We start from the raw sequence: 46,581 nt of genomic DNA, 5'->3' as shown, positions 1-46,581 counted from the left end.
AGCTCATACCAGAACGATACGCAAACCGAATTGCTTGACGATCATAGAGGCGTTGAACCACCTGATCCCATCCCGAACTCAGCAGTGAAAAGCGCCATCGCCGATGGTAGTGTGGGGGATCCCATGTGAGAGTAGGTCGTCGTCAAGCTTTAAATTAAGAAGCCCTGATAGGTTATCCTGTCAGGGCTTTTTTTCGTCTGTAGAAACGTCAACATGGACTTGATGTTAATTAGGTCGTTGAACCACCTAATCCCACCTCGAACTCAGCAGTGGCTCTTTATTCGCCGCAGGCGCTCGCCATCGCCGATGGTCGTGTGGGCCTTATGATGAAAGGAAAGCATGTGAGAGTAGGTCGTTATCAAGATCTAATTAAGAAGCCCTGATAGGTTATCCTATCAGGGCTTTTTTACGTCTGGCGTAAATGTTGGTCATCGTTAAATCATATCCTCAGAAATCCCAACCTCTGAAACCCTCACACACAACACGATCCCAACCAGCGACGCCTTGCGTCACTGCCGTCGTCAGCGGCTTACGCTGCTTGGGATCTTGCTCATCTAGTCACATGCATGTCAGATGGGCTCAAGCTATCCGATATGATGTTTTGTCGACAAACCAAGTCTCTTGTTCCTTCCCCTTATGTCTTCAAGGGGAAGGGATGGGGTTAGTCCAGCAACCTCAAAGCATTCACATTAACCGATAAGTGAGGCAAACCACAAATCGGGCTCTATCCCTCCTACGAGAAGTCGTTTCTTGTGCTTCTATTTGCTTGTGCTTGTCTCGCCAGCTCGACGCGTCAGCAGCTCTCTAAAAAGATACGGCAAAACAAGAGCCTCTCGTATCAAGTGTGCAGGGTCAGACCTCCTTAAAAGTCCCACTGTGCTCAACCAACCACACTACTTGATGTTTAAGCCTTGCGTCACAGTCGTCGTCAGCGACATTTGATGATGTCTAAAGGATGCCACAACAATCTTTCTAATTTAGCTTTAATCGCTTATTAAGTTACTATCAGACAATTGTGTTTGTCTACGCACAGCCGAAGGTTGTGATGTTAGGAGATGTAACGATTAAAATTTTACGATGGCGTTTAGTCTGTATTGAGGGTTAGATTCTTCTACGTCGGTAAGAAAATGATCAATTCCTATCAAATATTTTTCTAAGGCACTGGTGCAGTATTAAGTGCATCTCTTTGGTGCCGCGTATCAAACTTAATAATTTCATTAAATAGTGATCTGGTCTGTCATTTTGTTGCTATGAGGAAATAGTTACTAGGATTTATTGATTTAAAGGCTGTAATAGAGGGCTTTGCCTCAGAAAAGAGCAGTTGTTTTACAAATAGGTGCAAATTTGTTCAAAACTTGATTGACCCTGGTGTTAAAAGAAGACTACAATCAATTTCGTTTAAAAGAGTTGGCAATATTTATGTCCAGAGTTGCGAATACTACGTTAAGTATGTTCGATCCTGTTAAGTCATAAGTAATACCGAGTTTTTTTAGCACTATAACGGAAATTTTTCCGTGTAAATTAACTTAACCTACAGGATAAACAGACATGTCTGACGTAGTTACTGGTACAGTAAAATTCTTCAACGAAACTAAAGGTTTCGGTTTCATCACTCAGGATCAAGGTCCTGATGTATTTGTTCATTTCTCTGCTATCAACAGTTCTGGTTTCAAAACTTTGGCTGAAGGCCAAAAAGTTGAATTCCAAGTAGCTCAAGGTAAAAAAGGCCCTGAAGCTCAAAACGTAACACCTTTATAAGGTAGCGTTTTAAGAGATTTGATCTAGTATTAGATTGACAAAAGCGACTTTCGAGTCGCTTTTTTTGTATCTAAATTTTGATTTTCCAATTAAATCTAAATGATGATTGGTTATGTGTATGATTTTCTCTAAAGGAGGTTCTGATGGCCGTTAAATCATTACAAGAGCAGCTTTTAGGCGCTGGTATTGTTGATAAGAAGAAAGCCAAGAAAATTAAGGCTGAGAAATTACAGCAGAAGCAAAAGGTGAAAAACGGCAAAGCCGTTGATGATGAAAAAGATAAGCGTGCTGCTGAGTTGAAGAAACAAAGAGATGAGAAGCTTGAAAAAGATCGTCAGCTAAACTTACAACGTCAAAAAGACATTGAAAATAAAGCCATTCATGGTCAAATCCGGCAGATAATTTTACAAAATCGTATTGTTAAAGAAGATGGTGACATTGCTTATCATTTCACTGATAACAAAAAAGTTAAGCAAATTTACATCAGTCAGAACATGCACAATGATTTGAGTGGTGGTCGGTTGGCAATCGCGAAGTTAGATGGTCAATATGAAATTATTCCAGAGCCTGCCGCAGTAAAGATCAGTGAACGTGATGACAGTTATATTCTGGTTTGTAATAACAGAGTTGAAACAGTTGATGATGATCCTTATGCGGATTTCCAAATTCCTGATGATTTAATGTGGTAATTCCAGCCAAGGTTTTGCTTGAGTAAAGCCTTGGTTGTCTATTTTTGATTGTTTATCGACTAATTTTATTAAGATTTTACACTTATCTTCCAATTCTACTGCCTTCCATCTAACTTTCACTCCTTATTATCTCCATATTTACCGTCCTTTTTGTTTTTAACTATATGATTTTAAAGCTTTTTTAAGATATTCTTTTTTTCTATCCTTCCTTTTTTAATAACAGATGTCATGAAATATGCACGATTAATGGATTGGTTATGCAATTAATGCGTGTAGTATTGTTAATTTCTGCAGAATCTTTAGATTGTTTTATTGTTGCTTGCACGTATCAAGCGCCTACAAGAAACTATGTACACATTAAAGGGAAAACGAGAATGAAAAAATCGATTATTGCTATTGCTGTATCTAGTGCAGCCCTTGCGTCTGTATCTGTTCATGCAGCTGAAGGTTCAACCGTTGATGTTTACGGTAACATCCAGTACGCACTAACTGACAAAGATGCTGGATCTGATGCTGGATCTGAGTTCGCTGACAATGGTTCTACATTTGGTTTCAAAGGCGAAACATTAATTAATGATGATCTAACTGCTTTCTTCAAATATGAACTTGAAGCGGATGCAGACGAAAAAAGTGGTGATGTGAGTGTTGGTCTGGATCAGGCTTTTGTTGGCTTGAAAGGTGGATTTGGTAAAGTGCAAGTAGGTACGTTTGACAGTATCTACAACAATGCTATCCAAGATTCTGTTGATCAGTTCGAAAACCTAAGTTTTACTAATGCAACGACAACAGAAGAGGGTGATACTATTGCTTTCTTTTCTCCATCTATGAACGGTTTTGAAGTTCAGCTTTCTACACAGGTGACAGGTGATGGAGAAACAATTCCGACTGCAGGAGCTGATGATCTTCAGACTGAAGATGGTTCAAGTGTAACTGGTGTTGTTAAATACTCTACTGGCGCTTTGACCGTTGCTCTAGGTTACGATCAAAACGGAAATTACACAGATGTTGAAGAAACAGTTGGTTTGTCTGCTAGTTACGAGCTTCAATCTAATCTGAATGTCACTGCTAAATTTGAAACGACTTCTGATGCTCAAGATGTCGTTGGTCTAGCTGCACGTTACGGTTACGGTGCTGGTGATATCTACGCTTCTGTACAGTCTATTTCTCCAGATGCTGGTGATGATTTCAACGAATACGGTGCAGGTGTGACATACAGCCTTGCGTCTAACGTATATGTATACGGTGAAGTGGGTAGCTTTGAAAATGCTTCTAACAGCGACACAGACACTAAAACAGCTGTTGGCGTTTACTACGGTTTCTAAAATCATAAATATTTGATTTTATTTACTCTAAGGCTTCTTCCTGATGGTTTGAAGGTGGGAGCCTTATGTTAAATACGATCATTCAAGGTTCCATATTTCTTCTCTTGTAGGCGGATTGTTGGAACGTTTTAGGCACCAAGTGGCAACATTTGGTGCCTTTTTTTATGCCTAAATAAGTTGATTCTTTTACGGATTTACTTGATTGCAATTTAAGCTAACCGTTAAACTGAATGTATTTTGTTCAGTTGGTTGTTGCTTATGCTCAATATGGATTTTGCTCAAACAGTCGTTATAGATACGAATCAAGAAGAATGGATTGGTAGCCCTATGACAGGTGTGTTTAGGAAGCCTCTGGCACGCGAGGAAGCGGAAAGAGGTCACGCGACTAGCATAGTGCAATATCAGCCCAAATCGGTTTTTCGTCCTCACCCTCATCCTCTAGGAGAAGAAATTCTTGTGCTGAGTGGTGTATTCTCTGACGAAACTGGCGACTTCAAGGCTGGTAGTTACTTTCGTAATCCTCCTGGTACCAGTCATGCACCTCATAGTGGTGAGGGGTGTTTGCTGTTGGTGAAATTGCATCAATTTCACCCGTCTGATTTGAATCGGGTTTCTTTAGATGCTGCTAATATTTGGAATCAAAAGGATTCATCAATATTGCCTTTGTATCAATATGGTGAAGAAAGGGTGTATCTAATTCGAATGTTAGGTGAAAATACATTAACCACATTGGCTTTGTCTAAAGCGGTTGAGGTTTTTGTGATATCTGGACAAGCGAACTATGGAGAACATACATTGTCTGCAGGTGTTTGGTTTCGAGAGCCTAGCTTTTCGCCCAAGGATTGGCGAGTGGATGGTGAGTGCTTTATTTGGCTTAAGACAGGTCATTTTTAATAAAATTAAGGTGTGTAGTGTGAAGTATATCGTGCCTGTGCAACAACAAGTTAGTTTGCCTATTGAAGGTGATGAGCGTTTTTTTCCAGTGGGTCGAGTGTTTTGTATTGGCCGTAATTATGCGGCTCATTCAAGGGAAATGGGGGATGATCCTGATCGTGATCCGCCTTTCTTTTTTAAAAAAGACGCTACTTGCGTTATGCCAATCGCTTTTTCTGAGGAATCTTCGATTCTTTATCCGTTAGCTACGTCCCAGCTGGAGTATGAAGTAGAGCTTGTGGTGGCGCTTGCGAAAGGGGGGAGTCAGTTGTCTATTAAAGAGGCTAAAGACGCTATCTTAGGTTATGCCGTAGGGTTAGACATGACACGCCGAGACCTTCAAGCTCAAGCGAAAAAGAAAGGACGACCTTGGGAAGTGGGGAAGTCGTTTGATGAGTCTGCTCCCATCAGCCCTATCGTATTAAAAAGTCAAGAATTAACTGCTAAGGTGTGTAAAGCTGAGATCGGACTAAAAGTAAATGGTGATGTTAAGCAGTTAAGCACTGTTGATCATTTAACTTGGTCCATTGAAGAGGTTATTTGCAAATTATCAGAGGTATATGAATTACGCCCTGGAGACTTAATCATGACGGGAACGCCTGAAAATGTAGGGCCAGTGATAAAAGGTGACGAAATGTTTGCCTGGATTGAAGGGGTAGGTGACGTCAGGGTTCGAGTTACTGGTTAAAATCATCATACGCTTGTTGTAGTTTTGTTGCGGCTGGGTGTTTATGTTCTGTTAGTAGATGAATCGCCACTTCTGCCGTACATAATCCTGTTTGTTTTTGGTTGCGGCGTTTGCTGTATGTTGATTGAATATTCAGAATTTCATGATGAGCGAAGTCATGCAGATAGGGAGAACGATTGTATATTTTTCGAGCCTGCTGCCATGTTCCATCAATGATGATGAGGTGCTTGACGGGTGGGTTAATCATCGCTTGAGTTGGTTCTTGGGCTTGATTGATTGGGTAAACTAATAAAGTGTTTTGTTTATCGAGTGCTAAGACTTCAGGATGTGGCTCAACTCTTGACCATTCTATGATTTCACAATCTTGTTTCAGGGCTTCCTTAACTAATTTGCCGGTGCCAGTACTTTTCTTCAGTTCTTCTGAGTGGGTTATAAGCCACAGTTTCATACAATTTACTCGCCAAAAAAAGCTTAGTATAGCGAGCTTTGTTGGAGAGAGAAGAAGTAAAAAGCCAATGATTTGGCTTTTTACTTCTTCGTTGTTTGTGTTCAGTGTTTGATATTATTCTTTGCCTATTGAACCTATCTTGTGAATCGCAAGGTCAGCTCCGTTAAATTCATCTTCCTCTGATAAACGTAAGCCACTGATGGATTTAATGACGCCATAAACGATCAATCCACTGATCAAGGCTACTATAGCGCCAAGAAGGCTACCGATAACTTGTGCATAAAAGCTTACGCCACCTAAGCCGCCAAATTGTTCAAGGCCAAAAATGCCGGCAGCGATGCCACCCCAAAGTCCACATACTCCGTGTAAAGGCCATACCCCTAAAACATCATCTGTGTGCTTGAGTTTCTGTTGAATAAAGGTAAACAGGAAGGTGAAGATGGCGCCAGCAACCACACCTGTTGCCAATGCACCGATAGGGTGCATGATATCAGAGCCTGCACAAATCGCCACAAGGCCAGCTAAAGGACCATTGTGTATAAACCCTGGGTCATTTTTACCAAAAATCATCGCCGCCAATGTGCCGCCGACCATTGCCATCAATGAGTTAACAGCCACTAAACCACTGATGCCATCTAATGTTTGTGCTGACATAACATTAAAGCCAAACCAGCCTATGCATAAAATCCAAGCCCCTAAAGCAAGGAAGGGAATATTAGAAGGTGCAAAGGCGACCAATTTACCCTGCTTAAAACGACCATTTCGTGTGCCTAATAGGAGAATCGCTGCTAGGGCTACCCAGCCACCAAAAGCGTGAACAACTACTGATCCTGCAAAGTCATGGAAAGGAGCACCGAATGATTGCTCAAGCCATGCCTGAAAGCCGTAGTTACCGTTCCAGATTAAGCCTTCAAAAAAAGGATAAGCAATACCAACAATAACGGCGGCTGAAATTAGCATGGGGTAAAACTTAGCGCGTTCAGCAACGCCTCCTGAGATAATAGCGGGAATGGCTGCGGCGAAAGTCATCAAAAAGAAGAATTTGACTAGCGCATAACCATTGTTCTCTGATAAGACGCTGGCACTGTCAAAAAAACTTACTCCATAAGCAATTTGATAACCAACAAAGAAATAGACTAGTGCAGATATCGCGAAGTCGGTCATGATTTTTACGAGAGCGTTTACTTGGTTTTTATGGCGCACGGTTCCCACTTCTAAAAAAGCGAAACCTGCATGCATAGCAAACACCATAATGGCGCCGAGGAGTATAAAAAGTGTATTCGAGCTGGAAATCAAAGTTTCAACTGCACTGTTTAAGGGGGTCACAAGTATCTCCTGTGTGTCATTTTGCCCTAAAATGGGCTTTGTTGTTGTTGTTTTGCATTATCTTGAGGCTTTATGGGGCCAAAACAATCACAAATTCTTCATTCAGGCTATTTATATGCAATACTCATTCCAATTATGCGTCAATTTGGTGCTTATTTTTTTGCTGCCCTAAAATGGGTTGGTTGTTCTGCTCTTGAGGAGAGAGGTTTGAGTAAGGTGCTAGGCACATTGACAAGAGCTATGAAGAAAGTTTACTTTTTTTAACAATACTTATATTCGAATGGCTTTCTATTTTTTTTTGAACATCATATTATCTGTTGATTGTTAATTTTATTAAGGTAAATATTATCTTATGTAAACTTAACATTAAGTTGTTTCTTAAAATTATGGAACAATCGATTTTATTTAATGGATATTATTTATAATAACGAGGTTATTATGTCAGATCAGTTAGTTTCTGGTGTTGTTAAATGGTTTAACGACGAGAAGGGTTTTGGTTTTATTGAGCGTGAAGGTGGTGCTGATGTGTTTGTTCATTTCAGAGCGATCAATGGTACAGGCCGTAAAACTTTGCTTGAAGGACAACAAGTAACTTTTGAGGTAACTCAAGGTCAAAAAGGCCCTCAAGCAGAAAACGTTACGATTGTATAATTGACATAATTTGTCATTATAAAATACGAAACCATGTTGCCTAAGACATTCTAATGGGATGCTTTAGGCAACATGGTTTTTTTTTGATTAATTGGTGTATTCTTCCATGCCTATTTTGTATTCCTTTAGACGTTGTCCTTATGCTATTAGGGCTCGCTATGTATTGGCGTTACTTGGCTGTGATGTGCTTCTTCGAGAAGTTGATCTAAAGTCAAAGCCTTCTGCTTTATTGGCGTTGGGAGGTAGAACAACGGTCCCTCAAATGATCGATGAGCAGGGGGAGCGTTATCCTGAAAGTATGGATATTATGCTCTGGGCTTTGAAGCAGACTGCTCGAAAGGAGTTGGCTGAATTGCTTTGGCCTAGCCCTGGTGTTCGACAGACTAAAATAAATACTTGGATTTCTTATAACGATAATCAGTTTAAATATTGGTTAGACCGTTATAAGTATGCTGATCGTTATCCCGATAAAACCGAGCTAGAGTATCGGCAGAGGGCAGAAGTGTTCATGAAACGTTTGAACAATCGGTTAAGTTTACATAAATATTTATTAGGGGATGATATGAGTCTAGCTGATATCGCTATTTTTCCCTTTATTAGGCAATTCTCTAATGTCGATAAGAATTGGTTTGAAACGTCAGAATACGATAATTTAAAATTATGGCTAGATTCGTTTGTTAATGATGATTTTTTTAACGATGTCATTATGAAGAAATTACCTTCTTGGCAAAATGGTCAAGCAGATGTTGTGTTTCCATTTTGCCAATAGGGCAATACTTTTTAATCAATTAAACCAAATGAAACCCAGTACCAAAAGCCAGGTTCTGCATCACTTGGTAGTTTAAATCGAATGAATTCTCCTTGACTATCTATATATTTAGAGGTTGGGAAGTTGGATTTTAATATATTAAAGTTTAGTTTTGCTAACTTTTCCTGTGATAGGTCTTGATAGGCTTGGATAGTAACCGCTAACGCCTCTTCGACAGAATTTGTGCTAGGGTAGTGCTGTAACACTTCTTGTCCACGGCGTAAGGCAGAGACAGGCGCCTTTCGTTTCATGTAATAATGCGCTACTTGCAACTCATGACGGGCGACCATTTCTCTTAAAAAGTACATTCTGGCTTTTGCATCAGGTGCATACTGGCTTTTCGGGTAACGAGCAGAAAAGTCAGCTAATTCATTAAAGGCTTTGGTGAGTTCTTTTGAATCGCGCTCGCTTGGATCCATGCCCAAATAACGTGAAAGTAAACTTTCCGCGCCTTTGTACGTTGCCAAGGCTCTCATGTAGTAGGCATAGTCAATTGAATCATTATCTGGATGATTTTTGATAAAGCGTTCGGCCGTCGCATGGGCCGCAATAAATTCCCCTGCTTCGATTTGGGCATAGATCAAGTCTAACTCTGCACGCGTACTAAATTTTCCAAAAGGGTAGCGTGAATCCAAATCTTTTAAATGTTTAATGGCAGTAGAAGGGAGGTTTTCAGACAAAGCTTGCTGTGCTTTGTCGTAATAAACACGTTCTGGAAGATCGGGTTCTTGTACTTTTTGGCTAGAACAGGCGACAGTCAATAAAGAAAAACCGACTATTCCTGTGAATCGGAGTAATGAGTGGTAAAATCCCATGTATAATCAAAACCTTGATGTAGTTGATTGGCCTTGTTTGGCGTTTGTAGCGTTATATTGCGAATCCTAACTCGGTGCAAGTTGCTACACATTTTTATTCACTTTCAGACATCATATTTACATTGGGATGGACTGAAAACAATTAGTTAAAGTGTATTGTATGGCAGAGCGCATAGTAAAAGAAGCCCAAGTTCCGTTTGATTTGGGCGGAAGTCGATTTGATCAGATCGCTACAGATTTATTTAGTGACTATTCTCGTTCTCGTATTCAGGCTTGGATAAAAGAAGGGGTCATCCTAGTGGATGGTCAACCTATAAAAGCAAAAGAAAAGCTATTTGGTGGTGAAACCATCAGTCTGAATGTTGAGATTGAAGCGCAAGAAGAGCATCAGGCGCAGGAAATGGATCTTGATATCGTTTATGAAGATGAAGATATTATGATCATCAATAAGCCTGCTGGTTTGGTGGTGCATCCCGCGGTCGGTAATCGTGATGGTACTTTAATGAATGCGATACTGCATCATGCGCCAGAAACAGCGCACGTACCAAGAGCAGGGATCGTTCACCGTCTCGATAAAGAAACTACGGGATTAATGGTGGTTGCTAAAACCCTTGTGGCGCAAACGGATTTGGTTGCTCAGCTTCAGGAGCGCAGCATGGGGCGAGAATATGAAGCCATTAGCATTGGTGAAATGACGGGGGGTGGGATTGTAGATGAGCCGATTGGGCGTCATCCTCATAACCGTCAAAAGCAAGCGGTCGAACCTGTTAATGGCAAAGATGCTGTGACACATTATCGTCTGGTCAATCGTTATAAAAATCATACCCATATTCGTTTGAAGTTGGAGACAGGTCGCACGCACCAAATTCGTGTTCACATGGCTCACATTCAATATCCTTTAGTGGGTGACCCGCAATACGGTGGTCGCTTAAAAATGCCTAAGGCTTGCTCGCCTGAGTTACAAGAAGCGTTAAGAAACTTCCGTCGTCAGGCTCTGCATGCCAAAAAACTAGAGCTGGCTCATCCTACGACAGGTGAGTGGATGGAGTGGGAGATCGATCTACCAGATGATATGCAACACTTGTTGGATGCCCTAAAGCAGGACATGCAGGAATCTGGCAGTGAGGACTCGGAATACTATTAAAATAAAGCAGCTTAGGCTGCTTTTTTATTATGACATGAAGGGAGTTTTTTTATGTCAGAGGCTTCTTATATCAAGCCTAATTGGCCAGCACCGTCTACCGTTAAAGGGTTTGTTTCCACTCGAAAGGGCGGGGTTAGTCGGCCACCACTGAATACTTTAAATTTAGGTGGGCATGTTGGTGATGAGCCGCAAGCTGTGGCAACCAATCGAGGTCAGTTTGCTCGGCAAATAAACATGCCTGAAAATGTGGTTTGGTTGAATCAGGTTCATGGAACTGAGGTGGTGTCCTTGCCGACGAATGAACAAATTGATTCGGCAGATGCGGCGTATTCTAAATCAATAGGGCAAGTGTGCGCAGTATTGACGGCAGACTGTCTCCCTGTCTTTTTTTGTGATTTAGCTGGTCAGCAGGTGGCGGTGGCGCATGCTGGCTGGCGCGGTTTGTGCGCTGGTGTTTTGGAGTCCACACTTGCTGAGTTTGATGAGCCTAAACAAGTAATGGCTTGGTTGGGGCCGGCAATTGGGCCGAGTGCCTTTGAAGTGGGGCAAGAGGTATATGAGGCTTTTTGTGCTCGGGACGTGAGTGCGCATGTGGCGTTTAAGGTGATTTCAGAAGGGAAGTGGTTGGCGGATTTGTATGCCTTGGCCCGACAGCGTCTAGAACTGGCTGGGGTTGAGCGTATATATGGTGGCGACTATTGTACCTATACTGACGAAGAGCGATTCTTCTCTTATCGACGTGATGGTCAGACAGGGCGAATGGCTTCCGTTGTATGGATTGAGGCATAAAAATGACATTTTATTGATGAGTGTCAAAAAAATGACACCCATATCTTGAAAAGTGTTATTTGGTAACCATTAAGTCCTTAAATGAACTATTTGGCCTTATTTATTTAAAGGATGTCAGGTTATGCGTATTGATCGATTAACAAGTAAATTACAGTTGGCTCTGTCTGACGCTCAGTCCGTAGCGCTCGGGCAAGACCATTCTTACATTGAGCCTTTGCATTTAATGATCGCTCTGATTGATCAGCAGGGTGGTGGCGTTCGTCCAATCCTTCAACAGGCGGGCATTCCTGTCGCTAAATTCCGTGAAGGTTTAAATGAATTACTGAATCGCCTACCAAAGGTTCAGGATCACGATGGCAATGTACAGATGTCTCCTGAACTGGGACGTCTATTGAATTTGGCTGATAAAGAAGCGCAAAAGCGTAAAGACCAATACATTTCTTCTGAATTGGTGTTGTTGGCCATGTTTGATGGCAAAGATGATTTAGCGAAAAGTCTAAAAGATACTGGGGTTACCAAAGCGGATATTATTAGTGTGGTAGACAGTATTCGTGGTGGCGATTCCGTTAATGATCCTGATGCTGAGGAGAGTCGTCAGGCTCTAGATAAATACACGGTTGATTTGACCGCAAGGGCGGCTGAGGGACGATTGGATCCAGTCATAGGTCGCGATGATGAAATTCGTCGTACGATACAGGTTTTGCAGCGTCGCCGTAAGAATAATCCGGTATTAATTGGCGAGCCAGGTGTGGGTAAAACCGCCATTGTGGAAGGGTTGGCTCAGCGTATTATCAATGGTGAAGTGCCAGAAGGATTAAAGAAAAAGCGTGTTTTGTCTCTTGATATGGGGGCGTTAATCGCCGGAGCCAAATATCGAGGCGAGTTTGAAGAAAGGTTAAAAGCTTTATTGAATGAGCTGTCTAAACAAGAAGGGCAGGTAATCTTATTCATTGATGAGATTCATACCATGGTTGGTGCAGGTAAATCCGAAGGTTCAATGGATGCCGGCAATATGTTGAAACCGGCATTGGCAAGAGGTGAGCTTCATTGTGTTGGTGCGACGACACTGGATGAGTATCGTCAATACATTGAGAAAGACGCTGCCCTCGAAAGACGTTTTCAAAAAGTGTTGGTGGATGAGCCAAGTGTGCTGGATTCCATCGCCATTTTACGAGGTTTAAAAGAGCGTTATGAGGTGCACCATGGTGTTGATATTACCGATTCCGCCATTATCGCATCGGCGAAATTATCTCAGCGTTACATTACGGACCGACAACTTCCAGATAAGGCCATTGATCTAATCGATGAGGCCGCCAGTCGCATTCGTATGGAAATGGACTCTAAACCAGAAGACATGGATCGATTAGAGCGTCGACTCATCCAATTAAAAATTGAAAAAGAAGCGCTTAAAAAAGAGAAAGATAAGGCATCTAAACTGCGTTTGGATGAATTAGAGAGTGAAATAGATCGCTTACAAAAAGCGTTTTCTGATTTGGAAGAGATTTGGAACGCAGAGAAAGCGGCGGTGCATGGAGCGCAAAAGCTGAAAGAAGAGCTGGAAGGCGTCAGGCATGAAATGGAAGAAGCGCGTCGTAATGGTAATTTGGCGAAAATGTCTGAGTTGCAATACGGTGTCATTCCAATGTTAGAAGCGGAAATTGAAAAAGCCGGTCAAGAGGAAGAGAACACAGAAACTCGACTCTTGAAGCGACATGTATCAGAAGAAGAGATCGCTACCGTGGTTTCTCGCTGGACAGGGATTCCAGTGGATAAAATGCTGGAGGGTGAGCGTGATAAACTGTTACGTATGGAAGAAGCCTTGCATCAGTCGGTTATGGGGCAAAATGAAGCGGTTTCAGCGGTCTCTAATGCGGTGAGAAGGTCTCGTTCTGGTTTAGCTGATCCTAACAAGCCAAATGGTTCTTTTCTCTTTTTAGGCCCCACTGGTGTTGGTAAGACCGAATTGTGCAAATCCTTGGCGAAGTTCTTATTTGATACTGAGCAAGCGATGGTGCGAGTGGATATGTCAGAGTTCATGGAGAAGCATTCTGTGGCTCGCTTGATTGGCGCGCCACCAGGGTATGTTGGCTATGAAGAAGGAGGCTACCTAACGGAAGCGGTTAGACGTCGACCATATTCTGTGTTGTTGCTTGATGAGGTTGAGAAGGCTCATCCGGATGTGTTTAATATCTTGTTACAAGTATTAGACGATGGGCGTCTGACGGATGGACAGGGTCGTACAGTGGACTTTCGGAATACCGTCATCGTCATGACGTCGAACTTGGGATCAGATTTGATTCAAGAGTATCAGTCTGATGATCAATACGATGAGATCAAAGCTAAAGTGATGTCGGTGGTTGGGACGCATTTTCGTCCTGAATTTATTAACCGGATTGATGAAACGGTTGTTTTCCACCCATTGATGCGTTCACAAATTAAAGGGATTGCCGCCATCCAGCTGGCTCATTTGAATGATAGGTTGGAAGAAATGGGCATGACCCTTACTATGAGTGACGCGGCTCAGGAGCGCCTTGCGGAAGTGGGTTATGATCCTGTATATGGAGCGCGACCATTGAAACGTGCGATTCAGCAGTGGGTTGAAAATCCATTGGCAAATGAGCTGCTTTCTGGACAGTTTGTGACGGGAGATCAGATCTTGGCGGATGTGAAGGGCAGTGACATCGTCTTTACCAAGGGGTAATTTTTCGTTGGCGTAAAAAAATCCCCAGCATCTTTGATGTTGGGGATTTTTTATATCAACGTCATGATCCGTTAAAACGGCTTAGTTTAAGCTGTTGTGACGATTAGAAGTCGAGGAATGCACCAATGAAGACGCCAGTGAACTTGATGTCAAAAGCGGAGCCATCAATATCGTCAATGTCTTCTTCTACTTTGCGATAACCTGCTTCTAGGCCGCCAAAGTAAAGAGCTTGGTATTTAATTTTAAACGTGGTGTCTGTGATGTCAGCATCGCTGCCGCCGCCAGTTTTGTATTCCGCGCCGACTGATAGGCTGGTACCTGGGAAAGTAACATAAGCCGATGCATAGCCTAGAGGGTATGAATCACTCACATCCGTTGAGCCAATAGAGCCATCGATACTGCGCAAGGTAATACCGGCATCTAGATCCAGCCAAAGAAGACCGTCTAGAAATTCATAATAAAGCGTGTAGTCATTATAAGACGTGTCGACAGTCGTGCTACCAACTTTGCCTTCAAGGCTTTGGCTTTGCAAACGGAAGTTCGGGATAACTGGAATTGGGTGCTCAACGGCCACACCAAAGTATGAGTTAAAGTCTTCACCGTCATTTGTTACGTAAGAGCCAGCTTCAGCTGTCAGTCCTAAAACATCAGCTTGTGCTGCGCTTGCTAGCAAAGCGGTGGAAAGTAAAAGTGCAGATTTCATAATCAGTATCCATATCTTGTTAGACGGTTAAACCTAATTATAAATTTTAGTGGGGTAAAATCCAGTAAAAATATTGCACGCTTTGTATAGAGGGAGGTATTCGAGTAACAAAGATGGCTGGGGTAGCTGGATTCGAACCAACGCATGACGGGATCAAAACCCGTTGCCTTACCGCTTGGCTATACCCCAATAAATTGTGTGTCTTTCGTGGTGGCTATGACTAGATTCGAACTAGTGACCCCATCATTATGAGTGATGTGCTCTAACCAACTGAGCTACATAGCCTTTAAAATAAGAGTGGCTGGGGTAGCTGGATTCGAACCAACGCATGACGGGATCAAAACCCGTTGCCTTACCGCTTGGCTATACCCCAATACTCTATTTAAAAGTTGGTGGCTATGACTAGATTCGAACTAGTGACCCCATCATTATGAGTGATGTGCTCTAACCAACTGAGCTACATAGCCGCTTGTCTGTTGGCTGGGGTAGCTGGATTCGAACCAACGCATGACGGGATCAAAACCCGTTGCCTTACCGCTTGGCTATACCCCAACAGACAACACAGAAACAAAACGTCTAAGAAGATACTCTGTCTCTGTGGCGCGATATTATTCATATAACCCATTCATGGGTCAAGTGTTTTCTTTAATGTTTTCCAATTAATCAAACATTAAAACGGAAATGCATCACATCGCCATCTTTTACGATGTAATCTTTACCTTCTAAACGCCATTTCCCCGCTTCTTTTGCACCGCTCTCACCTTTATATTGAATGAAATCGTCATAGCTAACCACTTCGGCACGGATAAAGCCTTTCTCAAAGTCCGTATGGATCACACCAGCGGCTTGAGGCCCTGTTGCACCCTGTTTTACTGTCCAAGCTCGAACTTCCTTTACACCTGCTGTGAAGTAGGTCTGTAGGCCTAGTAGTTCGTAACCGGCGCGGATAACACGATCAAGGCCGGGTTCTTTCATGCCCATCTCGTCCAGAAAGTCTTGCATCTCTTCGGCATCAAGCTCAGAGATCTCAGCTTCTAACTGGTTGCAAATCGGCACTACCATCGCGCCTTCTTCTGCCGCAATTTCTTTGACCACATCGAGGTGTGGATTGTTTTCAAAGCCGTCTTCTGACACGTTGGCAATGTACATGGTGGGTTTGGTGGTCAATAAATGAAGTTGCTTAATTTCTTTTGCCTGATCATCGCTCAATTCCATAACGCGAACAGGCTTACCGTCTTCCAAATGCAATTTAACTGATTCTAAAAAGGCCTTGTGCGCAATGGCGTCTTTGTTGCCGCTTTTGGCATTTTTCGCGGTACGCATGATTTGCTTTTCGATGGATTCAAGATCGGCGAAAATCAACTCTAGGTTGATGACTTCAATATCGGCTTTAGGGTTTACATGATTGGCAACGTGAATCACATTGTCGTCTTCGAAGCAACGAACAACGTGCGCAATGGCATCCGTTTCGCGAATGTTTGCAAGAAATTTATTGCCTAGGCCTTCGCCTTTGGAAGCGCCTTCTACTAGGCCGGCAATGTCTACAAATTCCATTGTCGTCGCTAGCACTTTTTCCGGCTTAACAATGTCAGCCAGTGCATCGAGTCGTGGGTCAGGCATGGCCACGACACCAGCATTCGGTTCAATGGTGCAAAACGGGAAGTTTTCAGCGCCAATACCCGCTTTGGTTAATGCATTAAATAGAGTGGATTTACCAACGTTAGGTAGACCTACGATGCCGCAGTTAAAGCCCATAATGAAATTCCTAATATATGTGTGTTTATGCTTTGAAGCTATGCAGTTGGTTCATTACGGCATTTAAATTGCCTGAAACAATGTCATTTACATAGCGCAATGATTCGTCAATAGTTTGTTCAATTTTAGCGTATTCTACCGGCGCGGCTTTCTTTAGTACGTAATTAGCTACTTGACTGGCATGGCCAGGGTGACCGATACCGATTCGTAAACGCCCAAACTCTCGGTTATTGCCCAGTTTTGCAATGATGTCTTTTAAACCATTGTGGCCACCATGACCGCCACCTTTTTTTAGCTTCACTGAGCCAGGTGGAATGTCCAGTTCGTCATGAATGACTAAGACTTCTTCAGGAGGGATTTTATAAAATTGGCAGACGGCTTGAACCGCTTTACCGCTTAAATTCATATAGGTGGTGGGAATCAATAAATAACACTCTTCACCAGCTATAGAAACTTTTCCGAATTGACCAAAAAACTTCTTTTCTAAACGAAGAAGACACTGGCTCTGACGAGCCAGTGTCTCAATCCATTGAGCGCCAGCATTATGGCGAGTATTCTCGTATTCGCTGCCTGGATTTCCCAAGCCGACTAATAATTTGAAACTTGCCACAATACTGCCTTCAATGCTTAGCGTTTAGCTTTACCAATACGAGCGATTGGTTGGTCGTGATCTTCGCCTTTCAGCAAAGAAATCAACTCAACGCCTTCTGGCGCAATAACGTCAGATAGGTGGAAGATGTCACCAAGTTGACCTTTCGCAATATCCACTTCCAATACTTCAGGTAGATTTGCTGGTAGGCAACGAACTTCAGCAAGCTTAGCTTCGATAGTCAAACGACCACCTTGCTTAGCAACACCGTCACTTTGAGCGGCATTGATGAAGCTTAGAGGAACACGAGTTGTGATCACTGCATCTTCTTGTACGCGCTGTAGGTCCATGTGCATAACGTTGCCCGTTGCTGGGTGACGTTGTAATGCTTTAACAAGTACTTTTTGAGCGTTGCCATCAACGTTTACTTCAACAATAGATGTCAAAAAGCCAGGTGTAGAAACGGCTTTAAGAAGTTCGTTGTCTTTTAGAGAGATAGACGCTGGCTCAGCATCGCCACCATAAATGACAGCAGGTACTAGACCTTGGTTACGAAGGCGGCGGCTCGCACCTTTACCTTCTTCAGAGCGTGCTACGGCATTAATAGATAATGACATGATATTTTCCTAATAATAATCAAAGTTTGTGCCCAAAACTGCGACCCGTTCCGAGCGTAAATGTTTGGTTTTAGGCCCCAAACATGGCACTGATTGACTCTTCGTTGCAAACGCGACGAACAGCCTCCGCCATAATGTCAGACATCGACAATTGACGAATTTGAGGGCAGTTAAGCGCCTCTTGTGTTAATGGAATGGTGTCTGTGACAACCAATTCATCAAGCACAGAATTCTTAATGTTTTCAATGGCTTTGCCGGATAAAACCGGGTGAGTGCAGTAAGCCAATACTTTAGCAGCGCCATGCTCTTTTAGCGCTTTGGCAGCCGCACACAAGGTGCCGCCGGTATCACACATGTCGTCCACTAGAACGCATGTTTTGCCTTCAACGTCACCAATCAAATGCATGATTTGTGCTTCGTTGGCGCGCGGACGACGTTTGTCGATGATGGCTAAATCCGCGTCTTCTAATAATTTGGCGAAGGCTCTTGCCCTAACCACACCGCCCACATCAGGTGAAACGACAGTGATATTTTCATGGCCTTGACGTTGTAAGTCGTCTAGCAGTAATGGTGTGGCGTAGACATTATCCACAGGGATGTCAAAAAAGCCCTGAATCTGGTCTGCATGCAGGTCTACTGTCAGTACTCGGTTTATGCCGACGGCAGAAATCATGTCAGCGACCACTTTTGCTGTAATCGGGACGCGTGCAGAGCGTACGCGACGATCTTGGCGAGCGTATCCAAAATATGGGATAACCGCCGTCACACGTGTCGCAGAAGCTCGGCGCAAAGCGTCTGCCATCACAATCAGTTCCATTAGATTGTCGTTGCTTGGTGCGCAGGTAGACTGAATAATAAATACGTCTTTACCGCGTACATTTTCATTGATCTCAACCGTAATCTCACCGTCACTAAACTTACCAACGGTTGCGTTACCGATGGGTAGTCCTAGGCGGCGTACCACCCTGCGAGCGAGTTCAGGGTTTGCATTACCGGTAAAAACCATCAACTTGGACACTGTGTATACCCTTTGTTTTTCATAGCGATCTAATAGACTGGTCTGACAAAAAAATGACTATTTGTCTTTGTGTTGCTTAATCCACTGGTTTAGCGCTTCATGAGTAGGAGATTGATTGCATCCAAGACAAACCCAAGCTTGCCATTTTGATGGTACTAATCGTTTTACTCGCTCTGCATCCTGCTGATTATCAAAGGCAATAAAGAGGCAAGCTCCAGTCCCAGTTAATTTCGCATCGCCATGGTTTTTCAGCCATAAATACGCTTCATCGACTTCGGGATTGTGCTTTCTGACTACATCCAAGCAATCATTGTGCCCACCCAGCTTCAAGGCGTGCGATATTTTGATGGGAGGGGTGTCTCTTGTCAAATGTTTATCGGTAAAAATTTGACCAGTTGTCACATGGCAATTGGGTTTTAAAAGCAAATAATAGGGTGTGGGTGGTTGAACCGCTTGTAGCTTCTCACCAACCCCTTCTGCGAAGGCCGCAAACCCCATGACAAAAACCGGTACATCGGCGCCCAATGTGACGCCAATGTCTGCCAGCTGTCGATGAGATAATCCGCATTCCCACAATTCATTCAGAGCCAGCAAAGTGGTCGCCGCATTGGAACTGCCTCCACCGATGCCGCCGCCCATGGGGAGGCATTTCTCAAGATGAATGTTGGCACCCCAGTTGGAATGTTTTCGATAAGGTCGCAACTGTTGAGCCGCTTTGTATATCAAATTGTCGAAAGGCGGTAATCCAGGTATGGCAGGAATGATGGTCACTTCGTCGAGGGTATTTAGATCAAAGGTTAAGGTGTCACATAAATCGATGAACTGAAAAATGGTTTGCAGTTCATGGTAGCCATCGTCTCTTTGTCCTGTGATGTGTAAAAAGAGATTAAGTTTTGCAGGGGATGGTAGTTGCATAGTACTTACTGAATGGTCCATTGATTGATAATTAGGTTGACCTTGAAGGGCGGTTTAGAGACTTGGATTTTTTGTGGTAGTTCTAATCCATCGACGTCAGTGAAACGAGTATAGTTCACCAGCCAGCCATCTTGTTCGATCGACTTGAGGCGCTGTTCCTCATCCAGTTCAATGTTCGCGTTTGTCTCTGGGTATGCCATTCCTCGAATCCAGTATGTCACTTGTTGGATGGGAAAGTCCCACCCTAGTTCGTTGTATAGCAGCTGACTTGGGTCTTGGCCTGTGATGGTTTTGTCTTCATAGGTTAATGTTACTGTGTCGTCTTGGTTCTGACTGAGTTTGGTCGCCCCTTGACCAAATGGACCAACAATGTTTAACGAAAAAGTAGTGGGGGTGTGGTGCCAATTAAAATTACCGGAAATGGCATCGTCGGGGGTACGTATTCCGACTCGACCGGAAGTTTCCCACTGCGTGATGGCACTCACGCTTTGTGGTGGTGGCACGATAGGGCCTTGCGGTTGAGTGCTACAGGCTGCAAGAATAAGACTCAAGGTCAGCAGACTGGTCAATCGGTACATCATGAATTTTCATCCTGTTGGTGATTTTCAAGCAGCGACGGTGAAAGGCGCTGGATCGTGTCTAATAAAATGGTGGCGTTTGGCGATTGTTTTAAGGCCGTTTCCCAAATGCTAATAGCCTGATCGTAATGACGTTGACGCCATAGAGATTCACCATAGTGAGCTGCAATTTCGGCATCTTGTAAAATGGACCAAGCTTTTTCTAGGTAATAAGAAGATTGCTCGTATTCGCCCTTCAAAAACATCCCCCATCCAAGGCTGTCTATGATGGCTGGGTCATCGTCAGATAGTTCATAGGCTTTTTCGATATACGTCATAGCCTCATCTAGCTGGTCAGTACGAGTCAATAGAGTATACCCCAGTGCATTTAGATACTGAGCATTATCCGGGTGTTTTGCTATTAAGGTATTGAGTTCTTCAAGCGTAATGTCCCAGTAGCCTAAGTGTTCGGCAAACAAAGATTTCTGATAGCGTAAATCGTTTGATTCTGGGAAAAGATCGACGGCTTTTGTTAACAGATCATAGGCCAACATAGGTTGACCCTTTTCTTGATGAAGCTGGCTGATGGTTGTGACTTGCTCTGGCAGGTATTCGCGATTGGTTCGAGTGAGCACTAAATTATTGATGTCTTTTTGTCTGCCTTGCTCATAAAGCCATAAGGCAATTTGATTGGTCGCACTACTTTGTAAGGTTCCATGAACTTGATTCATTTTCTTAATGGCATCGTCTTGGCGGTCTAATTCCGCCAGCGCAATGGCCTGCAAATAGTGTATTTGATTGTGGAAGCCTCTTTGTTGCTGAGGCAGGTCGTTAAGCACATTAAAGGCCAACTCTGGCAGTTTGTATTCTAGTAGTGAGCGAGCTAAGTTGAGACAGGCTTGAAGTTTGTCGTCTTCGCTAAGGGCGGAATTGTCTAACAGCTTAATGGCTGTTTTAGCTTGTTTGTTTTCGACCAGTAAGCTTAATAATGGACTTAGAATGTTGACGCTTTTTGGATAAGCCTGATTCGCCGTTTTGAGGGTTGAAATGGCTTTTTCTGATTGATTTTGATTTTTTTCGCTGAACGCCAAGATCAAGTATAAGGCTTCGCTTTTCTCGGTGTTTGGTTCTTCTATTAGGGTTTTTGCCAGTTGACGAGCTTGTTCATATTGGCCTGATAGTAGCCATAAGTGGGCCTGGCTCAAGCGTATGAACTGATTTTTTTGAGTCAAGGGGGAGGCTACTGTAATGGCGGTTTCTAATGTATCAATCACCTGACTGTTACGAACGTTGTCTTCAAGGTATAACGGAAAAAAACGTAAGGGAACATGATTTAGCGTGGCTGTATCAAGCAGCTTGGCAATGTCATTAGGCCGTTCCCCTTGCGCGTATACTTGCATGGCGAGTGAATAGGCTTGCTCTGATGTTGGTTCAACAGAACGCCATAAGTCAGCACTTTGCTCAATGTATACTTTGTTCCTAGAGGCGACGGCTATACGAACCAGTCGCTCAATAAAGTCCGGGTCTTTTGACTCTTGAGCAAGGCTATAAAAATTGTCGTAAGCTTTATTTGGGCCTTCTCGTTGTAAGGTGAATTCTGCTTTTAACAAATCGCTGATTTGGCTTTCTTCATGGCTTTGTGTTTGATTATGGTTTGCTTCTTGAGGTGCCATGATTTCTGGTGGACGAGTTTGGCTGCAAGCAAATAAAAAGGGCAAGCATAAAGGCACTAGCCACCACTTGGCTCGAATGTTCGATGTCGTTGAGCGTTGAGCCGATGATGGGGTAAAACCAAATAGCATGAAATTCCTTAACAATATCGTTTTAAGCCACTTATAGTATCCATGGTGAACTTGATTGTCAGAGCTCACCAGAGCACTTGTGCTAACTATAAACTAATCCTATTACTTTTATTGACTTTTTGGGGTGCGAAAAAAAGCGAATTTCTCGTATAATGTGTCTTCTTTATGTAAAGAGTCATGTAGAGACGGTATTGTCCTGTCGTTATCTTAATATCTCGATTTTTGAGAAGAGTCCTGAATGCCGCTAATTACCGTAGGTGTCAATCATAAAACTGCTCCTGTTTCGATACGCGAGCGGGTGGCGTTTGCGCCAGAGAAAATGATTGAAGCGTTATCTTCTCTGGTGGCAGAGAAGCGAGCGCAAGAAGCCGTTATTGTGTCGACCTGTAATCGCACCGAGTTGTATTGTTCGGTTGAAGATTCAGACAAAGCACAAGATGTGGTGGACTGGTTAGGGCAATATCACAATATTGACTTGGCTGACCTGAAACAATATTGCTACACCCATGTAGCGGATGACAGTGTTCGTCATATTATGCGAGTGGCGTCTGGGTTGGATTCATTGATATTGGGTGAACCGCAGATTCTTGGGCAAGTGAAATCGGCATACGCTGTCTCTCAAGAAGGCGAATGCATTGGCCCAGAACTCGAATCATTATTTCAGCGTACCTTTTCAGTGGCAAAACGGGTTAGAACGGACACCGCTATTGGTGAAAACCCTGTGTCGATTGCGTTTGCCGCCGTTAGTTTGGCGCAACGGATTTTTGCTGACATTCGACGCAGCACGGCGTTACTGATTGGCGCGGGGCAAACCATTGAATTAGTGGCGCGTCATTTAAAAGAAAATGGTGTCAAACGAATTATTGTCGCCAACCGCACCCTAGCAAGAGCCGAAGCCCTTGCTAATGAGCTGAATGCCGAAGCCATCATGCTTGGTGAGCTTGGAGACTATTTGTCACAAGCTGATATCGTTATCTCATCAACGGCCAGTCAGTTGCCGATCATTGGTAAAGGCATGGTTGAACGCGCGACGGCACAACGACGTCATTCGCCAATGTTGCTGGTGGACATTGCGGTCCCTCGTGACATAGAACCAGAAGTCGAAGACGTGAAAGATGCTTATCTTTATACGGTCGATGATCTGCATTCTGTTATCGAAGAAAATGTCAGGGCGCGGCAAGATGCCGCCAAAGCCGCCGAGACGTTGATTGAGCAAGGGGTTGAGTCTTATCGTAAAGCGCTGGACTCCAGAAAAGTATCGGATTTAATTGTCAGCTTTCGCCAATCTGCTGAAATGACCAAACAGGCTGAGTTAGAAAAGGCCTTAAAAAGTTTAGAAAGTGGTCAATCCCCAGAGCAAGTTATGAATAAACTTGCTCATGGTTTGATGAACAAGCTGATTCATGCTCCGACCCGTTATTTACGGGAGGCTGGTAGTGAAGCCGACCAAGAAGCATTAACCATTGCCGCAGATGTGCTCGGCATTAATGAAGAAAAAGATAATTAAAAATGAAAGAATCGATTAAGTTAAAACTAGAAAGCTTGGCAGAACGCTATGAGGAATTGGCCGCTTTGTTAAGTGAAGCCGACGTGATCATGGATCAAGATTTATTCCGCTCCTATTCAAAAGAGTACGCGGAACTTGAGCCGGTAGTGCAGTGTTTTAATGAGTATCAGCAGGTAGTGGAAAACATTGAAGAAGCTGAGCTGATGATGACCGACTCTGACCCAGACATCAAAGAAATGGGTGTAGAAGAAATGAAAGCCGGTCAGGAGCAGCAAGAAGCCTTGCAGCTAACTTTGCAGAAACTCTTGTTACCAAAAGACCCGAATGACTCACGTAACGTTTTTCTTGAGGTTCGTGCCGGAACAGGCGGTGATGAAGCCTCTATCTTCTCTGGTGATTTGTTCCGCATGTATTCTCGTTACGCAGAAACCCAGCGTTGGAAAGTCGAAATCGTCAGTGCCAGTGAGGGCGAACATGGTGGCTATAAAGAAGTCATTGCTCGTATTGTTGGTGATGGTGCCTATTCTAAGTTGAAGTTTGAATCAGGGGCTCACCGTGTACAGCGTGTGCCTGCGACCGAATCTCAGGGACGTATTCACACATCTGCTTGTACGGTTGCCATCATGCCTGAAATGGATGAGGTGGAAGGCATTGATATTAATAAGGCTGATTTGCGCGTGGATACCTTCCGTGCATCCGGTGCCGGTGGTCAGCACGTTAACAAAACTGATTCTGCGATTCGTATTACACACATTCCAACCGGTGTTGTGGTGGAGTGTCAGGATGAGCGTTCGCAACATAAGAACCGAGCTAAAGCCATGTCTTTATTAGCGTCTCGTTTGTTGGCTGCTGAGCAAGAAAAGGCGGCCAGTGAGCAATCCGAAGCACGTAAGTCTTTGGTGGGAAGTGGTGACCGTTCAGAACGAATTCGAACTTACAACTACCCTCAAGGTCGAGTGACAGATCATCGAATTAATTTGACCTTGTATAAACTAGACGAAATTGTGACAGGCGACTTGGACGTTCTGATCAATCCTTTGGTGAATGAGTTCCAAGCAGAACAGCTTGCTACTTTAAGTGGTGATCATTGATTTCGCCTATGCGTATAGATGAATCCTTACAAGGCGCCGCAGAGCGCCTTCGTTTTATGTCTGACACCGCATTGCTTGATGCTCAATTGTTATTGGCGCAAGTGCTAAATGTGGCAACGTCTTACTTTTACTCTTGGCCAGAAAAGATATTAACGGATAACGAGCAGACTCAGTTCGATGTACTTCTTAAGCGCCGAGAGCAGGGTGAGCCCATTGCCTATATTTTAGGTAAGCAAGCATTTTGGACCTTAGATCTAGAAGTATCACCTTGCACGTTAATTCCTCGAGCGGATACGGAATGTTTAGTCGAAGCGGCACTGACGGTATTGGGTGTTCCTAAAGGTAAACAAATACTGGATTTAGGCACAGGCACTGGAGCGATCGCCTTGGCATTGGCGACTGAATGTCGTGATTCAGACGTGCTTGGTGTCGATCTCATAGCGGATGCTGTGGCGTTGGCTAAGCGAAATGCCGCCAGCCATCACATTAGCAATGCGCGTTTTGTGCAGAGTCGCTGGTTTGAGCAGTTATCAGAATCGAGTAAATTTGATTTGATTGTATCAAACCCGCCTTATATCGATCCTGAAGACCATCATTTGTCTGTCGGCGATGTGCGTTTTGAGCCGAAGACAGCGCTGGTGGCTGAAAACCACGGCTTGGCCGATATTGAGCACATCATTGAACAAGCCCCAGCCTTTTTGAAGCAAGACGGCCATCTTATGTTTGAGCATGGCTATGACCAAGCGGAAGCTGTCCGTAGTTTGTTGATGGCTGCGGGTTTCCATGACGTTCAAAGTGTTCAGGATTTTGGCGGTAATGACCGTGTGACAATGGGGTGTTTGTCTCGCCCTGATCCTTCATAAAGGACTTCTCAGTGATACTCAGGCTATTGAATTTGTTTTGAGTATCACTGAGGTCATTTCTTACTGCGTTTACTTATTTGGTTGTGCGCTTTCCGGGCGGATAAACACAGGGATGTCGGAGGTGGAACGATCAGCATCATAACGATAGCCAGCCAGATCAAATGCTTTTAACTCTTCTAATGTCTGACAGCGGTTTTCAATTAAGTATCGAGTCATTAAGCCACGTGCTTTTTTGGCGTAGAAACTGATGACTTTAAATTGACCGTTTTTCTCGTCTAAGAAGTTAGGGCTAACCAGTGTCGTAGACAGTTTTTTCTTATTGACGGCTTTAAAATACTCATTGGATGCTAAGTTAACCAACAGCTCATTTTCATCCAGTTCTTGGTTGAGCTTGTCGACAATAATGTCTCCCCAAAACTGATAAAGATTAGAGCCACGAGGATTAGTGAGTTTGGTGCCCATTTCAAGACGGTAAGCTTGCATGAGATCAAGCGGTCTTAATAGGCCATATAGGCCACTTAAAATTCTTAAGTTTTGTTGTGCATACTGCAGGTCTTCTTCGCTTAGGGAGTAGGCATCTAAGCCGGTATACACATCGCCCATAAAGGTATAAATGGCTGGTCGGCTATTGTCACTGGTGTGGTTTTCTTGCCACGCCTGGTAACGTGAGACGTTGAGGGTTGCCAGTTTATCGCTGAGTTTCATTAAATTGGCGATGTCCGCTGGCGAATAGTCGGATAACGTCTTGATTAATAATTGAGACTCTTGCGTGAGTTGCGGCAAGCTAGAAAGTGTAAAGCTTGGTTCAGAGGTTAGGTCCAGCGTTTTTGCTGGGGAGATTAAACATTTCATAATATTCTCATCTACGTCGAGTTTGCGTTTTCTAAAGATTATCCATAGAGTGTCGATAGATATCCAGACAATGCATTAATAGAGATAATTTATGAATGATAATCTGATACTATTCCCGAGAGTAAATCAGCGTTCTAATGAAAGTCGATGGCCGGTTGAAAAGCGTGCTGAGTTGATTGCTCTACGTGAAAAGTTCGACCGTGCTCGTGAAGACTGGCCATTAGAAATGGCTGAATTGCCTGAAAATAATAAACGATATTGTGGCTCGGAAAAATAATCGCACTTACGGACGAATTTTATCTAGGGCTGCCTAACTAAGGTGCCGTCATGTTGTCCTTCTTGGTTCGCCATTCTCTTCCTTTTATGTTTTTGTTTGCTTTAATGGGGTTTGTCTTCCCATCTCTCTCTCTAGCTGTTTTTCCTTATTTACCTCTGGTGTTATTTAGCTTAATGACGTTAACACTGCTTGGCATGAAGCAGAGCGAATTACTGAAGCGATTAAGTCAGGCTCGTGTTTGGCGATATGCCGCTTTACACGCGTTCTTTTTTATGGGGTTAGCGACGCTTTTAGGTTGGATGTTTTCATTAACGGCTGATTTGTTGCTGGCGATACTAGCGGTCGCAGCGACTGGCTCTTTGTTTGCTACGCCAGCCATCGTCAAAGCATTGGGCTTTGATAATATTGAAGCCATGGCCATGACCATTGCAACGACTTTGCTCTTGCCTATTACGGTCAGTGTGGCGTTATTGAGTGCGCCTTTGAATGAAGGTGGCCTTGATTGGGTGAGTTACTTTGCCCGTCTTATTATTTTTATTTTTGGTCCTATGGTGTTCTCATTTTTGGCTCATGCTTATTGCCCCACAGAGCCTCTAAATCGCCTATTGTTAAAGATTTCCCCTTATACCATATTGCTCGTGTTTGCTTTTCCTTTGGGCTTAGTGGGGAGCTTTCGTTTGATGTTTGATGCTGACCCTATGATGGCGTTGCGCTACTTCATCATTGCGGTGGTATTGTGCATGGCGTTTTTTGTGACCACGTTTTTGGTGTTTCGTAAGCAAGGAGTCGAAATTGCCTTAACGGCGGCGATAACCTCAGGAAATCGCAATGTCTTGCTAACCTACAGTGTGGCAGGAGTCCTTTTAGGACCTGCCTTTTTACCCTTAGCCGGTGCATTACAAATCCCTACATATCTGTTGCCTGTCGTTACTCGCTGGCTACATAAAAACTTACTAAAGTAATTCTTAATTCATTGTTTATGGATTTGATATCCTCGCGTCACCTTAGGACGTGTCTAGGGTGACGGAAATGATTGTAAATTGATTAAGGATAATGTTATGCGCAACAACACCCCAGTAACGGATCAAGAAAAGCGTTTTGATCCGAGTGTAAAGCTGGTTTCCACAACGGATCTAAAGGGTAATATTCTTCATTGTAATGACGCTTTTATTCAAGTAAGTGGTTTTGAAAAAGAAGAACTGATTGGCAGTCCTCATAATTTGGTTCGTCACCCTGACATGCCGAAAGAGGCATTTGAGGTGATGTGGCAAACCCTTAAACAGGGTAAAGCTTGGATGGGCTTGGTGAAAAACCGCTGTAAAAATGGCGACTTCTATTGGGTGGATGCCTATGTCACACCAGTGACCGAAAATGGCAAGGTTGTTGGGTATGAGTCCGTTCGAACGGTACCGAAACGTGAAGACGTGACTCGAGCTGAGAAACAATATAAAGCGATCTGCCAAGGAAAGCAGGTCATTCCTAAGACATGGCAATCTTGGCAGCTTCTTTTGCCCCTAGTTTTAGTGGCTGTGTCCTTACTGTCTGCGTTGCAAAATCTCTACCTTGGTTTGGGGTTATTGTTGTTAGCCAGTTTGTTAGCAAATGTTTTATTTTGGCGTTATCAAGTCAATTTGAATCAACAACTAAAAAGCCGATTGCCTGCTGCTTTTATGCATCCTCTAGCGGCCGTTACCTATTCAGATCAAGCGCTTTCTATTGCGCAGTTGGAAGTTGGGGCAAAGAGTATGATGTCTCGTATTGACGCGGTGCTAACACGCTTTGAAGATGAGTCATCTAAAGTTTCTGAGCAATCAAGGGTGGGACTTTCTTTTAGCATGGAAACGACTAAAGGAATGGCGAGCCAGCAACATGAGACGCAGGATGTGGCCACCGCTATGCAAGAAATGACATCGACCATTAATGATGTGGCGCACCATGTTCAAGTGACGGCCGACAGTGCGAAATCCTCGCTTCATTCGGCGCAATCTGGTCAGGTGATCATTACGGATGCACAAGCTTCAATTCAAGACCTCAGCGAAACAGTGAATGAGATCAGTGCGACTGTTCAGGACTTAGCCCAGCATTCGGAAAAAATTGCCGATGTGGCTCAGGTGATTGATCAAATTGCTGAGCAAACGAATTTATTGGCGCTTAATGCAGCAATTGAGGCGGCTCGTGCCGGAGAGCATGGTCGAGGCTTTGCGGTGGTTGCTGATGAGGTCCGTCAGTTAGCAATGCGTACACAGGGTTCCACTCAAGATATTCATAAGATCATCGAAACCTTAAGGGCAGGCGCTGGAAACTCAGTAAAAGTGGCTCATCAGGGTAAGTCGGATGCCGAGCAAGGTTTGCAAAAGATTGTTGAAATGGCACGGGCTTTTGAGGAAATTGTGGCTTCTGTATCGAATATTACTGACATGTCGATTCAAATGTCTGCTGCAGTAGAAGAGCAAGCACAAGTGTCGGAAGACATTAACCGCCAAGTTGTCCGTATTTCTGATTTGGCTGAGCAAAGCTCGGAGAAATCGCAACTCTCCAGTGACAGTATTCGTTTGTTACAAAGCGTGGCAGACGATATGCACGAGTTAGTGGTGCGATTTAAATAGTTTTGATCCATTTGATCTGAAACGCAAAAAAAGAAGCTGCCCAAAGGCAGCTTCTTTTTTTGCTTAATGAGGTGAGGGTAAAGGTAGAGGCTTTAATTGATTGCTGGCTTGATTTAGGTTAATCATCATCAAGTTTTGACTGGCCTTACTGTCGCCCATGGCATCAAGTAAGCGGCTTAACTCTGCCAAGGCCTCGCTTTGTCCATCGAGAGAGAGGGCTTGTTCATAATAGTCTTTCGCCTTACCCCATAACATCATGGTTTGACTTAAACGCCCCGCCACTAGATATAAGTTTGCGCTGGCAGGTTCTTTCTTTAGCCAACCTTCACAGTTTGTTAGGCGTTTTTTTACATTACCTTGTTGAATGTTAGCGTATTCATAGACGAGTTTTTCTGACCATTTTTGGTTTAGACTCTGACGAATAAAATGTTCGGCTTTGGTGTCATCGCCAAAGTGAATTAAGGTTTGTGCATAAAGCTGACGCATACGATCGTCTTGTGAGAGGGTGTCTAGCTTATTCCATAAAGATTCTACTTCGGCAACCAGTTCCTTGCTGTTCTGTCCTAATTTATTACGGAATTTTATTTTATCTAACAAGGCTAAGAATGCATTGCGCTCTAATTCGAGCATATTGTCTTCATCAAAAATGCCGTCTTTTTTAAGTGTTGGGGTTAACGCTAATAAAGCATCCCAATCTTTCAGTTTGGTGTAAACGGACACCAACATTTTGACAACTTGACGGTGCTTGGGTTTCAGTTTGTGAAGTCGCAACAATGACGCCAGTGCACCTTCATAATGCTCTTGTTTGATTTGCAGTTGGCTTTGTGCGAAACCAATTGCAAACTCGGCTTCAGGTGTTGATTTGTGAGCGGAACGAAGAAGAGATTTAGAGCGTTCATGTTCTTCTTGTTCGCTGGCGGCATAGGCTGCGCCAATATAGTTAATGAGTGGATAAGGTACGCGGTCAGCACTGTTGGTCAGCAATTTTTCGGCACGATTCCAATTGCCGCCGACTAATTCCAAAAGACCTCGGATGGTGTTACGTGACGCTCTCTTTTGGGCTAGGTTGCCAGTAACTTTCGCAATGGAATTACTTGGTCTGAGGGTGATAAACAAAATGCGTTTAACCCAGCTCATCACAAATAACGTGACGATCATCGCGGCTAACAATACCCAAAGACTGGTTTCGATTGTGACGCCATTGAACTCAATAAGCACATAGCCAGAGTCCTGACGCATAAGGAGCCCTAAGACACCTCCAGCTGCCATCATGATCACCAGTAGAAAGAGTAGCTTTCTCATGAGTTGTCTCCTTGAGAGCGAGCATCATCCGTGGCGTTTACTTCTTCTTGGTTCATTTTTTCAGTACTGTTTTCAGCACGGGATTGTGGATCTGTGCTTGCTTGGTCAACACCGTTATCATTCGGTAAGCGCTGATTCCAATCTTTCATTAGGTTTTTCATGGCTAATAAAGACGATCTTGGCAAAGGCAAGGTCGGTGATGGATCGATCTGTTGCAATTCGGTCAAGCTAGCAAGGAAAGAGGTGACGAGTTTTGACTGTGTGTCAAAGTGCTCTGTGATGGCCGTAGCGACACGGGATAAAGCTTGTTGATAAATGATTGCCTCGCCCTTCATTAAGGCGACCTGTGCCACATCCAGCTGTAACTGTAAGCCCGTTGTTAGTTCTTGATATTCTGCTGGCGGTAATAACGCTTTGATTGGTTTGTGCTGATAGTTAATCACCACTAGTGAGCGTAATGATTGCCAGAAACTTTGTAACTCTGACTCAATGCGACTTGTGGTGGTTGAATCTTCGGAATCGGTATTTTGCTGGCTTGTCTGCCATTCTTTTGAAGGCTCTCTTTGTGGCAGGGTTATAATACTGTCGTGCAGGGCAGTGAGTTGTAGATATTTGCCTTCCAGATCAAATTGGCTGGTTGCACTCAGGGCTTGAATGTCTTTTGCTAAAGCCTTGCGAGTATCAAAGGTAATTGGGTCTTGCTGTTCTTTTAAAATGTCATCGGCATTGCTTAATAATGAGATGGCCCCTTTGGCGTCGGCTTCAAGCAATAATCTCTGGTTAGCAAGGCGGATCAGGTATTCTGCTTCGGCCAGTTTCCAATCTTCTTTGGTGGTATTGTTTAAGCGCTGTAACTTGGCTTCTAAGGATTGTATTTTGTTGCTTTGCTCAATCTGTTTTTGTACTAGCTTGGTGGTTTCTTGCTGAGCGGATTGTTGAGCTCGGATGACTTCTTTTGCCACTTGCTCGAGTTGGCTCTTGCTGATTTGACTGGTCTGTAATTCAGCTGTAAGCGTTGCTTGTTGTGTGTTCAGTTGCTGAATGTTTTGAGCGATAGGGCTGATGGTCGACTGATAATATAGCCAGCCGCTGGTGGCGATCGCAATGAAAGAGACGCATAGAGAGACCGACGTCAACGTCATGTTGAGACGATGATTGCTCTCGTTGCTATTGGCAGGAGTGGCAGAATCAGAACGAGTGACCTTAGCAGTACTTTCGGTAGAGGGTGTGTCTCGCTCTGGACTCTTTGCGAGGCTAGTGTCATTGGATTCGTGCTTGTTGTTATCAGTCATTCTAATGTCCTGTATGAATTTCCGTCGCGTTGATTAGGCTTGTGTCATCCGCACCATGAGCACATATCGCCTTTTTCCAACCTAATTTTAATGCCAATTGATTGACTCTTTCGCTGGGCGTAAAAATAGGCAGAGACTGCCATTCCGGTTTATGTTGCAGCGCATACTCTGAAAGATGTGTTAACCCTTCACCACTGGTGGCCCATATTAAATTAATATCGGGCAGCATGAAGAAAGTTTGAGCGTGATACAGAGGTTTTTTTCTTTCGTAAAGAGAAAGATAACTGACTTTTGCGCCTCTGTCTTCCAGTTGTTGTGCGAGTTCTGGTCGACCACCATGCCCACGAACGATGAGGATTTTTTGATCACGCATTTTAACTGGCTTAAGCCAAGCCAATAACGCCTCTGTTGTATGGCCCGGATTCGCAATAGCGGGGACGCCTTCGTCTATCAGGGTTTGAGTAGTGCCTTGACCAATACCGATCCAGTTGATGCCGACAGGTAGCATGGGCCAACATTGATCAAGCCATTCACAGGCTAATCTCGCAGCGTTCTTGCTGACGAAAATGACGTAGTTAAACTCGTCGATATTAAAAACTTGTGAGCGTATTGCGGCGATTTTTTGTGGGTCATTAACCGCTTCTATGCTCAGCATCGGTAAGGAGGTGGCTTGCCAGCCATGAGCAAAGACTCGCTCACAGCTTAGCTGGTTTTCAGGTTCTGGACGTGTAATCAGAATGTTATGATTGGGCACGGCTAAAGGGCCTTAATTTATTGATAAATGGCATCAAGTATGGTGTTGGCACCACGAGCAAGTAGCTCTTCGGCCAAGGTTACTCCCAATTTTTTGGCGTCGTCTTTGTGTCCTCGGATGTCACTTTGGATCATCGTTTTGCCATCAGGACTTCCTACTAATCCTCGTAACCAAATTTCATCTTGCTGAAGAATCGCAAAACAAGCGATTGGTGCTTGGCAACCGCCATTTAATCGTTCGTTTAAGGCGCGTTCAGCGGTGACTCGATAGGTGGTTTCCTCGTGCTGTAGTGGCGCAAGTAAGTCAAACGTAGGGTGATCATCCGCTCGACACTCAATTCCCATGGCACCTTGTCCGCCAGCAGGGAGGCTCACTTCCGCTGGTATTTTTTGACGAATCCGATCTGACATTTCAAGGCGAAGTAGGCCTGCGGTTGCCAAGATAATGGCGTCATATTCTCCCTCGTCCATTTTTCTCAAACGAGTGTTAACGTTACCGCGTAAATCCTTAATGATAAGGTCAGGGCGCTGCATTTTTAGCTGGCAAGAACGACGCAAACTGGAGGTGCCGACAACCGCTCCAGCAGGAAGATCGTCTAAGGTGGCGTATTGATTAGACACGAAAGCATCACTAGGGTCTTCACGCTCGCAAATGACGGCGAGACCTAAGCCTTCTGGAAAGGCCATTGGTACGTCTTTCATGGAATGAACAGCGATGTCCGCTCGTCCATCCAGTAGTGCCGCTTCCAGTTCTTTGACAAATAATCCTTTGCCACCGATTTTGGATAATGGAGAATCTAAAATTTGATCGCCTTTGGTGGTCATGCCGAGCAGTTCCACGGTTAAATCAGGGTACAGGCTTTCGAGTTGAGCTTTGACGTTGTTGGCTTGCCAAAGAGCGAGTTGGCTTTCTCGAGTTGCGATCACAATTTTATCTTTCACTGTGTCTCCTAGTGCGTTGCGGACCGATGAAAATCCTTAAAATTTGTTGCTCATGATACTCGTTAAGCCCTCCTTCGTCATCTTTCAATACTTTATAAGTGAAGGCGCATAAGGTACTCTTTGCAGCAAAATGAACCCAGTGTAGGAACTAACCGAATGACGGATACAAATAAAACCACAAACCAGCAATGGGGTGGTCGCTTTTCTGAGCCTGTTGATGCTTTTGTTGCGCGTTTTACGGCTTCTGTTGAGTTTGATCAAAGAATGGCGAAACAAGACATTCAAGGGTCCATTGCCCATGGCAAAATGTTGGCCAGTATTGGTGTACTAACAGAAGAAGAGCGTGATCAGATTATTCAGGGCTTGACTGAAATTGAAGAGGAAATCGCTCGAGGTGAGTTTGAGTGGTCAATTGAGCTAGAAGACGTTCATATGAACATTGAAGCACGTCTGACTCAAAAAATCGGTATTACGGGTAAAAAACTGCACACAGGTCGTTCTCGTAATGACCAAGTTGCAACGGATATTCGCCTTTACATGCGTGATGAAGTGGACTTTTTATTAGAAGAAGTGACACGCTTGCAACAAGGTATTTTAAGTCTGGCGGAAAAAGAAGCCGACACCATTATGCCTGGCTTTACGCATTTGCAAACGGCGCAACCTGTGACGTTTGGGCACCATCTAATGGCTTGGTATGAAATGATGCAGCGTGATTACGAGCGTCTTGTGGATTGCCGTAAGCGTATCAATATTTTGCCGCTTGGCGCGGCCGCATTGGCTGGAACAACGTACCCAATTGATCGCAATATGACAGCAGAGCTGTTGGGGTTTGAGCGTCCGACTTATAATTCCTTGGATTCCGTCAGTGACCGTGATTTTGCCATCGAGTTTACGTCTGCAGCGTCCATTATCATGATGCACTTGTCCCGTTGGGCTGAAGAAATGGTGATGTGGGCCTCAGCTCAGTTCAATTTTATTTATTTGCCAGATCGCTTTTGTACCGGTTCTTCCATTATGCCGCAGAAGAAAAATCCGGATGTACCAGAATTAGTGCGTGGTAAAACGGGTCGAGTTTATGGTCACTTAATGGGACTGCTTACCTTAATGAAGTCTCAGTGTTTGGCTTATAACAAGGACAATCAAGAAGACAAAGAACCTCTGTTTGATACTGTTGATACATTAAAAGGGTCTTTGCGTGCGTTTGCTGACATGATTCCGGCGATCGAATCTCGTAAAGAGCACATGTATGAAGCGGCGCGTCGTGGCTTCTCAACGGCCACCGATTTGGCTGACTACTTGGTTCGCCATGGTGTGGCATTCCGCGATGCTCATGAAATTGTTGGTAAAGCGGTTGGGTATGGTGTGAAAGAAGGCAAGGACTTGTCTGAGATGACCTTGGAAGAACTGCAGTCATTCGGCGATATGATCGAGCAAGATGTGTTTGATGTACTGACATTAGAAGGTTCTGTGGCAGCACGTGATCACATTGGTGGGACCGCGCCTGCGCAAGTGTTAAGTGCTGTAGAGCGCGCGAAATCAGAGTTAGTCGCTCGATAATCGAACAGCATTACTGACATTGTTGAAGATAAACGACGACCTAGGGTCGTCGTTTTTTTTGGGGTAATTAAAGCGCAAGATCGGTCGTTACTCAGCAAGAGGGAAGGCACCGTCAGGGCCTAAGAAGGTACTCGGAGCAATGTTTAGTTCGAAATGGAAGGTTTCCTTTTGGCCATTGCAGCCAGCAAAAACAATCGCCCAAGCTGTATCGCTTCCTGGTTCAGGTATGCGCCAACAGACGCCTTCAATATTGACGTATTTTGTGCCATCGGCATCTTCAGTGATAGGGTAGGCGGTCTCTTCTTGTTGTCCTTTTAAATAGGCTTCTTGATCTTGTTTGGCTTTTTCTATTTTGGCCCTTAGCGTTGGGGAGAAGATTCCATCAGTCTCGCTGTCGTCTTGGCTTGATGAAGGGGGACTTAATTCTAGCAGTGGCGATTTCGCATGTAGGTCTTCGACAAGCTGAGATGACTGCTCTGTCGGCCAATCGGTTTGATGGTTAAACTCCGAAGAGGGCATTTCAGGTGCTTCTATTTGGGCGTCTTTGTTGCTCGTAATGACGTCAGTGGGCTGTTTGCGGTTGACGTCGTTTGATGTGTTTTGTTGTTCATCGCTGACCGAGCTTTCCAATGGTCGACTGTCCGTTGCCAATGATTGAGGAGAAGCATTTGTCTTGAGAATAAAAAGCTCAGGGTGAGTCACATTCGCCCGATCGCTTAACCAGTTTGCTGGTGCCGACCATTCCAGTAACAGTATGTGTAGAACAATGGCGCAACCTAATGCGATGCTCCATGGTAGGATTTTGTTCTTCATTCTGCTTTGTAAGCTAACCTCTGGTGAAAATGACTGTCTTTATCTTGGTGTTCTTATGGGTAAATTCAAGCTTTCTCTGTTTTTCTTTAGGGTAAAGAATATCCAGCTATTTCGTGCGCTAGGGTTGGGAAACCCATGATTGGCAAGGTATACTAGCATCATTAAAAAATGAAGAGATATGACGATGTCTAAGTGGCTAGCAATTTTTATTTTGACCGGACTCATAGTTGCTTGTGGTAATAAAGGTGCGCTTTATTTGCCTGAGAATAATCTGCCGTCACAACTTACATCGTCACAAAATTGAGGATTCCCCTTTGGATTTATTTGCTTATTCAAATCAGACTTTACATGCAGAAGGCGTTGCCTTGTCTGATGTTGCCGAACAATTTGGTACCCCTTGCTATGTTTATTCACGAGCGATGTTTGAACGCCATTATATGGATTATGCCGAAGCATTTGCGGCTCATCCTACGCTGATTTGTTATGCCGTTAAAGCTTGTTCAAATATTGCGATTTTGAATGTTTTAGCACGTTTAGGAGCAGGCTTCGATATCGTGTCTGTTGGAGAACTAGAGCGAGTATTAAAAGCCGGAGGCGATCCTGCTAAGGTCATGTTCTCTGGTTTGGGTAAGCAAGAAGTCGAAATGCGTCGTGCTTTGGAAGTGGGTATTCACTGTTTCAATGTTGAGTCCGAAGCGGAATTGTATCGCTTAGACAAGGTCGCTGGTGAAATGGGCAAACAAGCTCCGATTTCCTTACGCGTGAATCCTGATGTCGATGCGAAGACTCACCCTTATATTTCCACTGGCCTTAAAGAAAATAAATTCGGTATCGACATCAAAGAGGCGGTTCGTATTTATCAAATCGCCAATGACTTACCGAATCTGGATGTGATGGGCGTAGATTGTCATATCGGCTCGCAATTGACTGAGTTAAAACCTTTCTTGGATACGTTTGATCGTTTAGTTGGATTGCTGGAAGAATTGGCCGCCGTGGGGATTAAAATCAAGCATTTGGATTTAGGTGGTGGTCTTGGTGTTCGTTACCGTGATGAAGTGCCACCAAAACCAGCTGACTACGCTAAATTACTGTTAGAAAAAGTCAAAGGCATGGACGTGACGTTGGCGTTTGAGCCTGGCCGTTCCATTGCTGCCAATGCTGGCGTGATGTTGACTCAGGTGGAATTCCTGAAATGTAATGATCATAAAAACTTTGCCATCATTGATGGCGCGATGAACGATTTGATTCGTCCTTCCCTATACAGCGCTTGGATGGACATTGTGCCAGTTTCTCAGCAGCCAACAACGGAAGGTAAGCGTGTATACGATTTAGTCGGCCCAGTATGTGAAACGGGTGACTTCTTAGGTAAGGATCGTGAACTGGATATTCAGGCGGGAGATTTATTGGCTGTTCGCTCTGCGGGTGCTTATGGTTTTACCATGGCATCGAATTACAACAGTCGAAATCGTGCTGCAGAAGTGATGGTGGATGGTGATAAAGCTTATTTGATACGCGCACGTGAAACCATTGAACATCAGTTGGTTGGCGAACAAGTTCTGCCAGACTGAGGAGGTTGTTGTGTTATTGAAGTTTACAAAAATGCACGGTCTCGGCAACGATTTTGTGGTGGTAGATGCGGTTTCTCGTAAGGTGTTTTTTAATAAATCACAAATCGAGCGTTTAAGTGACCGTAACTGGGGAATTGGTTTTGACCAACTGTTGGTTGTTGAGCCACCTTCTAATCCAGACATGGACTTTCGATACCGAATTTATAATTCAGACGGCAGTGAAGTAGAGCATTGTGGCAATGGTGCGCGTTGTTTCGCTAAGTTTGTATTGGATCGCGAACTGACTCATAAACGCGTCATTAATGTTGAAACCAAGCGTGGTGCCATTCAACTTAGAGTGATGGACAATGGACTTGTCACCGTGGATATGGGAGCGCCTAGCTTCGTTCCGGCGGATCTGCCTTTTTCTGCGGAGCTTAACGACGGTTTATACCCGCTAACGGTTGATGGTGAGGATTATCAGATTACGCCAGTTTCTGTCGGTAACCCTCATGCGGTGTTAAAAGTCGATACTTTGCAGGATGAACAGGTACAGAGTCTAGGGGCTAAAATCGAGTCTCATGAGCGTTTTCCAAATAAGGTTAATGTGGGCTTTATGCAAGTGGTTAATTCATCTGAAATTAACTTGCGAGTGTTTGAGCGTGGCGTTGGTGAAACGCAAGCTTGTGGTACTGGCGCCTGTGCGGCCGTTGTAGCAGGTATCAAGCAAGGTTGGCTGGCACCTAAAGTGACAGCGCATTTACGGGGTGGTGATTTGCATATTGAATGGGCTGGTGAAGGCGAACCGATTCTTATGACAGGTCCGGCTGAAAAAGTGTTTGAAGGTCAAATTTACCTATAGAGGCGGTATGAGCGAAGAGGAAATCATTCAATATTTATCCAATACGCCGGATTTTTTTGTGCGCAATGCAGATGTGTTGGATGATCTTACGATTCCTCATCCTGTTAATGGCCGTGCGATTTCCTTATTGGAATATCAGGTCAATCATTTAAGAAAATCGACGGCGGAGTATCGTGGTCAATTTGAACGCTTAGTCGATGTGGCTCGCGAAAATGAATCGACCATGCAGAAAAGCCGTCGCTTGATCTTGGCAGGGTTGAATTGCCGTTCGCTCGACGATTTAGCGGTGGCCGTTGATGATATGGTGAGGGACGATTTTGAAGTCGCTTTCCATACCTTGATTCTATTTGGCGATCATCAAGACAGTTCAATCAAATGTCATAATCTGGATGTTGATCAAGGCTTGATGCCTTTTACGATGAACTTAGAAGAGTGTTTTTGTGGCATCTTACCTGAAAAAGAAATGGCCTATTTGTTTGCTGAAGAGGCGGGGCAGGTGAACTCTGTTGCGGTACTGCCTCTGTTATCTCGTGCTGGTGGCGATATCGAAAAGCGAGGTTTGTTGATCTTAGGTTCAGATAAAGCCACCACTTTTGACCAAGAAAAAGGCACCTTTTTCTTACAGCATTTAGCGGATCTATTAAGTGCCATTTTATTAAGGCTGACACCATGACGGTACTCATAACCTTTGATTTGGACAATACATTGTGGGATGTCTCGCCAGTGATTGTCCGTGCTGAGTACGCGATGGAGTCTTGGTTTGAAGAGCGCTTTCCTGGTTTTTACTTGCAGTATGGCAGTGATGGTCAGCAGGCCATACGACAGCAAATTTTAGCGCAAGAGCCAACCCTGATCGCAGACCTAACGCGTTTGCGATTGTCTATTTATCAACGCGCATTAAAAGCATTTGGCTTGCCAACAGAGGAAGCCAATATGGTTGCTCAAGCGGCGTTAGTGCATTTTTGTGAGTGGCGTCAAAAAGTAGACTTGTTTCCACATGTGAGCGATGTGTTAGCGGAATTGCATCAGGATTATCGACTAGCGGTCATCACCAATGGTAATGCCGATGTATTCCATCCTTATGTTGGATTAGGACGCTATTTCGAATTTGCGGTACGTGCAGATCAACATGGCGTGGCGAAGCCTGCTCCTGAACTCTTTCAATATGCTGCTAATCAAGCCGGTGTGGCGGCAGAAAGTTTGATTCATATTGGCGATCATCCAGTTGATGATGTGCTTGGGGCAGCAAATGCAGGAGCTCGAAGCATCTGGTTTAATCGTCATGGTGCGCGTCGTTGGGGAGAGGATTGGGGTGCTCGTTCTCATGCGGAAATTCACTCTCTATTGGAATTACCTTCGGCTATTCAAGCCCTTACGCAATAGTGTTTTTCTATTGTGGAATTAAAGAGAATCGATTTTTACCCCAGTGATTTAGTGTTACACTAGCCTCATTCATTGAACAATATAGATTTTAAGGAATTTTTTATGAGTGAAAATATTAGCCAAATTACGGATGCTCAATTCGCTGAAGAAGTGTTGAGCTCAGACGTGCCAGTTCTTGTTGATTTTTGGGCTCCTTGGTGTGGCCCATGTAAAATGATCGCGCCAGTTTTAGAAGATGTGGCTGATGAGTTTGCTGGTAAGTTGAAAGTGGTTAAGTTGAATGTTGACGAAAACACTGAAACGGCACCTAAGTACAATGTACGTGGTATTCCAACTTTGATCATCGTTAAAGGTGGTGAAGTAGTCGCAACAAAAGTTGGCGCTGTTTCTAAGTCTCAACTGATTGAGTTCGTTAACAGCGCGGTTTAAGCCTGTTTCGATAAGACATAAAAAAAGCAGCTTAGGCTGCTTTTTTTATGTCTTTATTTTATGTTACCGCTTCAATGCCGCTAATTTTCGAGCAAACGCAGGTGAATGAGAGTTGGTTAACGTGGCGACTACCTGTTGTGCGTAAGGTAAGTATTTTTTCAAATCGCTTTTCGGCATAGGGTCATCGTTGGGCAGTTTCACTGTCACTGGGTTCTTGTGAACGCCATTAATGCGAAATTCATAATGTAAGTGTGGCCCAGTCGCCCAACCGGTTTGACCAACATAGGCAATGATCTTGCCCTGTTTTACGCGAGCGCCACGTTTGGTACCTCGAGCAAAACCTCGTAAATGAGCATACAGAGTTTGGTAGCCTCGTCCATGGTCAATGATGACGACATTACCATAACCGTTCTGTTTGCCCGCAAAGGAAATTTTACCGTCTCCTGCTGCTTTTACAGGAGTGCCACTGGAAGCGGCGTAATCAACGCCTCGGTGTGGGCGGCTAGTTTTAAAGATTGGATGCAATCGATTGGGGTTGAATTTCGAAGAGATGCGTGAAAAGTCGACTGGTGTTCGGATGAACGCTTTGCGCATTGCTAACCCATCAGGGGTGTAATAATGGGCGCCTTTTTTCGTTTGGAAACGAATGGCTTGAAAGGTTCGTCCATTGTTAATGAACTGTGCGGCAATGATGTTGCCATTGCCAATTTTTTCACCGTCCAAGAACTTCTCTTCATACAATACGCTTAGGCTGTCGCCCTTACGGATGTCCAAGGCAAAGTCGATATCCCAACCAAAGATATTAGCAATCTCGATAATGAGTGGTTCACTAATGCCAGCTTTAAGACCATCAACAAACAGTGAATTATTGATCTCTGCTTCTTTATAGGTTTGAACGATTTCAGGGGTTCTAGATTCTGTTGTGCGAGTGAACTTATTTTCCTCTCGTTCAAATATAACGCTGTCTAAACGGTTTTGAATGAGTGTCAATTTTGTTAGCTCACCGCTTTTTTCGTTGGTGGTGAAGTTTAATGTTTGGCCAGGCAACATTCGAACTAATGACTTCTGCTTCTTGTCAGCCTGTGAGACCTTGTAGATATCTTGTGGTGAAATGCCTCTACTAGAGAGTACTTTCGATAAAGAGTCACCGGACTTAACGATGACGGAATGGTCTTTAAAGGTTGGGGCGCTGTTCTTTTTGACGAGGTTATCAGGTGTTGGTACATCGTAACCAGAAACAATGCCAGAGCTTGAAATAGAAGGCATGATGTTGCTTTTGGGCGTTAATTCTTGCAACTCATTTAACATAACTTGCGATTGGTCTATCACCTGTAAGTTGGCATGGATAGAAATGGTTGTTTCGTCAGTAGCCTCATCTGCAGGAATTGCAATCAGGACAATGGCTAGCATGACGCATACCACAGCAATAAGAAGTAGATGCTTAGTGGGTATCAGTTTAATCAAAATATGTACCTAAAATTCTTTGTTAAAGCTCTGTAATCGTACCAATATTACTTTTATAATTGAATGCTTTGACGAAATTAACTCTATAAGAAGTGGATCTATAAAATGACAGTAAGCAGTAACGACCTTTTAACCGACTTGCAAGCTCGTGGTTTGATCGCGCAGATGACCTCAGAAGACGAGCTGAAATCTCATTTGGCGGGTGGCAGTCGTACGCTTTATTGTGGCTTTGATCCTACGGCTGATAGTTTGCATCTAGGTCACTTAGTGCCTTTGTTGGTGTTGAAACGATTTCAAGATGCTGGCCACAACCCGATTGCTTTAGTCGGCGGTGCCACAGGATTGATTGGTGATCCGAGCTTTAAAGCGGCAGAGCGTCAGCTAAATACCTCTGATGTTGTGGCTGGTTGGGCTGAGAAAATTCGTGGGCAGGTGAGTCAGTTTGTAAAATTTGATGATGTTTCCAATCCTGCTCGCGTGGTAAATAACCTAGATTGGGCGGGCAACATGAATGTGCTCGACTTCCTACGTGATATTGGTAAGCACTTCTCAGTAAACGCCATGATCAACAAAGAGTCTGTGCAGCAACGTTTGAATCGTGAAGGCGCTGGCATTTCGTTTACCGAGTTTTCTTATGCTTTGTTGCAAGGTATGGATTTCGCTGAGTTAAATCGCGAGTACGACTGTACCATTCAAATTGGCGGCAGTGATCAGTGGGGTAACATCGTTGGTGGTATAGACCTTTCTCGTCGTCAGAATAAATCGCAAGCCTTTGGTATGACCGTGCCTTTGGTGACGAAGTCAGATGGGACTAAATTTGGTAAAACAGAATCGGGTGCCGTCTGGCTGGATCCTAAGAAAACATCGCAATATGCTTTCTACCAATTTTGGATGAACACAGCGGATGCGGATGTTTATAAATTTCTTAAATACTTTACTTTCCTTGGTATGGAAGAAATTGATGCGATTGAGCAAGCGGATAAAGACAGTACGGGCAAACCACAGGCGCAGTCTATTTTGGCTCGCGAAGCAACGCGCTTAGTTCATGGTGAAGACGGTTTGGCCGCCGCTGAGCGAATTACTCAAGCATTGTTTAGTGGTGAAGCGGATCAGTTAAGTGAACAAGATCTAGAGCAAATTCAATTAGATGGTCTGCCAAGCAGTTCTCTTGCTGAGGCTAATCTTGCGGGAACGCCTCTGACTAGCTTATTGGCAGAAGCGGGTCTAGCCGCTTCAGGTAAGCAGGTAAAAGACGCATTGCAGCGTAACTCAGTATTTGTAAATGGCGAGGCAAAGGGCATGGACGATAACATGTCAGCAGCGGACATGTTTTCATCTGAAAAAGGTTACTACGGCAAATTCTTCCTAGTGAAATTGGGTAAGAAAAAGCACCATTTGTTCACCCTGTAATCGGGCTTAATGTGTGATGTTATAAAAGGTGCTACGGCGCCTTTTTTTGTTTTATCAGTGCCCGTTCGGGATGAATGGTGTATACAGAGTATGGAATTGATTGCGACACAGGAAATGCTATGTCTCACGATAGACAAACCTTAACCACCCCAAATCATTATATAGGCCGTTTATATCGGTTAGCACGAGAGAAAGGCTTGGACGCGGACTCGCTTTTTAAACGTGCCAATTTGGACCCAGGTGTTATCGAAGATTTGTATGTTGAAATTGAAATCGAGAAGCTGGCAGGTATTGTGGAGGGGATTTGGGATTTGTTGCAAGACGAGGCCATGGGGTTAGCCAGCTCGCCTTTACCGGCTGGGGCTTTTTTTATGATGGGGCGTGCCACCGTACATGAGGCGACCTTGGGTAAAGTTCTGCAACTGGCGTGTCGCTTCTACAATATGGTGTCTGACGCTTATGAAATGACACTGAGTGAGGTGGATAATACGGCTGTATTAGCGTTTAAGTTGGCGGATACAAGTTTGGATGAGTCTCACTTGTTTTCAGATATGACCTTATTGGCTTGGCACAGTTATGCTTCTTGGTTGATTCAAGAGCGTATTCCTTTAGTGGCGGTGCATTTTCCATATGCGGAACCACAGCAACATGATTATGCCAAGCTTTATCCTTGCAAGCGTCTGTTCAATCAAGACGCCTTGAAATTGGTTTTTAGTCAATCTTATTTAGCTCGACAGAATGTGCAAAGTTTAGATGCTTTAAAAGCCTACATGAAGCGTTGTCCAATTGAATTATTTTTGAAGCAGCCGGGAGAGATTAGCGTGGCTAGTGACCTGCGAGCCTTACTTAATCGTTCGTTTGGTACCGGTTTTCCTGATATTGATGAGGCGGCTAAGAGCTTGCATATGTCCCGACGAACCTTGATTCGTAAGTTAGAAAAAGAGGGCACATCTTTTCAACAGGTTAAAGATCTTATGCGTCAAGATCGAGCGAGCTACTGGTTATCGCAAGAGGGGATTTCCATCGCGGCGGTCGCTGAAAAAGTTGGCTTCTCCGATGCGGCGGTGTTTGCGCGAGCGTTTCGGCGCTGGACTGGGTTGAGTCCAACTGACTATAGAGCGTTACATGCTCGGGTTTAGTTTTTTGTTTCTGTGCATAAATAAATAGGTTGGCACTATTTGCATTAATGATCGGCATCTTGTGCTATTCCTCAATATCTTTTCCTCGCGTACCTTTTCCTTAATCACTTTATTGAGGAATATTGTATGGCTCATGAATCTCCTACCTCGATTTCTGCACAAGCCTTAAAAGCCGCGGGCGACCTTGCTCAAGCAGAAGACGTTGCCGCTTTAGAGCAAGCGGCAGATGCTGCGGGTCGACATCTTGCAACCACTCGATCCAGTTTAATTGAACGTATGATTTACGGTCCTCAACCTGATATCGAAGAGCTGATTTCGGGTGTCGACAATATGAAACAGTCAGTGACTTCTGAAGCTTCTTCTATACTGCAGTCCGGATTGTCTTGTTTGCAGCAGGGCGAGGCCTTTGGTGAAGATGGAAAAATAACTTCTGCATTGCGTAAGGCAGTGGCCAAAGAAGGAGGGTATGGGTTTACTGTGCCAATTCAATATGGCGGACAAGGTAAACGTTACAGTGAGTTTGCATGTTTAATGGAAAACTTTGCTGCTAATGGTTTAGGGGCTTTATCGGTTGAAATTTCTGGGCAATTAACCATAGGTTCCAGCGCCTTGCTTGGTTATGGCACAGAAGCGCAAAAAAACAAATATTTGCCCGTTATTAGTGGTGGACAACTTATTGCCTTTGCTTTGACTGAGGTCGGGGTTGGGGTGAATGCCAAACGGGTTAAGGCTTATGTGGAAAAGGATGAAGAGAATGCTTGCTGGCGTCTCTTTGCAGAAGGCGAATGCAATAAACTCTACATTACCAGTGCTACACATGGTGGTCTGATGGCGATCGTGGCACGGAAGGGTAAAGACAGCAAAGAGTTGGCGTTGTTTGTTACTGAGTTACCTGAAGCCGACATCGATGGTGAATTCTCTTTTCATTGCCAAAGCTCCAATGTGAGTGCATTTCAACAAAATATTAACTCAAGAATTCATTTTAAAAATTACCCTATCCCTTATGAACAGGAAATTTTAGGCAATGGCGTTGAAGTATTGTTTTACTGTTTAAGAATGGGACGTTGTATGTTGGCGGCACAAGCCGCAGGGTTTCAACGAATGATGGCGGCTGATGCTGTACATTATGCGATTCAACGGGAAGGGGTAGGGGGGAAGGTCATCAAGCATGAACTGCCTCGCTTGGCGTTGGCAAAAATACTGGGGGGCGCGCTTACCGCACAAGCTTTATCGCACCTAGCCTTGGCGCAAGATCAGAACAAAGTAGATCTGGCTGGATTAAGAGACGTTACTAAATCGGCCAGTGCTCATTATTTATTGGGCTCTTTAATTGCCTGTGAACGAGTTATGGGTGGGCGCAGTTTGGATAAAGGTTCTCGTATTTCAGATATTAGGGCGACAGCACATGCTTTTGGTATTGTTGAGGGGGAAGATGATCTGATCCGGCTGGGAATGGTAAGGGACTTAACGAAGTCGTTCACTGAAAACTACATGGCTGGGCTGTTAAATCTTTTGCAACGGGCAAACACGGATAAAAATGGTCGACCAGTTGCTAAGGAAAAACGTATTTTAAAGCTCTCTTTAGGTCGCTTTATCAAGTCGCCAATAAGAATATCTAACCTTCTGTTATCTCTAATAATGAATACGGGATTCTGGCGCCTTTTAGGTTGGGTAACTCGAAATACGGTGTCGAGCCTGATTGATCGTTGCGTACAGTGGCTGCCTAGTCGATTGATGAAACGGTACAAGAGTATACCGTCACCATTAACATCGCATCTAAGGTTTGCAGAATATCAACTTCGACAATGTCGTTGGCATTATTTTAAAATGAGTGCCACTTATCAGTTGGAGTTGACGCAAGCGCAATTGCCATTACAGCAATTAGGCAAGCGCATAGAGACCCTAGTGTGTATTGCAACACTCTGTGCCCATGCCAGTCAGCTTGATGAATCAACGCAAAGAATTGCATTAGCGCAAATTGAAATCTTACGATCGGAGCTAGAGGGGAACACGATGTCGGTAAAGCGTATGGAGTCATTGCGCAGTGCCGTTAAAGGGGTGGCAGAGGATTTATCGCAAGAAGAATGCCGTTTAATTCAGTCGATAAAAGCACAACCCTTTGCCCATCCTTGGGGGGAGTGAAAAGGTTAAAGAAACAGGGAGAAAGTATTTTTCAAAAAACTGGAAGAAAGTACTTGCTAAAAATCTGTAGATCCTTAATATACGCCCTCGCTGACACGGACAGGGCTTCACTCTCTAAGAGAAACGAAGCAGCTTAAGTGTAACGGCAACGCTCTTTAAAATAGATAATCAGATAATTTGTGTGGGCGCTCGCTAGGGCTTCAAAAAAGAAATTGAAGTCTTACGAGAGTCAAACACGTCAATTCGCTTTATTAAGTAAAATTGTGAGTGTTTCGAATTTGAGTGAGCAAGCTTTTTAACTGAAGAGTTTGATCATGGCTCA

The 46,581-nt window shown here is 44.1% G+C and carries 44 protein-coding genes, 5 tRNA genes and 1 rRNA gene; 27 read left to right on the top strand and 23 right to left on the bottom strand.

Going from position 1 to position 46,581, the window contains the following annotated elements; translation table 11 throughout:
* Positions 1-33 precede the first annotated feature (33 nt).
* From rrf to OA79_RS17070, 6 genes are all read left to right on the top strand, one after another.
* Positions 34-148, top strand: a 5S ribosomal RNA gene (gene rrf / locus OA79_RS17095).
* 1,400 nt (positions 149-1,548) lie between these two features.
* Positions 1,549-1,758: a cold-shock protein gene (locus OA79_RS17090; RefSeq protein ID WP_013795215.1), complete on the top strand. Its 210-nt coding sequence runs from the start codon at positions 1,549-1,551 to the stop codon at positions 1,756-1,758.
* 143 nt (positions 1,759-1,901) lie between these two features.
* A complete protein-coding gene (locus OA79_RS17085; RefSeq protein WP_063334425.1) occupies positions 1,902-2,447 on the top strand; it encodes a DUF2058 domain-containing protein in 546 nt (181 codons plus the stop codon).
* Between the two features lie 257 nt (positions 2,448-2,704).
* A complete protein-coding gene (locus OA79_RS17080) occupies positions 2,705-3,769 on the top strand; it encodes a porin (protein ID WP_082825518.1) in 1,065 nt (354 codons plus the stop codon).
* Positions 3,770-4,027: 258 nt separating this feature from the next.
* Positions 4,028-4,663 carry a cupin domain-containing protein gene (locus tag OA79_RS17075; RefSeq protein ID WP_063334424.1) on the top strand — a complete coding sequence of 212 codons (636 nt, stop codon included), beginning with the start codon at positions 4,028-4,030 and terminating at the stop codon, positions 4,661-4,663.
* Positions 4,664-4,682: 19 nt separating this feature from the next.
* The gene (locus tag OA79_RS17070; protein WP_063334427.1) at positions 4,683-5,390 is read left to right on the top strand and encodes a fumarylacetoacetate hydrolase family protein; all 708 of its coding nucleotides are present in this window, start codon (positions 4,683-4,685) and stop codon (positions 5,388-5,390) included.
* Here the strand turns inward: OA79_RS17070 and OA79_RS17065 are convergent.
* Complete coding sequence (locus OA79_RS17065) at positions 5,380-5,838, bottom strand: DTW domain-containing protein (RefSeq protein WP_063334423.1); 459 nt, start codon at positions 5,836-5,838, stop codon at positions 5,380-5,382. The genes OA79_RS17070 and OA79_RS17065 overlap by 11 nt on opposite strands.
* A 114-nt stretch (positions 5,839-5,952) precedes the next feature.
* On the bottom strand, positions 5,953-7,164 hold the full coding sequence (locus OA79_RS17060) for an ammonium transporter (protein WP_063334422.1): 1,212 nt from the start codon (positions 7,162-7,164) through the stop codon (positions 5,953-5,955).
* 438 nt (positions 7,165-7,602) lie between these two features.
* Here OA79_RS17060 and OA79_RS17050 point away from each other — a divergent pair, with 438 nt between their 5' ends.
* On the top strand, positions 7,603-7,815 hold the full coding sequence (locus OA79_RS17050; RefSeq protein ID WP_063334426.1) for a cold-shock protein: 213 nt from the start codon (positions 7,603-7,605) through the stop codon (positions 7,813-7,815).
* 106 nt (positions 7,816-7,921) lie between these two features.
* Entirely contained in the window at positions 7,922-8,584 is a 663-nt protein-coding gene (locus OA79_RS17045; protein WP_063334420.1) for a glutathione S-transferase, read from the top strand.
* 11 nt (positions 8,585-8,595) lie between these two features.
* Here OA79_RS17045 and OA79_RS17040 read toward each other — a convergent pair whose 3' ends face one another.
* The gene (locus OA79_RS17040; protein WP_063334419.1) at positions 8,596-9,438 is read right to left on the bottom strand and encodes an outer membrane protein assembly factor BamD; all 843 of its coding nucleotides are present in this window, start codon (positions 9,436-9,438) and stop codon (positions 8,596-8,598) included.
* A 160-nt stretch (positions 9,439-9,598) separates the two neighbouring features.
* Between OA79_RS17040 and rluD the strand changes: the two genes are divergently transcribed.
* From rluD to clpB, 3 genes are all read left to right on the top strand, one after another.
* Positions 9,599-10,582: a 23S rRNA pseudouridine(1911/1915/1917) synthase RluD gene (rluD, locus tag OA79_RS17035; RefSeq protein WP_063334418.1), complete on the top strand. Its 984-nt coding sequence runs from the start codon at positions 9,599-9,601 to the stop codon at positions 10,580-10,582.
* A gap of 51 nt (positions 10,583-10,633) precedes the next feature.
* Positions 10,634-11,371, top strand: a complete 738-nt coding sequence (pgeF, locus tag OA79_RS17030; protein WP_063334417.1) for a peptidoglycan editing factor PgeF — start codon at positions 10,634-10,636, stop codon at positions 11,369-11,371.
* Between the two features lie 121 nt (positions 11,372-11,492).
* A complete protein-coding gene (gene clpB, locus OA79_RS17025; protein WP_063334416.1) occupies positions 11,493-14,072 on the top strand; it encodes an ATP-dependent chaperone ClpB in 2,580 nt (859 codons plus the stop codon).
* A 103-nt stretch (positions 14,073-14,175) separates the two neighbouring features.
* Here the strand turns inward: clpB and OA79_RS17020 are convergent, their stop codons facing one another.
* From OA79_RS17020 to OA79_RS16960, 13 genes are all read right to left on the bottom strand, one after another.
* Positions 14,176-14,775, bottom strand: a complete 600-nt coding sequence (locus OA79_RS17020) for a TIGR04219 family outer membrane beta-barrel protein (protein WP_063334415.1) — start codon at positions 14,773-14,775, stop codon at positions 14,176-14,178.
* Between the two features lie 114 nt (positions 14,776-14,889).
* Positions 14,890-14,964 (bottom strand) — tRNA-Gln (locus OA79_RS17015).
* A gap of 19 nt (positions 14,965-14,983) precedes the next feature.
* Positions 14,984-15,060: transfer RNA gene (locus OA79_RS17010), tRNA-Met, on the bottom strand.
* Positions 15,061-15,073: 13 nt separating this feature from the next.
* Positions 15,074-15,148, bottom strand: a tRNA-Gln gene (locus tag OA79_RS17005).
* 17 nt (positions 15,149-15,165) lie between these two features.
* Positions 15,166-15,242, bottom strand: a tRNA-Met gene (locus OA79_RS17000).
* 10 nt (positions 15,243-15,252) lie between these two features.
* A tRNA-Gln gene (locus OA79_RS16995) sits at positions 15,253-15,327 on the bottom strand.
* A gap of 111 nt (positions 15,328-15,438) precedes the next feature.
* Entirely contained in the window at positions 15,439-16,530 is a 1,092-nt protein-coding gene (gene ychF, locus OA79_RS16990) for a redox-regulated ATPase YchF (RefSeq protein ID WP_063334414.1), read from the bottom strand.
* A gap of 25 nt (positions 16,531-16,555) precedes the next feature.
* On the bottom strand, positions 16,556-17,140 hold the full coding sequence (pth, locus tag OA79_RS16985) for an aminoacyl-tRNA hydrolase (protein WP_063334413.1): 585 nt from the start codon (positions 17,138-17,140) through the stop codon (positions 16,556-16,558).
* A gap of 17 nt (positions 17,141-17,157) precedes the next feature.
* Positions 17,158-17,736 carry a 50S ribosomal protein L25/general stress protein Ctc gene (locus OA79_RS16980; protein WP_063334412.1) on the bottom strand — a complete coding sequence of 193 codons (579 nt, stop codon included), beginning with the start codon at positions 17,734-17,736 and terminating at the stop codon, positions 17,158-17,160.
* 70 nt (positions 17,737-17,806) lie between these two features.
* Entirely contained in the window at positions 17,807-18,754 is a 948-nt protein-coding gene (locus tag OA79_RS16975) for a ribose-phosphate diphosphokinase (RefSeq protein WP_063334411.1), read from the bottom strand.
* Positions 18,755-18,811: 57 nt separating this feature from the next.
* Positions 18,812-19,669: a 4-(cytidine 5'-diphospho)-2-C-methyl-D-erythritol kinase gene (ispE, locus tag OA79_RS16970; RefSeq protein ID WP_082825515.1), complete on the bottom strand. Its 858-nt coding sequence runs from the start codon at positions 19,667-19,669 to the stop codon at positions 18,812-18,814.
* A gap of 5 nt (positions 19,670-19,674) precedes the next feature.
* Positions 19,675-20,250, bottom strand: coding sequence for a lipoprotein insertase outer membrane protein LolB (lolB, locus tag OA79_RS16965; protein ID WP_063334409.1), 576 nt, complete (start codon positions 20,248-20,250; stop codon positions 19,675-19,677).
* A complete protein-coding gene (locus OA79_RS16960; protein WP_063334408.1) occupies positions 20,247-22,028 on the bottom strand; it encodes a tetratricopeptide repeat protein in 1,782 nt (593 codons plus the stop codon). Before OA79_RS16960 ends, lolB begins: the two co-directional genes overlap by 4 nt.
* A 238-nt stretch (positions 22,029-22,266) precedes the next feature.
* Between OA79_RS16960 and hemA the strand changes: the two genes are divergently transcribed.
* The 3 genes from hemA to prmC are packed head-to-tail and all read left to right on the top strand — an operon-like array spanning position 22,267 to position 25,489.
* Positions 22,267-23,535, top strand: coding sequence for a glutamyl-tRNA reductase (gene hemA, locus OA79_RS16955; protein ID WP_063334407.1), 1,269 nt, complete (start codon positions 22,267-22,269; stop codon positions 23,533-23,535).
* 2 nt (positions 23,536-23,537) lie between these two features.
* The gene (prfA, locus tag OA79_RS16950; protein ID WP_063334406.1) at positions 23,538-24,626 is read left to right on the top strand and encodes a peptide chain release factor 1; all 1,089 of its coding nucleotides are present in this window, start codon (positions 23,538-23,540) and stop codon (positions 24,624-24,626) included.
* A gap of 8 nt (positions 24,627-24,634) precedes the next feature.
* Positions 24,635-25,489, top strand: coding sequence for a peptide chain release factor N(5)-glutamine methyltransferase (gene prmC / locus OA79_RS16945; protein WP_063334405.1), 855 nt, complete (start codon positions 24,635-24,637; stop codon positions 25,487-25,489).
* Between the two features lie 69 nt (positions 25,490-25,558).
* Here prmC and yaaA read toward each other — a convergent pair whose 3' ends face one another.
* A complete protein-coding gene (yaaA, locus tag OA79_RS16940; protein WP_063334404.1) occupies positions 25,559-26,341 on the bottom strand; it encodes a peroxide stress protein YaaA in 783 nt (260 codons plus the stop codon).
* A 91-nt stretch (positions 26,342-26,432) separates the two neighbouring features.
* On the opposite strand from yaaA, the gene OA79_RS16935 reads away from it, so the two are divergent.
* From OA79_RS16935 to OA79_RS16925, 3 genes are all read left to right on the top strand, one after another.
* Positions 26,433-26,618, top strand: coding sequence for a hypothetical protein (locus OA79_RS16935; protein ID WP_063334403.1), 186 nt, complete (start codon positions 26,433-26,435; stop codon positions 26,616-26,618).
* Positions 26,619-26,668: 50 nt separating this feature from the next.
* Positions 26,669-27,580, top strand: coding sequence for a hypothetical protein (locus OA79_RS16930; RefSeq protein WP_063334402.1), 912 nt, complete (start codon positions 26,669-26,671; stop codon positions 27,578-27,580).
* Between the two features lie 96 nt (positions 27,581-27,676).
* Positions 27,677-29,224 carry a methyl-accepting chemotaxis protein gene (locus OA79_RS16925; protein WP_063334401.1) on the top strand — a complete coding sequence of 516 codons (1,548 nt, stop codon included), beginning with the start codon at positions 27,677-27,679 and terminating at the stop codon, positions 29,222-29,224.
* 63 nt (positions 29,225-29,287) lie between these two features.
* On the opposite strand, the gene OA79_RS16920 is transcribed toward OA79_RS16925, so the two are convergent.
* The 4 genes from OA79_RS16920 to hemC are packed head-to-tail and all read right to left on the bottom strand — an operon-like array spanning position 29,288 to position 33,513.
* Complete coding sequence (locus OA79_RS16920; RefSeq protein ID WP_063334400.1) at positions 29,288-30,526, bottom strand: heme biosynthesis HemY N-terminal domain-containing protein; 1,239 nt, start codon at positions 30,524-30,526, stop codon at positions 29,288-29,290.
* Positions 30,523-31,818: a uroporphyrinogen-III C-methyltransferase gene (locus OA79_RS16915; RefSeq protein ID WP_063334399.1), complete on the bottom strand. Its 1,296-nt coding sequence runs from the start codon at positions 31,816-31,818 to the stop codon at positions 30,523-30,525. Before OA79_RS16915 ends, OA79_RS16920 begins: the two co-directional genes overlap by 4 nt.
* A 1-nt stretch (position 31,819) precedes the next feature.
* Positions 31,820-32,572 (bottom strand): uroporphyrinogen-III synthase, encoded by a 753-nt coding sequence (locus OA79_RS16910; protein WP_063334398.1) that lies wholly within the window; start codon positions 32,570-32,572, stop codon positions 31,820-31,822.
* Positions 32,573-32,589: 17 nt separating this feature from the next.
* A complete protein-coding gene (gene hemC / locus OA79_RS16905; protein WP_063334397.1) occupies positions 32,590-33,513 on the bottom strand; it encodes a hydroxymethylbilane synthase in 924 nt (307 codons plus the stop codon).
* Between the two features lie 156 nt (positions 33,514-33,669).
* Between hemC and argH the strand changes: the two genes are divergently transcribed.
* Positions 33,670-35,070, top strand: coding sequence for an argininosuccinate lyase (gene argH / locus OA79_RS16900; protein WP_063334396.1), 1,401 nt, complete (start codon positions 33,670-33,672; stop codon positions 35,068-35,070).
* An 87-nt stretch (positions 35,071-35,157) separates the two neighbouring features.
* Here argH and OA79_RS16895 read toward each other — a convergent pair whose 3' ends face one another.
* A complete protein-coding gene (locus OA79_RS16895) occupies positions 35,158-35,883 on the bottom strand; it encodes a hypothetical protein (RefSeq protein WP_063334395.1) in 726 nt (241 codons plus the stop codon).
* 178 nt (positions 35,884-36,061) lie between these two features.
* On the opposite strand from OA79_RS16895, the gene lptM reads away from it, so the two are divergent.
* The 6 genes from lptM to trxA all read left to right on the top strand — a co-directional run bounded on the left by lptM (position 36,062) and on the right by trxA (position 40,104).
* A complete protein-coding gene (gene lptM, locus OA79_RS18630; protein WP_394183796.1) occupies positions 36,062-36,187 on the top strand; it encodes an LPS translocon maturation chaperone LptM in 126 nt (41 codons plus the stop codon).
* A 10-nt stretch (positions 36,188-36,197) separates the two neighbouring features.
* A complete protein-coding gene (lysA, locus tag OA79_RS16890) occupies positions 36,198-37,451 on the top strand; it encodes a diaminopimelate decarboxylase (RefSeq protein ID WP_063334394.1) in 1,254 nt (417 codons plus the stop codon).
* A gap of 10 nt (positions 37,452-37,461) precedes the next feature.
* A complete protein-coding gene (gene dapF, locus OA79_RS16885; RefSeq protein WP_063334393.1) occupies positions 37,462-38,292 on the top strand; it encodes a diaminopimelate epimerase in 831 nt (276 codons plus the stop codon).
* Positions 38,293-38,299: 7 nt separating this feature from the next.
* Positions 38,300-38,965, top strand: a complete 666-nt coding sequence (locus tag OA79_RS16880) for a DUF484 family protein (protein WP_063334392.1) — start codon at positions 38,300-38,302, stop codon at positions 38,963-38,965.
* The gene (locus OA79_RS16875) at positions 38,962-39,675 is read left to right on the top strand and encodes an HAD family hydrolase (protein WP_063334391.1); all 714 of its coding nucleotides are present in this window, start codon (positions 38,962-38,964) and stop codon (positions 39,673-39,675) included. Before OA79_RS16880 ends, OA79_RS16875 begins: the two co-directional genes overlap by 4 nt.
* Positions 39,676-39,777: 102 nt before the next feature.
* Positions 39,778-40,104, top strand: a complete 327-nt coding sequence (gene trxA / locus OA79_RS16870) for a thioredoxin TrxA (protein ID WP_063334390.1) — start codon at positions 39,778-39,780, stop codon at positions 40,102-40,104.
* A gap of 63 nt (positions 40,105-40,167) precedes the next feature.
* Here trxA and OA79_RS16865 read toward each other — a convergent pair whose 3' ends face one another.
* On the bottom strand, positions 40,168-41,568 hold the full coding sequence (locus tag OA79_RS16865) for a peptidoglycan DD-metalloendopeptidase family protein (protein WP_231908905.1): 1,401 nt from the start codon (positions 41,566-41,568) through the stop codon (positions 40,168-40,170).
* Positions 41,569-41,673: 105 nt separating this feature from the next.
* Here OA79_RS16865 and tyrS point away from each other — a divergent pair, with 105 nt between their 5' ends.
* From tyrS to OA79_RS16850, 3 genes are all read left to right on the top strand, one after another.
* Positions 41,674-42,978, top strand: coding sequence for a tyrosine--tRNA ligase (gene tyrS / locus OA79_RS16860; RefSeq protein WP_063334388.1), 1,305 nt, complete (start codon positions 41,674-41,676; stop codon positions 42,976-42,978).
* A 119-nt stretch (positions 42,979-43,097) separates the two neighbouring features.
* A complete protein-coding gene (locus OA79_RS16855; RefSeq protein ID WP_063334387.1) occupies positions 43,098-44,117 on the top strand; it encodes an AraC family transcriptional regulator in 1,020 nt (339 codons plus the stop codon).
* Between the two features lie 126 nt (positions 44,118-44,243).
* The gene (locus OA79_RS16850) at positions 44,244-46,259 is read left to right on the top strand and encodes an acyl-CoA dehydrogenase family protein (RefSeq protein WP_063334386.1); all 2,016 of its coding nucleotides are present in this window, start codon (positions 44,244-44,246) and stop codon (positions 46,257-46,259) included.
* Positions 46,260-46,581: the final 322 nt, after the last annotated feature.

Source organism: Marinomonas sp. TW1, from assembly GCF_001625355.1.
Lineage (GTDB): Bacteria > Pseudomonadota > Gammaproteobacteria > Pseudomonadales > Marinomonadaceae > Marinomonas.
Note: the sequence above shows the minus strand (reverse complement) of the source record. Positions and strands in the feature narration are given on the sequence as shown.

Bases quoted from the DNA above. Each gene is read 5' to 3' on its own strand.
- OA79_RS17045 (WP_063334420.1), top strand. From the start codon at position 7,922: ATGCCTATTTTGTATTCCTTTAGACGTTGTCCTTATGCTATTAGGGCT.
- rluD (WP_063334418.1), top strand. From the start codon at position 9,599: ATGGCAGAGCGCATAGTAAAAGAAGCCCAAGTTCCGTTTGATTTGGGC.
- OA79_RS16920 (WP_063334400.1), bottom strand. From the start codon at position 30,526: ATGAGAAAGCTACTCTTTCTACTGGTGATCATGATGGCAGCTGGAGGT.
- tyrS (WP_063334388.1), top strand. From the start codon at position 41,674: ATGACAGTAAGCAGTAACGACCTTTTAACCGACTTGCAAGCTCGTGGT.
- OA79_RS16895 (WP_063334395.1), bottom strand. From the start codon at position 35,883: ATGAAGAACAAAATCCTACCATGGAGCATCGCATTAGGTTGCGCCATT.
- OA79_RS16850 (WP_063334386.1), top strand. From the start codon at position 44,244: ATGGCTCATGAATCTCCTACCTCGATTTCTGCACAAGCCTTAAAAGCC.
- OA79_RS16880 (WP_063334392.1), top strand. From the start codon at position 38,300: ATGAGCGAAGAGGAAATCATTCAATATTTATCCAATACGCCGGATTTT.
- lolB (WP_063334409.1), bottom strand. From the start codon at position 20,250: ATGATGTACCGATTGACCAGTCTGCTGACCTTGAGTCTTATTCTTGCA.
- OA79_RS16875 (WP_063334391.1), top strand. From the start codon at position 38,962: ATGACGGTACTCATAACCTTTGATTTGGACAATACATTGTGGGATGTC.
- OA79_RS16935 (WP_063334403.1), top strand. From the start codon at position 26,433: ATGAATGATAATCTGATACTATTCCCGAGAGTAAATCAGCGTTCTAAT.
- OA79_RS16980 (WP_063334412.1), bottom strand. From the start codon at position 17,736: ATGTCATTATCTATTAATGCCGTAGCACGCTCTGAAGAAGGTAAAGGT.
- OA79_RS16930 (WP_063334402.1), top strand. From the start codon at position 26,669: ATGTTGTCCTTCTTGGTTCGCCATTCTCTTCCTTTTATGTTTTTGTTT.
- prmC (WP_063334405.1), top strand. From the start codon at position 24,635: ATGCGTATAGATGAATCCTTACAAGGCGCCGCAGAGCGCCTTCGTTTT.
- prfA (WP_063334406.1), top strand. From the start codon at position 23,538: ATGAAAGAATCGATTAAGTTAAAACTAGAAAGCTTGGCAGAACGCTAT.
- OA79_RS17065 (WP_063334423.1), bottom strand. From the start codon at position 5,838: ATGAAACTGTGGCTTATAACCCACTCAGAAGAACTGAAGAAAAGTACT.
- yaaA (WP_063334404.1), bottom strand. From the start codon at position 26,341: ATGAAATGTTTAATCTCCCCAGCAAAAACGCTGGACCTAACCTCTGAA.
- pgeF (WP_063334417.1), top strand. From the start codon at position 10,634: ATGTCAGAGGCTTCTTATATCAAGCCTAATTGGCCAGCACCGTCTACC.
- argH (WP_063334396.1), top strand. From the start codon at position 33,670: ATGACGGATACAAATAAAACCACAAACCAGCAATGGGGTGGTCGCTTT.
- OA79_RS16960 (WP_063334408.1), bottom strand. From the start codon at position 22,028: ATGCTATTTGGTTTTACCCCATCATCGGCTCAACGCTCAACGACATCG.
- OA79_RS16915 (WP_063334399.1), bottom strand. From the start codon at position 31,818: ATGACTGATAACAACAAGCACGAATCCAATGACACTAGCCTCGCAAAG.
- OA79_RS17050 (WP_063334426.1), top strand. From the start codon at position 7,603: ATGTCAGATCAGTTAGTTTCTGGTGTTGTTAAATGGTTTAACGACGAG.
- OA79_RS17020 (WP_063334415.1), bottom strand. From the start codon at position 14,775: ATGAAATCTGCACTTTTACTTTCCACCGCTTTGCTAGCAAGCGCAGCA.
- hemA (WP_063334407.1), top strand. From the start codon at position 22,267: ATGCCGCTAATTACCGTAGGTGTCAATCATAAAACTGCTCCTGTTTCG.
- trxA (WP_063334390.1), top strand. From the start codon at position 39,778: ATGAGTGAAAATATTAGCCAAATTACGGATGCTCAATTCGCTGAAGAA.
- OA79_RS17090 (WP_013795215.1), top strand. From the start codon at position 1,549: ATGTCTGACGTAGTTACTGGTACAGTAAAATTCTTCAACGAAACTAAA.
- OA79_RS17080 (WP_082825518.1), top strand. From the start codon at position 2,705: ATGCAATTAATGCGTGTAGTATTGTTAATTTCTGCAGAATCTTTAGAT.
- ispE (WP_082825515.1), bottom strand. From the start codon at position 19,669: ATGCAACTACCATCCCCTGCAAAACTTAATCTCTTTTTACACATCACA.
- OA79_RS17040 (WP_063334419.1), bottom strand. From the start codon at position 9,438: ATGGGATTTTACCACTCATTACTCCGATTCACAGGAATAGTCGGTTTT.
- clpB (WP_063334416.1), top strand. From the start codon at position 11,493: ATGCGTATTGATCGATTAACAAGTAAATTACAGTTGGCTCTGTCTGAC.
- OA79_RS16855 (WP_063334387.1), top strand. From the start codon at position 43,098: ATGTCTCACGATAGACAAACCTTAACCACCCCAAATCATTATATAGGC.
- OA79_RS17075 (WP_063334424.1), top strand. From the start codon at position 4,028: ATGCTCAATATGGATTTTGCTCAAACAGTCGTTATAGATACGAATCAA.
- OA79_RS17085 (WP_063334425.1), top strand. From the start codon at position 1,902: ATGGCCGTTAAATCATTACAAGAGCAGCTTTTAGGCGCTGGTATTGTT.
- OA79_RS16925 (WP_063334401.1), top strand. From the start codon at position 27,677: ATGCGCAACAACACCCCAGTAACGGATCAAGAAAAGCGTTTTGATCCG.
- lptM (WP_394183796.1), top strand. From the start codon at position 36,062: ATGACGATGTCTAAGTGGCTAGCAATTTTTATTTTGACCGGACTCATA.
- ychF (WP_063334414.1), bottom strand. From the start codon at position 16,530: ATGGGCTTTAACTGCGGCATCGTAGGTCTACCTAACGTTGGTAAATCC.